This window comes from Nitratireductor lacus, assembly GCF_056431025.1.
Genome location: NZ_JBWKMB010000002.1, coordinates 1 through 57,671, shown reverse-complemented (window position 1 = coordinate 57,671; position 57,671 = coordinate 1). Strand labels below are relative to the sequence as shown.

Below are 57,671 nucleotides of genomic sequence, written 5' to 3'. Positions count from 1 at the left end.
GATGCTCGAACTTGTCTTCGATGGCGTATTCGGTCTCTACGATCTTTTCGCCGCCAAGCGCGCGCTTCACCACTTTGGGCAGGCGGTGATAGGTCTGCGGCCCGATTACCAGATCGACCGCAGGCGCACGGCGCAGGATTTCCTGCCCCTCGGCCTGCGCAACGCAACCGGCAACGCCGATCACCGTTTCACGGCCGGCCTGGCTGCGCTCTTCCTTGAGCTGGCGAATGCGGCCAAGCTCGGAATACACCTTCTCGGCCGCTTTCTCGCGGATGTGGCAGGTGTTGAGAAGGACGAGGTCTGCCTCTTCGATCCGGTCCGTCGGTGCGTAACCATCCGCCGCCAGCGCATCGGACATGCGCTGCGAATCGTAGACATTCATCTGGCAGCCATAGGTTTTCACAAAAACCTTCTTGGTGGCGGAGGGCATCACGGATGCCTCGCCTGTGTTTTCGGAGCTGCCGGTTTCCGGCGCGATATTCTGTTCCATGCCGGTTTCCTAACGTTTTTGCGTGTCAAAAAACAGACGATTCTTCGCCGTGTGATGAATCCGTCAGATTTCGGTGCCGCGTAAGCCTGCCGTGAGCATGGCGCGCACCTGCGCCTCGGCTTCCCGCGTGACGGTCTTGCGGTCGCCTTTTGCCAGAAACGGGATCGGATCGCCATAGCGCACGGCGATATCGACGGGCCGCGACTGAAGAACCGTGATGAGGTTGGGCAGGAGGTCGGTATCGCCGATCCACGAGAGCGACGCGCGCTCACGCCGGTCGAGGCGGAGCCCGCCCTTGCTCAGATAAGTGATGGCCACGGGCTGTACCGTGACACTTTCGGCCCGGTCGCTTGCGAGCGCAAGCTGCGCGGCGCTGAACAGCGTGCTCTTGAACGGAAGAAGCCGGTTGCCATCGCCGGTGGTGCCTTCGGCGAAAAGCACCATCGGATCACCATCGGCCAGCCGCTCGGCGATCTCGCGCGCCTGTTCGGGCGAGGTGCGGCGGCGCTCGCGTTCGACGAAGACGGACCGCTGCTGGCGCGCGAATGTGCCGAGGATCGGCCAGCTGCGCATTTCAGACTTGGCGATGAAGTGCACGCCATCGAGCGAGCCAAGCACCAGAATATCGAGCCAGGAGACATGATTGGCAACGATCATCTGCGGACGCTCCCTTGACGGACGCCCTTCCATGCGCACCCGCACACCGAGCACGCGCAGCGTGAGCCGATGCCAGAGCCGCGGCACGATGCGGTCGCTTAAAAACCATGTGCGCAGCGCGATCTCCTGCACCACCATGAGCGGCAGTGTGTAGAGTGCGACAGTCAGGATTGCGATGACGAAACGAAACGTGCTGAACATCAGCCCTGGATCAGCCTCGAGGCCCATTGCGAGGAATGGACGCTTACAGCATTTTTCCCCCGTGGGAAACAGCGCTCAGCGCAGGTCGCGGCGCATGACAATGGCGCTGGTGCGCCTGCCGTTTGCATCGCGGTAGTAATCCGGCCGCCCCCCGACCTGCCGGAATCCGAGCCTTCGGTAGAGCGCGATGGCAGCGGCGTTGGTCTCGTCCACCTCAAGGAACAGGGCGGCGGCACGGTCGCTGTGCATCCTGAAGAGCACCGCATCCATCAACTGACGGCCAAGGCCATGACGGCGCTGGTTGCGCGTCACGAGAATGGTGAGGATCTCGCCCTCATCCGCGGCCTGTCGCGCAAGCACGAACCCGGCAAGCTGCGGCGGCTTTCTGCCGACTTCGGAAACGGCGAAACCGAACACGCCCTCCTGTGTGAGGAGTGCTTCAAACTCCGCATCGCTCCACGGACGCGTGAAATCTTCGGCGTGCATGTCGGCCAGAACGAGGCTGTCCGCGACCTCCAGCGGTCGCACCACAAATTCGCGTTTTCTCGGAAAGAGCGCCATCAGCCTTCCTTTCGCGGGAGCGCGAAATTCTGCTGCGGGGCAGCGTCCGGTGCGCGCAGATAGAGCGGCTTTGGCGGCTCGCCACCCGCCCCCTTTGCAGCGGCAAGCCGGGCGAAGGTCAGAATATCCGCTGTTGCGCCGGCTGGCTGGATGTCGAGCGCCGGCGAGCCCGCCGCGGCCACAAGCTCTGCGGCAACGCCGTAGACGACTGCATTCTCGGCAGAGGCCCATTCCACCAGCCTCTCCGCTGACTGGCTCTGAGGTTCGAGGAGGATGCGCCCTTCACTGTCGAAGCCTGCGGCGAAGAGATTTGGCGCGCGCTGCCCGAGCGCAACGAGGAGGGCACGCCCGGGAAACGTCCCGCGCGCCTCCGCGCCAAGTGCTTCAAGCGTGGAAACGCCGATGGCCGGCACATTGAGCGCAAGCGCCAGACCGCGTGCGGCGGATACGCCGACCCGCACGCCGGTGAACGACCCCGGCCCAACCGAAACGGCCACGGCGCCAAGTGCATCATAGCCGAGACCGGCAGTCTTCAGCGCACCTTCGATGACCGACATGACGTGTTCGGCATGTCCCTTGCCCAGGTCCAGCACGTGCCGACTGAGCTCTTCATCCGTATCGGTTTCAAGAATGCAGGCGGCGCAGAGCGCCGCCGCGGTATCGATTGCAAGAATCTTCATTCAGGCACAGTCCGGCGACCTGTTGTTGTTACCGCCGGCGAATCCGATGCGCCATCAGCGGGTCATGATGCTCTACTTGCACTGTCTTGCGCCTTGAGTTCAAGGCGGCGTGCATGCAGAACCGGTTCGGTGTAGCCATTGGGCTGTTCCCGCCCCTTGAACACAAGGTCACAGGCCGCCTGAAAGGCAATGGATTCGTCGAAATCCGGCGCCATCGGGCGATAGAGCGGATCGCCTTCATTCTGCCGGTCAACAACCGCCGCCATGCGCTTCATCGTTTCCATCACCTGCTCTTTGCTTGCGACGCCATGATGCAGCCAGTTTGCCATGTGCTGAGCGGAAATGCGCAGCGTCGCGCGGTCTTCCATCAGGCCGACATCGTTGATGTCCGGCACCTTGGAGCAGCCGACGCCCTGATCGATCCAGCGCACCACATAACCCAGAATGCCCTGCGCGTTGTTGTCGAGCTCCTTCTGGATTTCCTCCGGTGTCCAGTTGGGCCGTGTGGCCACCGGCACCGAGAGGATATCGGAAAGCGCTGCGCGCTTGCGGTTCTTCAGCTCGGCCTGCACGGCGTGGACATCAACCGTGTGGTAATGCGTGGCGTGGAGCGTGGCCGCTGTTGGCGACGGCACCCATGCCGTGTTCGCGCCGGCCTTCGGATGTCCGATCTTCTGCTCCAGCATCGCCGCCATCAGGTCGGGCATGGCCCACATGCCCTTGCCGATCTGGGCGTGGCCGGAAAGACCGCACTCAAGGCCAATATCGACATTCCAGTTCTCATAGGCCGAGATCCAGGCTGCCTGTTTCATGTCGCCCTTGCGGATCATCGGACCTGCCTCCATGGAGGTGTGGATTTCGTCGCCCGTGCGATCGAGGAAGCCGGTGTTGATGAAGACGACCCGCTCGCGCGCGGCGCGGATGCACTCCTTCAGATTGATCGTGGTGCGGCGCTCCTCGTCCATGATGCCCATTTTCATGGTGTTGGGTGCCATGCCGAGGGCTTTTTCGACGCGGCCGAACAGTTCCACCGCGAAGGCCACCTCTTCGGGCCCGTGCATCTTCGGCTTCACCACATACATGGAGCCCGCACGGCTGTTCATGCGGCGGCCATTCGGCCCGACATCGTGCAGCGCGATGGCTGCGGTGAAGAGTGCGTCCATGATGCCTTCCGGCACCTCATTGCCATCGGCGTCGAGAATGGCCGGATTGGTCATCAGGTGGCCGACATTGCGCACCAGCATCAGCGAACGACCGGGCAGCGAGAGCGTGCCGCCATCGGGCGCGGTGTATTCGCGGTCGGGGTTCAGGCGGCGGGTGAAGGTCTTGTCGCCCTTCGTCACCTGCTCTTCGAGGTCGCCCTTCATCAGGCCGAGCCAGTTGCGATAGACGACGACCTTGTCTTCCGCGTCCACAGCGGCAACGGAATCCTCGCAATCCTGGATCGTGGTCAGGGCCGATTCCAGCACCACATCGGCAATGCCCGCCTTGTCGGTCTTGCCGATCGGGTGCGTGCGGTCGATCACGACCTCCGCATGCATGCCATTGGTGGCGAGCAGAACGGCGGTCGGGTTTTCCGCCGCGCCGCGATAACCGGTGAATTTCGCCGCGTCCTTCAGGCGCGCTTCACCGCCCTCGGTCTTCGCCACGAGCTGACCATCGACAACCGAAAGCCCGGTAATTTCCGTCCAGGAAACACCGTCGAGCGGCGCGCTGGCATCAAGGAAGGCACGCGCCCAGGCGATAACCTTTTCGCCGCGCTTCGGATTGTAGCCCTTGCCCTTTTCCGCGCCGTCCTCCTCGGAAATGGCGTCCGTGCCGTAAAGCGCATCGTAGAGCGAGCCCCAGCGCGCATTGGCCGCGTTGAGCGCGTAGCGTGCATTCATCACCGGCACGACGAGCTGCGGCCCGGCAACACTGGCAATCTCCGGATCGACATTTTGTGTTGAGACCGAGAAGGCCTCGCCTTCCGGCAGCAGATAGCCGATTTCGCGCAGGAAGGTCTGATAGGCCTCTTGATCCGCAGGCGCACCATTTTCCCTGTACCAGGCGTCGATCTTTTCCTGCAGTGCATCGCGTTTTGCGAGCAGGGCGCGGTTTTTCGGAGCCAGATCGTGAACGATATCCGATAGCGCCTTCCAGAATTCGTCGGGTTCTACGCCCGTACCGGGGAGCGCCTCTTTTACGGCGAAATCGCGCAGCTCTTCCGCAACCTTCAACCCATGAAGCTCAACGCGATTTTCCATTTGGCAGACACTCCTCTTCCCGATGTCAGAAATGATGCACTGCTTTCACCACGCCAGCGGCACGGGGTCAATTCGCCGGACGGAGAAGAAGTTTCAATCTCAATCGTGGTTGAGCGTCATACGCGGGCGTCCCGACGCCTGCGCCACTACCCGCGCTTCCAGAAAGCGGCGGCTGCCGTCGACATCGACAGCGCGGATGTCGCGTGTCACGTGGAGCTCGGCCTGATCGGCGCCGGCCTGGCGCGCCCTGTCGTGCAGGTCGCGCATCAACACGCTTTCGGCAAAGGCCAATGCCTCTTCTTCATCCGCAAAATCACGCAGTTCTTCGGCGACCTGCACCCGGTAGACGCCCTCTCGCGGCTGGCCGATATGGGCTTCGCTGCGCACACCCACCCGGCCGACAACGGCGCCAATGGCGTTGGCGACATCCGCATCCTCAGGCAGCACGCAGTCTCCTCCGAGCAGTGCGCCGAGCCCGGCATAGTGCAGGGGCGCAGATGCGCCCAGGCCGATGACCGGGCGGTCGAGCGACACCCGGAACCGCGTGACGCTCTGCTCCCCATCGAGCGCCCGGCGCATAAGCTCGTGCCCGGCGAGCGCCGCCCCGTCGAGCCCGTCCTCACAAAATGCCGTTTCGAGAACGGCTTCGGCAGAGCGGCGGGCAAGACGCGCCATAACACGTTCGCAGAACGCTTCGGCATCCGTCGCGAGCTGTTGGCCGGCGCCGTCGCGGCGTCTGGCGAAAAGCGCAGCGCCAAGACGCGCGGCCCCAGCATCCCATCCCGTCTGCCGGCCAAGCACATGTGCGGCATCGGAAGGCGTGAAGCCAATCAGCGAAACGAGCCCGCGCGCGACGAGACGATCGAGCGGCGCAAGCTGCGCGCTTGACAGGATGAGCGCGTCAAGCGCCACCGGCTCCGGCCCCAGCCGCGCATAGAGCGCGGCCTCGCTCTGCGAGAGGCCGGTTGCGTGGCGCGCCGGCATACCGCTCAGACACGCAAAACGCCCGTTGAGCCGGGAAGGCACCGGCCTCGTCTCCTGCTTTTGCAGCGCCTCGACGATCTGGCCGCCATGAAGATGTGCGGCAAGGGACAGGGGCACGAGCCGGCGTGGCCCGAGCACAATGCGGCCGCTCAGCCCGCCCTCCTCTATCGTGACTTCGGAATCTCCGCCGAGCCCGAACGTGCGCATTGCCACCGCCTCGACCATGGTGCGATGACCGCCCACACTCGCCCCCTGCGGATCGATGCGTGGCTGACCGTTTTCCAGAACGGCGATGTCTGTGGTCGTGCCGCCGATATCGGAAACAATTGCGCGGTCGAGCCCTGTCAGGTACCGCGCGCCGACCAGACTGGCAGCCGGGCCGGACAGGATGGTCTCGATGGGCCTGCTGCGGGCGAACTCCGCCGAAACGAGCGCGCCATCGCCGCGGACCACCATGAGCGGAGCGCGGATGCCGCGCTTTTCAAGAAAACGCTCTGAGGCAAGCACGAGGCGATCTATCAACGCGATGAGCCGCGCATTGAGCAGGGTTGTCAGCGCCCGGCGCGGACCGCCGAGTTGGGCCGAAAGCTCATGGCTCATGGTGACCGGAAGGTCGGTGCGGGCGCGGATGAAATCCCTGACCGCGATCTCGTGAGCGGGGTTGCGCACCGCAAAATAGGCACAGACGGCGAAAGCCGTCACGTCCTGCGCCAGCGCCGCGATCTCCGCTTCAAGCCGCTCCACCTCCAGCGGCGTTTCATTGCCGTGCACATCATGCCCGCCCGGCAGAAACAGGACCGGGTCGGACCGCAATGCGTTGCGCAGTCCCGCCTGCGTGAGATCGGTTTCCGAAAACCCGATCATGACCAGCGCGACGCGGCCGCCCTGACCTTCCACCAGCGCGTTGGTGGCAAGTGTCGTCGACATGGAGACGAGGCCAATCCGGCGCGCAGGTGCGGACGCCTTCGCCAGGACGGCATCGACGGCACCGGCAATGCCTTCCGCAAGATCATGCCGTGTCGTCAGCGCCTTGGCCTTGGCGACAACGCCCGAACGCTCGCAGAACAGGACAGCATCCGTGTAGGTACCGCCGGTATCGATGCCCAGCAGAAGCGGATCATCCAGTATCCCCGTTTCGTTCATTGCAAGCTCCCGCCACCCGACAAAGCCACACGCACCATAGCCGCATCCAACTGATTAAGCTGTACCTTTGCGCCGTGCACTGTTTCCACACCGACAGAATTTGCTTTACACTGCAACCATGGCGTTCGTGGACCTTCTGATCGAGATTTCGGGTTGGGTGCAGGCCAAACTCGTCAATCTTGCCAATCCCTGGACCTTGTACCAGCTCGCAATCATTGCAGTGTTGCTCTTTGTCGCAAAGCTGGCATCGCGCGGACTGGAAAGCCGGCTCGAAGCGCGCGCACGGCGCATCAAGGGCCAACAGGGTCTTCTGCGCGTCGTCGTGGCGCTGATGCGGCGCACGGACTGGATCCTCTTCGTGCTCATGCTTTTCGCGGTGCTGACGGTGTTGCGCTCGCTCACCTGGCCGAGCCGGACCCTGCTGCTTTCGCTCGCCCTCTCGCTCTCACTCGCCTGGCTGTTCACCTCGGTGGTGTCGCGCATCATCCGGAATCGGCTGCTTGCCAGAACCATCGGCTGGATTGCATGGACCTATGCGGCCATCGTCATTCTCGGCATAGACGACGAAGCCGCCGCGTTTCTCGACACGCTGGCCCTGCCGCTGGGGGCAACACGATTAAGCGCACTGGTGCTGCTGAAAGCCGCGGTTCTGCTCACCGGCACGGTCTGGCTTGCCGTCGTGCTTGGCAATTATTTCGAAGAGCGCGTCCAGCGCTCCGACGAACTCACGCCGTCGATCCGCGTGCTGCTCGGCAAGGTGGTGAAGATCGGGCTTGTCATCGCCGCAGGCGCGATCGCACTGTCCTCCGTTGGCGTCGACCTGACCGCGCTGACGGTGTTTTCCGGCGCTGTCGGCGTGGGGCTCGGCTTCGGCCTCCAGAAGGTCGTTTCCAACTTCATCTCGGGCATCATCATCCTGCTCGACAAGTCCATCAAACCGGGCGACACGATCACGCTCGGCGATACATTCGGCTGGATCCGCGAGCTCAGAGCGCGGTTCGTGTCCGTCATCACCCGCGACGGGCGCGAATATCTCATCCCCAATGAGGATTTCATCACCCAGCAGGTGATCAACTGGTCGTTCAGCGACGAGATGGTGCGCCTCGACGTGCCGTTTGGCGTTTCCTACGAGGCCGACCCGCATCAGGTTTCGGCCCTTGCCATCGAAGCGGCCATGAGTGTCGGACGTGTGGACGCGGACCGGAGGCCGGTCTGCTGGCTGACGGGGTTCGGTGAATCCTCGCTCGATTTCGTGCTGCGCTTCTGGATCCGCGATCCGCAGCAGGGGCTCACCAATGTGCGTGGCAAAGTGCTGCTCGCGCTTTGGGACACGCTGAAGGAAAACGGGATCGAGATCCCCTATCCACACCGCGAAGTGATCATGAAGCGCCCGGCAAGCGGGCAGATCGCCGATTGAAGCTTGAAAGCAGAACGCCGGCACGAGGCCGGCGTCCGGCGGTTCATTGCGTTTCGGCTTCTTTTTTCTTCGCCGCGTCGTCCATCAGCTCGTACCACATCGCGTTGAGAACGGCGAAAGCCGCAGCGAGGGGAAGTCCGAGCAACCATGCGAAATACCACATGTCGTGATCTCCTTTTGTCTCACAGCAACGCTCAATAAGCGTGGCCCTTGCCTTTCTCGATTTCGTTTGCGTCGACCTTGCCCCACAAAACCCGATAGACCCAGCTCGTATAGGCGACGATCAGCGGCACGAAGAACGCCGTCACAACCAGCATGATGAACAGGGTCAGGTGGCTCGAAGATGCATCCCACACCGTCAGGCTCGCGCCGGGTGCGATGGAAGACGGCAGGATGAAGGGGAACATCGACAGGCCGACGGTGGAGATGATGCCGATGATCGACACCGCACTGGCAAGCAGGGTCGGCACCTCACGCCGGGCACGGAACAGAACGAGCGCGAGGGCCGCGCCGGCAAAACCGAGTGCTGGCGCGATCATTGTCCATGGATGCGCCGCGTAATTGTCGAACCAGGCGCCGCCAGCCTGCTCCACGGTCTTGGCAAGCGGGTTGGACGGGCCGTCGGTGATGATGGCGCTTGTGATGCGGAACCCATCAATGCCGGCCCAAAGCCAGAGTCCACCGAGCGCAAAGATCACGATGGTGGCCATGGCGGCGACGCTGCCAAAGGCGCGGCTGCGCGCGGCAACCGCTCCCTCGGTCTTCACCATCAGCCAGGATGCGCCATGCATGATGAGCATCGCCACCGAGAGAAGACCGCACAGGAGCGCAAACGGGTTAAGCAGCTCGAACAATGTCGTGCCTTCGTAGAAAATCCGCAGGTCATTTTCGAGCCGGAACGGCACCCCCTGCAGGACATTGCCCACCGCAACGCCGAAGATCAGCGCCGGCACGAAACCGCCAATGAACAGCGCCCAGTCCCAGCTCGTGCGCCAGGCGGTGTTCTCGCGCTTCGACCGGTATTTGAACGCCACGGGACGCAGGATGAGCGCGAAGACCACGGCGAACATGGCAAGATAGAAGCCCGAGAAGGACACCGCATAAAGCGGAGGCCAGGCCGCAAAGATGGCGCCGCCACCAACGATCAGCCAGACCTGATTGCCTTCCCAGACGGGGCCGACAGCGTTGATCACGACGCGGCGCTCCGTGTCGGTCTTTGCCACGAAGGGCAGGAGCGTTCCGGTACCGAGATCGAAGCCGTCGGTGACCGCGAAACCGATGAGCAGCACGCCGAGCAGTCCCCACCAGATAACACGCAGCGTTTCATAGTCGATAAGAGTGTGCAGGATCATTGTTCTTACTCCGCCGGAACGAAAGCACGCGGACCGAACTCGGCCTCGGGCTCTTCGTCTGGTTCAGGCCCCTTGCGAATGGCGCGCAGCATCAGCGTCATTTCGACGATGAAGAGCACGGTGTAGATCAGCGAGAAGCCGATGATCGTCATCAGCACCGTGGAAGCGCCAAGGTTCGACACAGCCACGGCCGTGGGCAGAACGCCTTCGATAATCCATGGCTGGCGCCCGAACTCCGCGACGATCCAGCCGCATTCCGCGGCGATCCACGGAAGCGGAATGGCAAAGACCGCGATGCGCAGGAGAAAGGGATAGCGGTCCAGCCTGTGTCGCGCCGACAGATAGAAGAACACCCCCATCAGCAGGATGAAGAAGAAACCCAGTCCAACCATGATGCGGAAGGTCCAGAACAGCGTCGGCACGTTTGGAACCGTGTCGTTTGCCGCCTGCGTGATCTGCGCGTCCGTGGCTTCGCGCGGATCGTCGAGATAGGGCTTCAGAAGCAGTGCGTATCCGAGGTCCGCACCGCTTTCCTCGAACGCTGTCCTGACATCATCGGGAATGGCATCCGTGCTGCCGGCGGAGCGGATTTTCTGCAATGCATCATAGGCGACAATGCCTTTTCTGATGCGCTCTTCCGCACGCTCGACCAGTTCCTCGATGCCGGGAATCTGCGTGTCGAGCGAGCGGGTGCTGATGATGCCCATGACCCACGGGATGTGAACCGCATAATGCGTTTCTCGCGCTTCCTGATCCGGGAACCCGAAAGCGGTGAAGGAAGCCGGTGCCGGTTCAGTTTCCCACATGGCCTCAATGGCGGCGAGCTTCATCTTCTGGTGCTCGGTGGCGAGATAACCGCTTTCATCGCCCAGCACCACGACCGAGAGCGCCGAGGCCAAGCCGAAAGAGGCGGCGACCGTCATGGAGCGCCTGGCGAGTTCCAGATGCCTGCCCTTGAGCACGTACCAGGCAGAGACGCCGAGGACGAATACAGAGGCCGTGACATAACCGGCCGACACGGTGTGAACGAACTTCGCCTGTGCCACCGGGTTCATGAGCACGGCATAAAAATCCGTGACTTCCATGCGCATGGTCTGGGGGTTGAAGGCGGAGCCTACGGGATTCTGCATCCAGCCATTGGCGATGAGAATCCAGAGGGCGGAAAAATTGGAGCCGATGGCGACCGCCCAGGCAGAGGCAAGGTGTCCGAGTTTGGAGAGCTTGTCCCAGCCAAAGAAGAACAGGCCGACAAAGGTCGCCTCCAGGAAGAAGGCCATGAGGCCCTCAATCGCCAGAGGTGCGCCAAAGATGTCGCCCACATAGTGGCTGTAATAACTCCAGTTCATGCCGAACTGGAACTCCATGACGATGCCTGTGGCGACGCCGAGCACGAAATTGATGCCGAACAGCGTGCCCCAGAATTTCGTCATCTGCCGCCAGATGGTGCGGCCCGTCATCACATAGACCGTCTCCATGATGGCGACCAGCACCGACAGTCCGAGCGTCAGCGGGACGAACAGAAAGTGGTAGAGCGCGGTGATCGCAAATTGCAACCGCGAGAGATCGACGATGTTCAGTTCCATTGTACCATCCGGCTGTCCGGCTCCTTTGGTCGTCGGGGGGAAGCGCTCATTCCGGTCTCAGACCGTCGAGCAAAGAATTGTATTCGGCCGTGCCGCGGCGCGCTTCGGCGAGGAGGCGGCCCTGCCCCATGCGCAGGATGCGATCTGCGCCTTCGGCCTCACGGCGGATGTGTGTTGACACCACGAGCGTTCTGCCGGCCGCGAACCGTCCAACCCGCGCAATCACGTCGTTGGCGGTTTCACGGTCCAGCCCCTCGGTGGGCTCGTCGAGCAACCAGACTGGTGCGTCCCGCAGCAACAGCCGGGCCAGCGCAAGCCTCCGGGCCTGCCCGGTGGAAAGGCCCGTACCGCCCTCGCCCAGCATGGTGTCGAGCCCAAACGGCAAGCGTTCCAGCAATCGTGACAGGCCTGCCGCTTCCAGCGCGACATGCATCTCATCGTCGCCGGCCGCCGGGTTGGCCAGCGCGAGATTGCCACGCAGCGTGTCGCTGAACAGCTCCGTGCGCTGTGTAAACAGGATTGCGGGAAGGCTGGCGACCGCGCCATCGACGAGCGTCATCTCGCCGGCGAGAGCCGCCAGCAGCGATGACTTGCCGGCCCCGCTCGTACCAATCACCGCAATGCGCTCACCCTGTTCGATCTGCAGTGAAACATCGGCAAGCGCCGAATAGGCCGCACCCGGATGCGCGGCGGTGACATGTGCCATGTATACCGCCGTCTGCGCGGCTTCCGACTCATTATTTGCCGGCGTACTATCTTGCGCTCTCAGCCGTGGCCCGACGCGGCGGACGGCTGTCAGCGTGCGTCCAAGCTCGACAGCACCGCGCCGCAGGGCGGTAAACGGTTCTGTTGCGGTCAGGCCGATGAGCAGTGCCAGTGCGGCGACGGGTGCGCTGATGCGCCCGGCTCCCGCGAGTTCCGCGCCGGCGACCAGAATAGCGGCAAGCAGCACCGCGCCGGCGATGCCGAGCGTGATGCTGACGCCCGTTTCCGTCCTGTTCATCGCATCGTCGGCCTCGGCCAGGCGCCGGTCGGCCTCGGCAACCGCCTCGCGCTGGGCAGAGATCCGCCCGGCCATGGCGAGTTCGCTTTGCCCGCGCACAAGGTCAATGCTGCGCGCACGCAGAACCTCAAGCGCGTGCGCGCGGCGGCGTGCCGGCTTTTGGGCATGGCGCGCAGCGATCGTGGGCACACCGAGCCCGACTGCCAGCAGGAACAGCGAAGAAGCGACGCCAAGCCGGATGTCGATAAAACCAAGCGCCAGCCCGGCGACAACAGCCGCACCTGCTGCCGAGAATAGTGGCACGAGCACGCGCAGGTAAAGCGAGTCCAGCGCGTCGATATCGTTGGTCAGCCGGAAAAGTAGACGGGCCGGCCGCGCTGCCATAGCGCGCGCCGCGCCTGCGACCGCCCAGCCGCGAAACAGCCTTTCGCGCAGCTCGGCCAGCACTTCCAGCGTTGCATCATGGGTGGCGATGCGTTCGCCATAGCGCGATGCCGTACGGGCAAGCGCCAGGAAGCGAATGCCGGCGGATGGAGCAAACACATCGAAGGCGAGGGCCGTCGCCAGCGAAAGCCCGGCGATGGCCGTGGCAGTGATGAACCAGCCCGAAAGCCCCAGAAGCGCAATGCCGCACAAAACGGTGGCAAGCGAGAGGAGTGCGCCGGCGAGAAGCCTGCTGCGGTTGCCGGACCAGAAGAGCGAAGCGACGGCGCGAAGATTGCGATTGCCCGTCATGACCCGGCTCCAGCCGTTTCGGGTGCTTTCAGCGTGATGACGCGATCCATGCGGGCGGCAAGCACGGGATCATGCGTGGCAACGACCAGCGTCTTGCCGCGGCTGACCCGCAGAAGGCTTTCGGTGATTTCGCGCGCGGTTTCACGGTCGAGATGCGCGGTGGGTTCATCGGCCAGAACCAAACCAGCCTGCGGCGTCGCGCTAGCGCGCGCCAGCGCCAGCCGGAGTGCTTCGCCACCGGAAAGGCCAAAGCCGCCTTCGCCGATCATCGCCGGCCCGCGCCGAGCCGCAAGGTCCGACAGGCTTACCGCCTCGAGCGCCGCCGAGACACGCACCGGATCCACATCGGCGCGGCCCATTGTTACATTGCTCCTGATCGTGCCGGGGAAGATGTGCGGATCCTGCCCGATCCAGGCGATGGAGGCGCGCAGGTCTGCGACATTTGCGCTATCCACGACCAGTCCGCCGATGCGAATGGTTCCGCTCTCCGGCACGACCAGTCCCGCAATGAGCGCAAGCAGTGTGGATTTCCCCTCGCCGCTCGGCGCAACAAGCGCGATGCGCTCGCCGGGCTTCACCTCAAGATCGAAACCGTGGAAGACCGGGACAGCCCCTTCCACGTGGCGGAAGACAAGCTTTTCGACTGACAGCGACAGCGCTCCGCAAGCCCCAATCCGACCGCCCTTCGCGGCAGACACGGCCACAGTCCTTCGCCCCGACGCCGCCAGCCTCTTCAACGCGTCGAAAGCAGCCTCGCCCGATGCCCGGTCATGCCACACAGCGGAGAGATCGCGCAGTGGCTCGAAGAAGGACGGCGCCAGAAGCAGGATGAACAGCCCCTCCGCCAGGGAGAGCCTGCCGCCCCATGCGCCGAAATTCAGCTCGCCAAGCAGGTGGAACCCCACATAGACGGCGACCATGGCGACGCCGAGCGCAGCAAAGAGTTCCAACACGGCGGAGGAAAGAAACGCGATACGCAACACGGCCATTGTGCGGCCTCGAAGGTCTTCGGCACTGGCACGCAGCTGCGTTGCCGTGCGATCCACGGCGTCGAAACTGCGGATCGTTGTCAGTCCACGCAGCCGGTCCATGAGAAACGCGTTCATGCTGCCCATCTCGGCGAGTTGCTCTTCGCTTGCCTGCTTGGCGCGCCAGCCGACCAGAGCCATGAAGATCGGGATCAGCGGTGCCGCGATGAGCAGCACCAGCGCCGCCGCCCACGAAAACACCAGCACGCAGGCAAGGATCGCCAGCGGAACGATCATTGCCCTGGACCGCGCCGGACGGAAGCGGGCGACATAGGGAACGACGGCCTCCGCCTGCTCGGCAAGTGTGCTCGCGGCGAACCCCGATGAGGGCCGCGTAACATCGAGCGGCGAGGTTTCGGCAAGAGCCGCAACCGCGTCGTTGCGCAGCGCGCTCAACTGGCTCCGCACCTGACGAAACGCCAGCCGACTGCCCGCGCCATCCATCACCGCACGCGCGATGCCGAGAACAAGAATGCCAAGGGCCGGCAGCCATGCCGCGGAAGCGTCGCTACCGGCGGCAATGCTGCCGACAGCCAGCGCCAGTAGACCCGCCTGGGGAAGCCAGAGCAGCGATGCCGTCGTTTGCAGTAGCACCGCGGCCCTGCTGACCCCGTCGCGCGCAGACAGCGTGTCCGCAATCTCATCTGGACGCGCCTGCGGCATCACAGCAGCGGTGCGCCCGGCGGCCTCAGGGCGTCGTCGTCCTATACCGGCGTCGAGCGTTGTCATGACGTCTTCGGCTCCGTGCGCTTGCGACCGAGCGAGACAATGCGGTCCTTGGCGTCGAGCAGTCTTGTCACCTTTGCACCAAGGTTCAGCAGGGTCGCCAGTTGCTCCGTCTCCAGATGCTTCACATCGTCATACCACTTCGTCAATTGCTCGATGAGGGTCTGCATCTCGGCGAGGCGGGCCTGCGCGTGGCGCTCTTCCTCGCTGCCGGGTGTCTGCATCAGAAGCTCGCGGAGGACCGAAAGCGTGGGATCCACCTCGCGCTTCTTGCGCTCTTCAGCCAGCGTCCGCAGGATCTGCCAGACATCGTCCGGTGTCGTGAAATAATCCCTCCTGTCATCGGGAATATGTTTCAGGATGACGAGATTCCAAGCCTGAAGCTCGCGCAGGCTCATGGAGACGTTGGAACGCGAAATGGACAGCGCCTCGACAATGTCATCCGCGCAGAGCGGCTTGGAAGACGCATAAAGAAGCGCGTAAATCTGCCCCACCGTGCGATTGATGCCCCAGCGGCTGCCCATTTCTCCAAAGTGCAACACGAAAGACTGCAGGAGCGGCGGGAGGTTCATGATGAGGGTCCTGACACTGGAGTGTTTTCGCTTTTCGCTGAACCGCAAAAACGCTCTATCCTGTTGTTTTTGCGCAACTCCAAAGGGAAAGCCGGTTTCCACATTTCCTGGAATTGCTTTAATTTCAGAAATTACTGAAATTCATGTACGTCCATGCACCACGGAAGGCAAGTCTACGGCCGTTGGTGCGCCGTTATGCAGCAGGCCCGCAATACGCAGCGCGGTGCACGCCCCGCAACCAGCTTGTGGCAGGGCGCCATGACGCCTGAATGTCGGTTTGTTTCGTCAGCGCAGCGCCTGGCTCGGCACCCTGAAGCGCGCGACAAGCCGCATGCCAAGCACACCCATCACGAAAAACATCCAGACAGGGTCCGTCCGACGAAAGAAGAAGCTCTCGAGGAATGCGTTGAACACGCAGAACGTGACCACCATCATGAAGAAATCGGCCAGAAAGACATTTTCCCGATAGAGCGGCGTGCGCATGTAGTCGCGCAGCGGCACCAGCAGAAAGGTGGTGATGGCGACGGCAAGCGCCGGAAGCCCCATGCCGAGTGCAATGTCGATATATCCATTGTGGCCGTGCACAATGCCGCGAATGTCCCACGGACGGTCGAAGGGCTGGTCGGAGGTGAACACGAACTCCGTCAGCCAGAAATTGTCGAAGCCATATCCGAAAAACGGTCTCTGGGCGATCATGTCTCCGGCAAAGTCCCAGACCGGCGTGCGCCCCGTATAGGTGAGATCGGGCGCAAGCGTCGCTGCCAGTTCCTTCACCGGGCCGATAAAGACGATGCCGAGGGTGGCAATGGCCAGCGCGCTGACGGCGGCAATCACCAGTGCCGGAACCAGAAACCGCAGGCCAAAAATGCCAGGCAACGCGATCAGCATGCCTGCAAGCGGCACCGTGGCAGTGGTTGTCTTGGAGCCGGTATGGAAGACGAAGATCATCGCCAGGATGGCCATCGTTGCGCCGGACCAGCGCCAACCCCGGCGCCACAGATAGAGGCCGGCGAAGGCCAGTCCGGCCATCACCGGTCCGGCGATGTTCTTGTGCGTGAAGACGCCGCGCCAGAGGCCGGCGTGCTGGGACTCCACATCAAAGGCCTGATGGACCGCGACATCGCGCATGGCAATCACGCCGAAATAGGACAATCCGAGGATCACAAAGCCGGCGCAGACCAGCACTCGCGAAAACGCGTCCGCATCGCGCGGCAGGGTCAGAATCGCAGCCACCGTGACGATGCCGATGACCGAGAAGGCCACCGTGCGCATCGTGTCGCTCGGTACCGGCGTGTTGAGCGTGGCGACAGCCACAAACCCCAGGAGAAGAATCCACCATGGGCTGAACAGCGAGACAAGGACGCGCCGGTCAACCAGCATCAGAAGCGAAGCCACGGCAATCGCCCCAAGCGCACCGAAGCCGAGCTGGTTGACGATGTCGCCGCCGCTGCCGCTCACCTGTGGTCCGGCAGGCTGAAAGGGGCGGAAGGAAATCATCAGAACCGTGAACAGCGCCGCTGCAATGGCGGTGGAGGGCTGCCCGGTGGCAGCCATGCGGGCAACGAATGACGACCCCGACCAGCGCTGTTCGGCAAGACTGCTCATCGCATCACGCACACCCGGCAGGGCGGCAGCACCTGCGCGCTACGTCCATCAAATCCGGGAAAGTCCGCGTTGCTCACCATTGGGGCCGAAACCTGTTGCACTCACTTCATAAAGCGCCCCCTCGCTTAAGACCGCGTTAATTATAACAGCGGCCCCGATGCCTGTTCTGCGGTCTCCACTGCGCGCGCCGGCTGCCCGATGGGCGGCGCGGCCGATGGCATCACCCAGACGGTTCCGGTTTCGGGATGCCGGGCGATCGTTGCATCGATGCGGTAGACACGCCGGAGCAGCTCCGGCGTCAGAACCGTTTCGGGGGTTCCCACAGCCACCAGGCGGCCATGATCAAGCACACAAAGCCGGTCGCAGAACATGGCTGCGAGATTGAGATCGTGAAGTGCGGCCACCACCGTGATTTCAAGCCCGCGCATGAAGCGCAGGAGCTGAAGCTGATGGTGGATGTCGAGATGGTTCGTCGGCTCATCAAGTATCAGAAGACGCGGCTGCTGCACCAGCGCACGCGCAACGAGAACGCGCTGCCGCTCCCCACCGGAAAGTGTGCGGAAAGCGCGGTCCTGAAGCGGCGCCAGCCCGAGAAGCGCCATTGCCGCCGCAATCAGCGTGTGATCGTGCGGCGTATCAGGCTCGAGAAGTTTCTTGTGCGCCGAGCGGCCCATGGCGACCACGTCGCGCACCGTCAGGGGAAACTCCGCCGGCATATCCTGAAGCACCGCACCCACATTGCGCGCCACCCATTCCGTGGGCTGCTGCCACGCATCTTCACCGTTCACGAGCACCGTGCCCGATGCCGGCCGGTTTATGCGGTAGATGGTTCGCAACAGGCTCGATTTGCCTGCGCCGTTCGGCCCAAGAAGGCCGACCATCTCACCTTCCGAAACGCTGATCGACACATTGTCGACCAGCGTCTTTGCGCCGGTGCGCACGGTGACCGAACGCAGATCGAGCGTGCCGGGCCGAACACTCATCGCGCACCCCCGAGTGCGCGCGCATCGCGCCGCAGAAGCCAGATGAAGAACGGGCCGCCCACGAGCGCCGTGACGATGCCGACGGGCAGCTCCAGCGGCGCGATCACTGTGCGGGCGACAAGATCGGCGCCAATGGTGAAGCTCGCACCGAGAAGCGCCACCGCCGGCAGTGCGCGACGATGATCCGCTCCGACGAGAAACCGCACGATGTGTGGCATGATGAGACCGACAAACCCGATCACGCCGCTCACCGCCACGGTGATGCCGGTGAGCGCGGCTGCCAGTACAAACATGCTCTGACGGAAACGCTGGACGTTGAGCCCGAGCGCCACCGCGCTCTCGTCTCCCGCCATCAGGAGGTTCAGACGGCGGGCCTGCACCAGCATTACGCCAAGCCCAAGCGCAAGGGCAACGAGCGGGATGGGAATGAGCTTCCACTGCGCGGTGCCGAAGCCACCCAGTGTCCAGAACAAGACCCGTGAGGCGAGCTGCGGATCGGGCGATGTGAGCACAATCAGGCTTGTGAGCGCACTCAGGATCGCGCTCATCGCCACACCGGCAAGCACAAGTCGCGTCGGCGTCATGTGCCCGCCCGTTCGCGCAACCCAGAACACTGCGAAGAGTGTCACCAGTCCGCCGAGAAAGGCCGAGATGTGCAGCGTGAACACGCCGAGGCCAAGAAGCCCCCAGCGCATCACCACCACGGCGCCCGTTGCCGCACCGGAGGAAACGCCGAGGATGCTCGGGCCTGCCAGTGGATTGCGGACGATGGACTGGATCGTCATGCCGGTTACCCCCAGGCTCGCGCCGACAAGGGCGGCGAGCACGACACGCGGCATGCGCGTCTGGACGACAATGGTCTCATAGACCGCGCGCCAGTCAGGCTCCACCAACCCGTCGCCGGCCACCACATTGGCGAGAATGGCGACCGCCGTTCCACCGGGTATATGCACGGAGCCGAACATCAGTCCCGCAATGGCCATGCCCAGGAGCAGCCCCACCATCAGGAGAATGACCAGCGCATAGCCCTGCGACCCGCCGCTCGCCGCGCGGGCGGAAGTGACAGGGCGAAGAGCCGCGCCTCGCGCAGGCGGTGCTGACTGGAGCACGGCAAGCAGCGCTTCGTGGCTGTCTGGATCGTCCTTCCTCGGGGCGGGAGCATGCATCCTGTGAGTTCCGCTCGCCTGCTATTCGCCCATCCGCGCGGGATGGAAAGCGCGAGCCAGTTTCTCCACCGCATCGATGGAGCTCGGCCCCGGCTGGCCCCAGACGGAATCGATCGTCACAAACCTTTCACCGACAATGCCCGGCACGTCCCTGATGGTCGGGTTCGCCTTCAATATCTCGATCCGTCCCTGGCCCAGCTCACCGGCAGGGTCACCGACCACCTGGCCGCCGGCGGTGCCGGAGTAATAGACGACGATGTATTCAGGCATACGCTCGGCGATCTGCTCCCATGACACCTGACCATAGCGATTTGCGACATCGCCAAAGATGTTCTCGCCACCGGCCCGCGACACGACATGCGACAACATGGTGTTGCCAAGAACGGCGCGTGGGGCGGATTCTCCCCCGTTGAAGATGAACACCGGTATGGCGTCCGCGCCTTTGAGCCCCTCTTCCACTGCAGCGAGCCGTTTTTCAATGTCGGCGATCAGTGCTTCGCCGCGCTCGCGCACGCCGAAGATGGCAGATACAGAGCGGATTTCGGCGTAGAGTTCATCGAAGCCGAATTTGCCGAGATTGCAGCCTTCGGTGTTGAGCCGCGTCTTCATGCCCAGATCATGCAACTGGTCGCGCGTGTGGCGGCTTTCGCTGAACCCGTCCGGATAGCCGGCATAGACAAAATCGGCCTCCACCTCGATAAGCTGCTCGGTGGTGGCGACAAGTGGCGAAAGCACGGGAACCCCTCTATACGCTTCCTCATATTGCGGGCTGATCTGGAGGTTCGCCATATAGGAGGTGCCCGCCATGCGGTCTTCCAGCCCCAGAGCCAGCATCATCTCCGTCGCGTTGTTGCTGAGCGTCACGGCCCTTGCCGGCGGTGCCTCATAGGTGGTGGTGACACCGCAGTTCTCATCCGTATAGGGAAAGCCCGCTCCATCTGCGAAAGCAGGCATCGAAGCCGCCAATAGACCCGCGACCGCAAAAGCGCGGAGACCGCCATAACGCATCATGAATTCACTCCTTGCAAAGCCGGCTCATTCCCGGCGTTTTCAGATGGGGTTGGTGAAGAGGCCTGCCTGTCGAAAGCCGGAAGCACTTCGGCAGCAAAAAGCTCCATGCCCCTGAGCGCTACATCGTTGGCGATCAGGCCATTGGCGCTGAACAGGCAGCGAATGCTGCTGGAACCCGTGCGTGCCGAAAGCGCACACAGTTGTGCGTGGCAATCCTCTGGTGTCCCCGCGATGGTGAAATCAGCCATCATCAAAGCGCGGCTGCGCGGCTCTGGCGGCGTCATCCCGCGTGCCAGCGCGCGTTCGGCACGACGCGTGTTCAGTCTATCGAGAAGCATGTCGACCCGCTCATCAGCTTCAGCCCGGGTCGGCGCAATCACCACGTAACGCGAGAGCGACGAGGTCGTGAGCGATGCTCGCGACGCGCCATGCCGATCAAGTGCGGCGTGAAACACGGGCAATTGCCGCGCCTCGTTCGGTTCGAGACTGAGCAGCAGCGGAAACCCGTTTCGCGCGGCGATGTCGACGGTTTCTTCTGAGACGCCGGCCACGTAGACGGGCGGATGCGGTTTCTGCACCGGAGGCGGTCCGACGGCGACATTGGCGAATTTCCAGGGTCCGGCATCGGCAGAGCAATGCGGCTTTGTCCACGCATCGATCATGATCCTGAGCGCCTCGCAGAAGCGACGGTGCGCATCATCACGCGCAATCTCAAGAGCAGTGAAAGTCGCGGGCTCCGTGCCACGTCCGATGCCCACATCGACCCGGCCGCCGCTCTGAAAATCAAGCTGTGCGATCTGCTCGGCCAGCATGAGCGGGTGATAGAGCGGCAGGACGAGGATCGACGTGCCGAAGCGCAGCCGCTCCGTACGCGCCAGGATTTCTGCGCCGAGCAACAGCGTCGACGGATAGGGCAGCGCCTCCCGGGCGAAGTGAAACTCGTTGAACCAGATGCCGCCAAAGCCAAGCGCATCGGCGCGTTCCACGAGGCGCATGAGAGCAGCGTGGTCGCCCAATGCCCCCTCCCGCGCAAATCCAGCCAGATCAACGCGCATTCGGGCCACCTGCAGCAACCGATGGGAAAAGATGGGAACGATTCATTTGAAATGATATAACATATCGAACGCAATCGAGTCTGTTAAATCGTCTCGTCGCCGGCGAAGCCGCGCCTGCATACATTCTGATCCTCCTGCCGGCGCACCTCGTCCGGCGTTTATGGTCGATGCATGAGGCAGGTCTCCTGGCTCGCGGCTCGGACGTTCGCTCCGCCTTCCCGGCTCTGGCCAGTGGCATTGGAAAGAACTTGCCGCTTACAGTTGCGAGGGCAGCCCCGGAATTGATCCCGCCAGGAGATCGCACCGGGTTCCCTTTTCATCCGCAGGATGCGGAACCGCATGCGGGAGCGACCCTAGCGGCGAAGCCGTCGCCGCGCAACACACCGCAGCCGGGTTCCATGACAAAATCATCGGCACGACCGAGCCGGCTCGAACGCCCTGCCAGTCCTGTGGCCGCCTTCGGTCCGAAGTCCGCCATCCATAGGCGAAAATCCGGGCCTTCCGCTGCATCGGCGTTGGCACATTCCGACGGAAGGCAACCGATGGCGGAGCTAAAGCATCGGACCGAAAAGTGGAATCCGGTTTTCGGATTATTCCGATGCTCCATCAAGAATTCAGATCGTCCTTTGTGCGTCCGGATGAACGCGCGGCGATCTAGTGTTTGATTTATAAATGAATGTATGCTTCATATATAAACATTGAGCACGCCGGTCGGATGGCTGCTCACCTCGGGGGGTGCAGTCGGGTGGACACGTCTCGTTTAATGGGCAGCTCTGATCGAGCGACAAATTGCAGGCAGAATGCCGGATTTCCGTGCGCCCTGACCTGCCTGCAGCCTGTGGCCACAGGCTCTGCGTCGCAGCAGTCGAGGCGGTCGGTGCTTTGACCGGGCGCCTTCAGACGCGTTGGGGCGCCATCATCAGCATCGCCAGCTCAAACGATGCCAGGCCCACTATGCCGGTGGTGTCAGCAAACAGGCTGCCATCGTGGCCTCACGCAGGAGGTGTGGGGCTTTGTGATGATATTCAACACATGCCGATCATCAGCTCTATCGCCGTGTCCAGCAAGGAGGGCTGCCGGCGTATTCGTACATGCCGATCATCTGCATGAGCATTTCGTCGATCCTCGCATCGCCGAAAACGGAGCCGTCATGGCTCCGTAAATGCCCTGGTTCTCCCCCGCAATGAGGGGTGGGAGGACGGGAATGTTCCGCTTCCTTCAAACGGAGGCAGCGGGGCAATAACAGGTGCCTGATGCAGCTACACCGGGAGAAGCTGCACATTTCTTTTGGGAGGAACCATGTTGAAACTATCCAGACTTCGCGCGCTCTCCATCGGAGCCGCTGTGGCCATCGCCGCCAGTGCAACGGCCACCTTCGCCCAGGACGTCCTGAAGTTCGGTCACGTCTACGAGGCATCCACCCCCTATCATGCGGCGGCGCTTCGCGCAGCCGAGCTTCTTGAGGAAGCGACCGAGGGCCGGTACAGGATGGAAGTCTTCCCCGCATCGCAGCTTGGGAAGGAAGCAGCCCTCAACGAAGCGCTTTCACTGGGAACGGTGGATGTGATCTACACGGGCGTTGCCTTTCTCGGGCAATCCTACGGCCCCATAAGCATTTCCGACTACCCCTTCACCATGCGTTCCTATGAACACTGGAAGGCCTATGTGAATTCCGACCTCTTCGATGAGATGAGTGAGGCGTATAACAAGGTTTCCGGCAATACGGTCGCGGCCATGACCTATTACGGTGCACGCCATGTGACCGCCAACAAGCCGATCCTTTCGCCGAAGGATATGGAGGGTCTGAAAATTCGGACGCCCAACGCTCCGGCCTATCAGATGTTCCCGCGCGCCACAGGCGCAAACCCCACCCCAATGGCGTTCGCCGAGGTGTATCTCGCCCTGCAGCAGGGTGTGGTCGACGCGCAGGAAAATCCACTCCCAACGATCCAGTTCAAGAAGTTCTACGAGGTCCAGTCGAACATCAATCTGACCGGGCACATCACAAACTCGCTGGCGACCGTCGTATCGCCCGTGACGATGAACAAAATGGGTGACGACGGCAAGGCTCTGCTGGAGGCGCTCGCCACCGTGGCAACGCAGACATCGGATGAGATCGTCGCCTCGGAGGGAGAGCTGGCTGACTGGTTCCGCGACCAGGGAGTGACCGTGAACGAAGTGGATCGCAAGCCATTCATGGAAGCCGTCGCCCCGCATCTGACGGGCGAGGATGTGCCGTGGGATGCCGCTATCTTCGAACGCCTTCAAGCCATTCAGGAATGACATCGGCCTGTGGGTCCGGCATTTGCCGGGCCCATTTGCGCAACGGGAGGACGCGCTGATGGCGCAGAACACCATGGTGCCGGAAATCGACTTCGACGCGATTTCCGCAGAGGACGAAGCGCATTTCGCAGGCTTTAGGATAAGCCTGGCGGACTACGCGCTTCTCGCAATCTTTCTTGCTTTATTTCTTGTTGTTTTTGTTCAGTTTTTCACGCGATACGTCCTCAACGACTCGATAAGCTGGACCGAGGAGGCCGCGCGCTATCTGCTGGTCATACTGGCGTTTGCCGGTGCGGTTCGCTGCCAGATCACCGGAAGCCATATCGTGCTGGAATTCGTCGACAAGTATTACGGGCGCAAACTCGGCCTCGTGCATGTGTTTTCGCTGCTGTGCACCGTAGTGCTGTTCACGATTCTTCTCTGGTCCGCCTGGGAGCTGATCCAGCGGACATCGTTCCAGCGGATGGTGTCGCTTCCTTTCCCGAAATACTACCTCCACGCAGCCGTGATGGCTCTGGCCGGCGTCAACGCAGTTGTGGCGACCACGCAGCTCATGCTGCGCGTGAGACAGATGATACGGAGCTGACGGCAGATGGGCCTGACTATTCTCTTCGTTTCCCTGTTCGTCCTGATGCTGCTCAGAGTTCCCATCGCGTTTTCTCTGGCGCTCTCATCCTTCGCGTACATCCTCCATTCGGGTCTTCCACCCGTGGTGTTGATGCACAACATGGTCAACGGAATGGACAGTTTTCCCCTGCTGGCCATACCCTTTTTCATATTCGCCGGCGCATTGATGAATTCCGCCGGGATCACCGCCCGCATATTCGGCTTCGCGCGCGCCATTGTTGGATGGATGCATGGCGGCCTGGGACATGTGAACATCGGCGCAAGCATCATCTTTGCAGGCATGTCCGGTGCGGCCGTGGCCGATGCCGGCGGACTGGGCGCGATCGAGATCAAGGCGATGCGCGAGGCCGGCTATGACGACGACTTCAGCGTCGGTGTCACGGCGGCATCGTCGACCATCGGGCCGATCATCCCGCCATCCCTGCCACTGGTGATTTTCGGCGTCATGGCGTCCGTTTCCATCGGGCAGCTTTTCGTCGCCGGCATTGTTCCGGGCCTGCTGATGGCAGTGTCCCTTTCCGCCATGGTCTGGTGGAAATCACGCAGGAGGAATTATCCACGCGACGTGGCTTTCCGGCTGGACACGATTGCGAGCCGGTTCAAGGCAGCGTTCCTTCCGCTCATGACGCCCGTCATCATTGTCGGTGGCATCGTATCGGGCGCGTTCACGCCCACCGAAGCGGCGATCGCCGCCGCGGCCTATGCGCTTTTTCTCGGCGTTATCGTCTATCGTACGCTGACACCCAGGAAGCTCGCCGTCATTTCACTCGAAACCATCGAGACGACAGCGGCAATCATGATGATTGTCGGGGCGGCGTCGGTGTTTGCGTGGATCCTCACCGCCAATCAGGTGGCGACGCATTTCGCCGAATTTGTGCTGTCCTTTACGGACAGCAGGGCGATGGTTCTGCTCCTGATCATGATCGTGGTCCTGATCGTCGGCCTGTTCATGGAGACGATCGCGGCGATTTCCATTCTGGTTCCGGTTCTCATGCCGGTTGCCGCGCAGTTTGGCATCGATCCCGTTCACCTCGGCATTATCGTGATCCTCAACCTGATGCTGGGCCTGCTGACGCCACCCGTCGGGATGGTGCTGTTCGTCCTGTCACGGGTTTCCCGGGTGCCGTTTGAACAATGCGTCAGGGCCACGCTGCCGTTCCTGGTGCCGCTCCTTGCCGTTCTGCTTCTGCTGACGTTCATCCCGCAGCTTGTGCTCTGGCTTCCGCAACTTCTCTATGGCGGCTGACACCGCCTTCCCCGCGGGTGCACGGCAATGGAGCTGATGAGAAAGGCCATCGCCGGAAGGCGATGGCCGATGTCTGAAGCGTTTCCATAGGAAGTGGATGCCGGCGCGCCGTCCGGAACCGCGACGAGACAAGGGATCAGAACGTCACACTAAGGCTCGCCTTGGCGGCATGGTCGGCAAGCCCGGAACCAAGCTGGCCGTTGTAGCTCAGGCCGAAACTCGCATTGTCGGCGACGCCGACGTTGAAGCCGGCACCGAGCACCAGCGCATTGCGGGCAAGCGGCACACCGGCGACAGTGAAGGCATCGCCGCCCGAAACGAAGCTGTGCGTGGAGGTCGGCGTATCGCCAAAAGCGTGGCGCCAGCCAATATCCCCCGAAAGCGTGGCCGTGGTTTCACCGAGCGCGATCGGCGTTTCTGCACGGATACCAAGCGTTGTATAGACGGCATTGCTGCTTTGGCTGGCCGAGGTCAGCGCCGCCGCGCCGCCCCTTTCGGTGTAGCCATCCGTGGCAAGGTTCGCGAAGGCCAGGTTTGCGAAGGGTTCAAAACGGGCGCTGCCATGTTCGATGCTGTAGGCCGCCTCCGCGTAAGCCTGAAAGGTCTGGGCATTGTAGGAAGCGCTGAGGCTGTCCGAGAAGCCAGTGAAGGTCGCCGAGCGGGATGTGTCGAGATGGTTCCAGCTGTAGGCCGCCCCCCCTTGAGCGAGAAGGCATCCCAGTTTCCACCCGCATAGGCACCAAGCGTGTAGCTGTCCACTGTCCCCGAAGTCATGCGGTCAGAAACGCTTAAGCCCGACCGGCTGTAGCCGCCAATCAGTCCGACACGGATGTCTCTGGCGACCTCGGCGTCCGCTCCCATGAAAAGCCCGCCAATGTTGCGATCGAGCGTTGCGGCATTGCCATCACCGCCCCATCGGCTCCAGGCACCGGAGCCCTGTAGCCAGATCTCCGGTCCTTGAGGCGCCTCCTCTGGGGCCGGACCAACCTTGGCGCGCACGCCGCCGAGCGCGACACGCAACCGGTCCAGCGCCGCCTCGCGGGCGAAGCGGCTGTCCTCCAGGAGTGCCGTTTTTGCAGAGGCATGAACCTCGCCCGAAAGCAGATCGAGCGCGACGGGCGCTTCGGCATTGGACAGCATGATGACGGCGTCATACACGCTATTTCCTGAGCCGAGCGAAAGCACGCCACCGCAAGTGTTCCCCTGATTGAACGTCAGATCGGTCGGACAGGTCCCCGCTCCCCCGCCGGCCAGGGCTGAAATCAGATCCACCTGCCCAAACGTTCCATAGTCGAGGGTAAAGTCGAGGAACGCATAGTCATCGGTAAGCGTGTCAAAGGTGCCTGTTATCCCGTCCACCGCAGTGATGATGGTGTAGGTGCCCGGCGCATAGGAAGAACCGTCGGCGGCGCCGTTCTCCGGCGTGACATGCACCGTGCCGCCATTGATTGTGACCTCTTCCGAGGCTGCAATCAGATCATTGTTCGTGCCCGGCACAAAGCCGGCATCGTCAAGTTCGACCGTATAGGTGGAGCCTGTATCGAACGTCATATTGAGAACGTTCAGCGTACCAATGGAATTCCCCGGTGCGAGTGTGCCGCCTGAAGCAATTGTCACGCCTTCCAGCGTACCTGTTCCGCCGAGTATGCCGCCGGTTACGGTGGTCGTCCCATTCAGGGTTCCATTGACCAGAAGCTCCCCACCCGAAACCTCGGTTACGTCGGCCGAGCCAAAGCCAGTATAGAGGGTCTGTCCCGCTTCATGGCGTATTACGCTACTGCCGGGGCCATTGCTGATATCCGCGTCAAAGACGTAGCCTGTGTCTGTGTGATTGAAGATAATCGTACCGGCACCGTCCCTGAACTGGATTATGTCGGTATCTACCGTTCCCGCAGCCACCGCCGTACCGAGGGAATCTCCCCCGATGACCAAACTGCCGAAAGAACTGGCCCCGTATGCCAGTCTTATATTGTTGACTGTCACACTACCGCCATTCGAAACGGCAAGATAACCGTCACCCTCATTACCGACGGAGAGAACGGTATCTCCCTCCAGCCGCGAGCCAGCCCCGTCAACGGTCACTTCACCGCGCGCGCCGAGATAATTACCGAGATAAACCGCGCCAGCCGCTGAAACGACAGCCTGATCGGCCACATGCAATTCGCCGATACCCTGGGACCCCACATAAAGAGCATCGTTGCTGGTCCAGCGTGTATTCGCGCCGGCAACATCCACGACCGCGGTTGAACCGGTATAGAAGCCAAGCCGCGCCTGGCCGTCATTGACGACGGTCGCCCCGCCACTCATCGTGACGGAGGCATTGCTGTTGTTCCCGACCCCCACATAAAGATACCCGCCGCTGTGAAGGCTGCCCCCTGCGACATTCATGGTGCCCGTCGATCCGTCCGTAAGCGCCACAGAGACATCCCCGGCATCGACCGCGCCCGAATCCGCGATGTTCAGCTCGCCCTCGCCAAAAGTGCCGATATTCAGTCTGTCACCGACGTTCAGGGCAGAGCTGGCGCCGGTGACCGTGACCGTGCCGTCATCTCCGCCACCGATGGTTATATCGTCACCGGTGGCCATGACATTGACAACACCTCCGTTCTGAACCGTCAGCTCGCCCGTTCCCGAATTCCCGACAACGAGGGCATCCGGAAGGCTCCAGGGACTCGGCTGGGTCCCTCCTCCACCCCCATCGACCGTTTCGCTGGCACCGCCTTCGATGCTGTAGGTCTGGGCATGGGCAGTCGCGGGCAGAAACCCGATCAGGGCAGCGCCCATCAGGGCTGTACCGCTCAACAGCGCCACCCGGTGCCGTTTACGCGGGAGCGTCGTGTCGACATGGCGTGTCATATATTCCCCTTTCGCAGTTATGCCGCCCTTGGCGGCGGCATAAATCCCTGACCTCCTTATGCGGCGAAGCGGGGAAAACGTCTTGGGCGCAGCGTTACAGCGTCTTGGGCGCAGCGCTACTCGGCACCTTCCGACGCGCGCCCCGACAGGGCAGCATGCCGCACATCGGACGGGGAACGCCCGAAGCGGCGCTTGAACGCCTTGTTGAACCAGCTGATGGCGGAAAAACCGCACTCAAAGGCGATGGTGCTGATCAGCAGATGGGCCATGTCCGGCGCAGCGATCATGGCCCAGGCCTTCTGTAGCTTTTGTGCACGCACATAGTCGGAAAATGCCATGCCCTCATCACCGAACAACGCCCGGATATAGGACGGGGAGATGTTGTGCCGCTCCGCCAGCATGTCGAGCGTGAGTTCGGGATCGGCAAGGTGGGCAGCGATGTCACGCTTGAGCGCAGCCAGACGTGCCGCGCGCGCACCGCGCCCTTTCGCGATTTCCTGTCCCTCGTCCCTGCCGCCAAGTGCAATGAGCGCCAGATCCCGCAGATGCCCGGCGTATTGCATGGCCGCGTCACCGGGCAGATGCTGCATTTCGCGATACAGACTTTGCCCGTATGACACAAAGAGCCGCCATTGCGGTGTCAACGGCAGCCTGTTGCGCAAAACACCGTTCAAATCCACACTGGTAAGAGCAAGATGCGTGCGCGGAATGGAAACATAGAAGCACTCGCTCACATCCGGACGGTATATCACCTCCGCGGGTACGTCGTTGGGATCGGCATAAAAGAATCCCGGCCGCAATTCGTGAGCGCACCCCCCGCATTGCTCTATGGAATATCCCCCCGACAGAGGGAAATGGAGCAACACGTCGTCACTGGATTCGGCGGCGAGGTCCGGTGTTCGAACCGCCCTTGAAGGTGAATGCCGAGCGTGGCAGAGAATCAGGTCTGGCAGGGCCACGATCGTCGTTTCGGAAGAGAAGTTCTCCCGATCCTCGGGCATGAACCGGACTTTCGTGACAGTCGCGACCGCATCCTGAAACGCGTCCAGACGGCGGCGGGCGTCCAGGTCCTGGGAGCGAATGGATATGATCGTCATACGACCCCCGGCCTGACACGCCGTTCATCATCCAGCGCTACCGGACCGCATGAATATTTCTCTATGAGGGTGTTGGGCGTTTCCATTCTCTGACTTTCCAGCACTCCCGGGTTCTCGCCCGGGCCTATGCCGACGCAAAGGATGAAGCCTCTCCCATATGAGGGAGCGCGATGTTGTTCGAGCCGTTTCACGGGCCGGATTTGTTCGAGCGGGAAGGCGCTCGCGGATCCACTCGACGAAGCGCATGGACGGCATGCCCTCCAGACAGTACTGCATCCCCTCGTCCGTGATGGGCAATTCAGCCGGGCGTCAAATGCCGGGTCGATATCCAGAAGACCAGCGCCACGGCGCAGATGGACGCTCCAAGCAGGCAAACGCCATTCCACCCGGCCTGCGCGTATGCAAGTGTCGATGTGATCGAGCCGGTGGCCGAGCCAATCGAATAGAAAATCATGTAACCGGCTGTGAGACGGCTCTGGGCCTCCGGACGGACCCGATAGACCAGACTCTGGTTTGCGACGTGCACCGATTGCAGTCCATAGTCTATCGCGACGACACCAATCACCAGGGCCCACAACGAATAGGGAAGCAGGGCGATTGGCAACCAGGAGACGAGCATGACCGCCAGACCGATCCCCGTCGTCCGCTGGGCCAGTCCGCGATCCGACAGGCGCCCGGCGCGCGATGCGCCCAGCGCCCCCGCAGCACCGGCCAGCCCGAACAGGCCGATCTGCGTGTGGGAGAGCGAGAAGGGCGGCGCGGCAAGAGGCAGCACGAGGGGAGTCAGAAGCACGGTGACCGCCGCGAAGATGAGCAAGGCGAGAACCGCGCGGATTCGCAGCACGGGTTCCTGCACGAACAGCAGAAACACCGAGCCGATCAGCCGCGGATAAGATATGTGCACCTCGGGCTTCGCCTGGCGAGGCAAGGTCCTGAACAGCAAGCCGGCGACGATCAACGTTGCGACGGCCGACACGGCGTAGACCGAGCGCCAGCCGAAAAGGTCCGACAATGTGCCGGACACGGTGCGCGCGAGCAGGATACCGAGAATGATTCCGCTGGTGACGATGCCGACGACCCGGCCACGCTCCGCCGGGTCGGCGAGGATCGCCGCATAGGCGACCAGCACCTGTGTCACAACAGCCAGAACGCCAACTGCGGAGATGGCGCCCAGCAGAACGACACCGCTTGGGGCGAAAGCCACGGCAAGCAACGCAAGCACTGATAGAAGCGACTGTCCAAGCACCAGGCGGCGGCGATCCAGCAGGTCGCCAAGCGGAACCACCAGCAGCAGGCCTAGGCCATAGCCGATCTGCGTGACGGTAATCACGATGCCTATGGACGCGCGGCTTATGGCGAATTCCTCGGCAATCACGTCAAGCAGCGGCTGGGCGTAGTAGACATTGGCGACCGCCAGCCCGCAGGCGATGGAAAACAGCAGCGCGACGGCCCGCGACAGCGACCGGGCCGCTGCAACCCTGCCAGTTGCAGATGCCGCCCCGGTGTGGCTTCGGTCTGTTTCGCCTTCCTGATCCTGCGAATTCCCGCATAGAACCGACGGGTCCGCCTGACTGCAGAACGCCCGATGTGATGTCGTATTGTTCAGACTCATGTTCGCCTCGAAGGAGGTTGTGTGCTGGAACCACGTTCTCCTGCCGCCGTGACTGCAAATGCAGTTGAACCGCGCAGGGATGAGGGCCGCGCCGGCAGAATGGCAGGCGCGGACAATGGCCGATGTTCAGAATTCAGGATCAGGCTCAAAGCGTTGCCGCGAACCGCCTGATATGTCCGGCGATCACGTCAGCCTGCTCCTCGAGAGCAAAGTGACCCGTGTCCAGAAGATTAAAGTCGACCGTCTCCAGGTCCCGGCGATAGGGGTGTGCCCCGGAGGGCGGGAAAATGACGTCGTTCTGTCCCCAGACAATCAGCGTCGGTGGCTGATGCTTTCGGAGATAGGCCTGCCATTCGGGATAAAGGCCCGGGTTCGTTCGATAGTCGTAAAGCAGATCAAGCATGATCTCCTTGTTGCCGGGCCTGTTGACGAGGGCCGCCTGAAGCACCCAGCTGTCCGGGCTGACCCTTGTTATGTCCCGCACACCGTGCGTGTAGTTCCATTCCAGCGCCTCTTCGGAAATCCCCGCCTCGCGGATCTTGCTGAAATTCTCCGGCGACGGATCCTCCCACAGAGCGCGGACGGGCGACCAGAAGCCGTCGGGCAGGCCTTCGTCATAGGCGTTGGCGTTCTGGACGATGAGGAAGCTCACCTTCTCTGGACGTCGCACGGCAACGCGGAAGCCGACCGGCCCGCCGAAGTCCTGCATGTACAACGCATATCTCCCGACCCCGAGTTCATCGACAAACCGGTCGATAGTGTCGGCCAGCCGGTCGAAGGTGTAGGAGAACTCAGCGTTCGATGGCGTATCGCTGTAGCCGAAACCCGGATAGTCGGGCGCGAGGACATGAAACCGGTCGGAGAGCCGGCAGATCAGTTCGCGGAACATGAACGACGACGCCGGAAAGCCGTGCAGGAGAAGTAATGTGGGTAGATCACGGTTTCCTGCTTCCCTGTAGAAAATCCTGCGTCCGTCGATGTCGATGGTGCGGTAGTGCGTCATCATTATCTCCTTTGCACGGAACAGACGGGCGGGTGTCGAGGTCGCGATCGGTACGCCGGATCCTGCCACGCGGGAGTCTCCCTTCGCTTTCTCGTCCATCAATCCATTCGCACGAGTGGTTTTATGTTGAAACCACATACTCGATATCAAGTTTGGTTTTATCTTGCAACCATCTTATTCGATTCGTAGACTGCGATTGTGCGAGCGCACCGGCGCTCCTGCCGGCAGGGAGAAAGCAGCATGGTCAAACGAACCAGTCACAAGGACGCAGATTGCCCGGTGGCCCGGCCTCTGGATGCAATCGGTGACTGGTGGTCTCTGCTCATCATCCGCGATGCGTTTGACGGGCTGAAGCGGTTCGGCGAATTTCAGAAGAGCCTCGGCCTTGCCAAGAACATCCTTTCGGCGCGGCTGAAAAACCTCGTGAATCACGGCATTCTTGATACGATTCCAGCCTCAGACGGCAGTGCCTATCAGGAATATGTGCTGACGGAGAAAGGTCGCGGCCTCTTCCCGTTGCTGGTGGCCCTCCGGCAGTGGGGGGAGGATCATTTTTTCCAGCCGGACGAAAGCCATGTGACCCTGCTCGACCGTGAAACCGGCCAGCCGGTCAGGCGGCTTGAACTGCGCTCGCAAGACGGGCGTCTGCTGGAACCGGAAGATACCGTTGTAAAGCGCGCGCCGCCTCCGGAGGGGGAGAAAGGCTGAAGCGAGGCTGGTGGCGCGCCCCGCTGCAGACCCATGGAACACGAAAGGCAGAACTGGAGCGCCTCTACTTTTCATTGAGACGCAGAAGCGACGGGAAATCTACATCTGCAAGCACTCGGCAACCTCAATCGTGCCGCCGAGCGCAAAGATCGGGTTCCTGCGCGCCATGTCGAGTGCCGCATCGATGTCGGACGCCTCAACCACTGAGTATCCCGACAGCGGATCTCCGGCCTTTTCCTCCCGGTCCTGACCGGTCAGGAAACGCGACTTGCCGAAGCCGGCACCCTTGTCGACCAGACTGGAGCCGAGACCGTCCATCCAGCCATTCCAGTCTGTCATCATCTTCTGCCCTTCTTCAGGGCTCTTGGGCATGCCACCACGAAATGCGAGAATGAACCTTGGCATGAGGATCCTCCTTGGTTGCAACAGGAGCAGAATGCGCCACTTCAAAATATGTTCAAGGACATATTTTGAAGTCTGCTATCGTGCCGCCTCAGGGAGGAGCAACCATGCCATACCCGAAAGACCACAAGGCGAAGACACGGGAACGCATTCTCGAGGCGGCGCGCGTGCTGTTCAATCGGCACGGCTATGATCGGGTCACCATCGATCAGATCATGGCCGCGGCCAATCTGACACGCGGGGGATTCTATGCGCATTTCTCCAGCAAGGAAGAGCTTTTCGCCGATGCGATGATCGGCTTCCTCGAGGGCCGCGGTGCAAGATGGCGTGAGGAAGAAAAGGTCGATCCGACCGCATGCCAGCTGGTGATGGCGCAGCGCATGGTAGATGCCTATCTTTCACGCCGCCATCTCGCGGACCGTGATGGGCAATGCCCGCTGATTGCCTATGCGACCGACGTCGCCAATGCCGGCCCGCGTGTGCGCGACAGCTACCGGCATCTCGTGGAAGCGATGACCTGGCTGTTCGAGATGAATCTCGAGGGAGACCCGGCCGAGCGGCGATCGCAGGCCCTGTCCCTGACGGCGCTGTGTGTCGGCGGGATGATCCTTGCCCGCGCCATTCCCGAAACCGGGATCGCCGAGGAGGTTCTTGACGCCGCCCATGCCGCGGCAACGAACATCTGGAGCCGTCCCGCCGGCGTGGCGCCAACCGGCTATCCCAGCCCGCGGGAACCGTATGAGGAAGCATGACCGGATGTCACAATCCGCCGGGCAGCTCTGTCATCTCCTTCATAGCACTCTGGAGGGAGCCGAAGATGTACACCGCAGAATCAGCGGGCGAAGCCAGACCCGTCGAAGTCAAGGCAAGACCGCGAGCCGCCGTGATCGCCATCGTCTATCATTCGGGCTACGGCCATACCGCACGGCAAGCCGAGGCAGTCAGGGACGGTGTCGATGAAGTGCACGGCGCCGAAGCCCTGCTACTGACGACCGACGAAGCGCAGCAGCGGTGGGAAGACTTAGCCGCCGCGCAGGCGATCGTTTTCGGCGCTCCGACCTATGTCGGCGCCGGCTCGGCATCGTTCAAGGCGTTCCAGGAGGCCAGTTCCAACGCCGTCATGGCCCAGGGATATCTCTGGAAGGACAAGATCGCCGCCGGCTTCACCAATTCCGGATCCCGGTCGGGCGACAAGCTCTCGACGCTCCTGCAGATGGCGCTGTTCGCTGCGCAGCATGGCATGCACTGGGTGAGCCTCGACCTGCCGCCGGCGAACTGCGCCTCAACGGGCTCGGAGGATGATTTGAACAGGCTCGGTTTCTGGCTTGGCGCGGCGGCGCAGTCTAATGTCGATCAGGGGCCGGATCTGGCGCCGCCCGAAGCGGACCTGGCAACCGCGCGGCATCTCGGGAGACGTGTTGCGACCACCACACTGCAATTTGCGCTCGGGCGCGAAGCTGCGCCTGCCGCCACGGCCGGATAGATTCCAATGCCCGCAAGCGATAGCGATGCAATCTTCACCGGTCTTCGACCACGGCTGATCCGGCTTGCCTATCGCATGCTGGGTTCAGTCGCCGACGCGGAAGACATCGTACAGAACGCATGGCTGCGCTGGCTGAACCATGATCGAAGCGAAGTCCGCGAACCTGCAGCCTTTCTTCAAACGATCGTTACCCGCCTCTGCATCAACGAGCTGAAATCCGCGCGCCGACGACGCGAGACTTATATCGGACCCTGGTTGCCCGAGCCGTTTTTCGACCCGGTGAGCGACGATATCTCCGAGGAAATTACGCTGCCGCTGATGATGGCGCTGGAGAGACTGTCTCCGCTAGAGCGTGCCGCCTTTTTGCTGCATGACATTTTCGGGGTCGGCTTCGAAGAGGTATCGAGAATGCTGGACCGCGACGCCGCTGCCTGCCGCAAGCTTGCCAGCAGGGCGCGTGTTCACATCCGTCAGGCCCGCCCACGCTTCAGCGCAACGAAGGTGGAAGGCCAGAAGCTTGCCGCAGCGTTCTACACGGCATCGCGGACCGGCGACATGGAAGCGCTGCGCGATCTGCTCACGAAGGACGTCGTGATCTATACGGATGGCGGCGGCCAGGTTGCCGCGCCAACGTCGCCATCGGTCGGGCTCGACGCCGCACTAAGACTCTTCAAGGCGCTGGCCCGCTATTTCGCCCGCGCGCCATCGCGCTTCGTTCGCCATACCATGATCGACGGTCTGCCCGGCTTCATCACGATCGAGGCCGGCGGCATCACACAAATATCGGCTTTTCTGCTCAGTAACAGCAGGATCGCGGCGATCTATGTGACGCGCAACCCGGAAAAACTGCATCACCTCCCTCGAGGCGACGCGCATTGACAATCTTGTTTCGGAAGCAGCACGAAGAAAAGCCATAGCTCGCGCCATCTGATCGGCGAGGCGGCGAAACACAATTCAGTATCAAGACCTCCTGACCTGAGCCCCGACATCCCTCCGGTTGTTTGGAGAGTCTTGGGTTTCATTTGACGTGGGACCCTTTTTGGACCACCCGGCTGGGGATTTCCCGGGGGAGCAGGTCAGCAGGTCACCAGTGGCAGAGAGAATGTTGAGGTGGCGTTGAGGTAACAGCAAAAGCCCCGGCATTGATGCGCGGGGCTTTGTGTAATCTGCTGATTTCTTTTGCTTATTTGGTTGCGGGGGCTCGCAACCACCGAGACCGACACTCGTTGGCTGTAGCCATCTAACCACGTACGTGGCGGCTCCAGAGATTCTATTCTCACGAACTCTTGCCGGGATGTTTCAGCAGGTCAGAACGTCCAACAGCTCGTTTGAAGTTCTGGCCTCCCGTCAAGAGAAGCACTGGTGCGTACGAAACGCCTTGCGATCACCTCTTATGCATTTCAGATGAAGCGCTCGGTGGTTTTGGCCTGGTCCCCAAGCGATGAAGGTCTCCATCAGAACTTACCCACCACGTTGAGGAACACGCCTTCATCGTCAAGCGTCAGGTCCCTGAGATCGTCGGAGAAACGACCAAAATTATACCCGAGGCCCACCTTGAAATTGTCTCCTACATGGCGATAGACCGCCGCCAGTGCCCCGTAGTCCACGGTATCGGCTTCCGGCTGGGCCAGAATCCTGCCTTCAAGCAGCACATCCCATTTCTTGACGAGATGCAGATCGGCGCGAACGATGCCCAGATGGGCGGATGAGCGCTGCCATTCGCTTTCGAAACTCGATCCCGTTCCATTTTGGGTGCGATACCGGACCTGGCTGTAGCGGAAGCCATACTTGCCGCCAATCGAAAGCCAGGGTGTCAGGTCATAAATCACATCCGCCGACAGGATATGACTGCGCTGGGCTGGCGCGAAGGTGTCGCCTGCCGAGCCACTGATGAGCTGGTTATTGCCAGGCAGATCGTAAAGCCAAGTGTACTTGAACAGGGCATTGAGGCGTTCATTGTCGACCGGGCGATAAGCATAGCCGATGGAGGCCTCCACATAGTCCGTATCGGCGTAGGACGTCTCCGGCGACCTTGAATCGGACAAGACAGCATCGATATGGGCCAGCAGCCGCCAGTCCGGGTTTGCCTTCCATCCCAGTCCCGCGGCAAAGAAATATGTGTTCTGGTCGCGCGTGTTGTCGTCAGACCTCTCAACGCGCACCTCGCCGCGAACCCGCGCCGTAATGCCGCGTTCTTCGTCCTTATAACCAAGAGAAAGCGATGGCGCGTAGCGATCGAAATCGGACCGCTGCTTGCCGGACGTATCCAGGGTTTCGTCCCGCACGCGGCCAATCTCCAGACCCGCATCGACGGTCCACATCGCGTCGGGCGTGTAGACTATGCCATAGGTCTGGGTCAACGATGTGCGGTCGCCGAACATGTCATAGGTCGATTCCGAATAGGCCGAGGCGGTGTCTCCCATGCGCCGCTTCATTCCCGCGACGAGCGAACCCTTGTCGTAGCCGAACAGTTCATAGTCACGATCGAGATCGAAAGCGCGATCGGGATCGAGCTTGTAGCCGATATAGTAATGCTGGTCCGTGGTGGGATCGTAGGTCAGGCCGGCAAGGGCCCCGACACCCCGTGTTCCGTAGGATACCTCCCCGGAAAGGCCAACCGTGTCGGTCAGCCGCCACTCGGCTCCGACTCCCGCCCGGTCATTGCGATCGATGTCGCCGGATCGTTCCAACGTGCCCTGGGCAAACGCATAGACGAGCCGGTCATCATCGATCCGGTAGTCGACCCTGACACCGGCATCGAGCCTGGAGCCGTCATAACCCGACTTCCCCGCCGCAATGGCCTTGGGCGACATGAGCTCCGTATAGCTGACACCGAAGGAGATTTTCCAGTATTTGTCCAACTGCCAGCTGACACTTCCCTTGCCGTCGCGCCTGACTTGTCCATTGTCGTCCTTCAGATCATCATAGCTCAGATTGAGGGATGTCTGGTCGGTCAGATCGAGATTGGCATGCGCTCCCCAGACACGCCGATCGACCGTAATGTTGTCGAACAGTGTAGAGAAGCCGGCCTCCTTCTCCTCGTAGTAGCCGCCGATCCGGCCCTTCATATCGGAGCCGACCTCGGCCAGGTCAACTTGGCCTTCCACGCGCCACGCCGTGCCTTCGTCGTTATTCGGGTCATGGGAGCCGCCATTGCTGTTGCCCCAGCTCAAGCCCCCGTCGGTCGACTGCGAGAGATCAAAGCCGTGCCCCTTCGAGCGAGCGATCTCCGCCGACAGCCAGGTGTTCTCGGACTGGCGCAGCATGATGTCGGCACCGTAGGCCTGCTGATCGGCCAGTTCGGTGCTGTCGTCCATGCCGGTGACACCGACGCGGACCTTGTCGTTGAACCAGTGCTGGGCGCGGCCGCCATAGACATAGCCATCAACGTCGCTGGCCACCGGCTCAAACTCGTATTGGACGCTGAGATAAAGCTTGCCGCCACCCAGCGCGCCGTCGCGTACCGGTCCCTCGGTGCCGGTGAGCGAGGAAAGCGGGCGGCGCAGGATGATGACGCCCTGCAAATAGTCGAAGGAATAATCCTCCCCGTAGACGAGCGTCCGGCGCTCGACGACGCGCCCGGTCACCGCATCGCGCGTCTCCACCCGAACCGTTTCCGATCCCTCGACGATATCCTGGCGCTTCAGAAAATAGGCCGAGCCGCCGGTCCCGAGAAACTCCTCGCGCGCCGGCAGCGTGTCGGGCTGCGCCGCATACAGGGTGACCTCGGTGCGCCGCTCGCCGAAGCTGGTAGTGTCTTCGGACCTGTATGCCGCGCTGGCACCATAAAGCGCCCTGTCCGACCGCAGGAACTCCGTGCCAGTGATGCTGGTCTTGTAATTGCCCCACATGACGTGGCTGTCGCCGCGCTCCAGCCTGACGTAGAATTTTCCCTTGGTCGGCGCATCCTCGATGAAGGTCGAATCGTCGCCATACACCGGGTAATAGTCGTCCGGGTCGAGCCGCCTGAGGATCCGTCTCGGATCCTGGCCGTCGAGATTGCGGAAAAGCTGGTCGAGATCATCTTCGCCCGTGTCGGCGGCCGCCGTCAAGAGATACTTACCCTTGATCTTGCCCTTCAGATAGAAAGCCAGGCGACCCTTAGAATAGACGTCGTCATATTCGCCCGGACGAACGGCCTCGATATTGTCGTCCCCCATGCGCTTGCCGATGGTCAGATCGGCAAGGGCGACGTAGAACCAGTCATTGTCGGGAATGTTGATGTCACGGCTGAAGGAAAGCCCGCCGGACTTGGAAGCTCCGTTCACCGCGATGTCGATCTCGTGGTCGCCAGGCGGCAATATGCGCTGCACGACGAACTTCCGCTGGGGATCGGCGGGTATGGTTTCGCCAAGCACATGCACTGAATAGCCCGGCGGCACGTGTTGCCCGTAGATCGTGACGGCTCCACCGCGGACGGGAATGTTGCTCAGGGCCGTGTTGTCTTCGCCCATGCCGGGCGCGACCGCCGCCGCCCGCTGCCGATCGAGCAGAAAGTGTTGGCCGGTGCGCGCTATCGTGCGTGGCTTGGTCTCGTCATATCGGCCTTTGGCGTCATAGACGCGGAGCACATAAGTGAACGCCGCCTCGTCCGGTTCCGGCATGACCCAGGCCGCCTCACCATTGACGGCGACCGGCACCACCGCTACTGGCGCAGTTCCGCGCTTGCCGTCATGAATCCGGATTTCCGCGCGATCAATGAAGGCGGGATAGTTCGCCGTGGCAAGGAACCTAACCTCCTCACCGGTGCGATAGCTTCGCTTCGGCGGCACGGTCGACGCGTTGAGCAGGGTGGCGGTTTCGAGACCATCGAACTTCACCTGGATGTCGACGGCGTCCAAGTCGACATCCGTCCGTCGTTGCCGGTCGACCGGACGGGCGGGCGGGCGCGCTTCTCCAGGGGCGAGCGTTGCCGTTCCTTCCCTTCCGTCTTCGGTGCTCTTGGCCACCGTCTCGCCATCCACACTGATCATAAACGGGATTGCCGGCCGATCGGCAATTGTCTCGGATTCCGTGTTCTCGCCGGACGGCAAGGTTGCCACCGAGCTGTCGGCGACAACCCTTCCGTCCGCCGTGCCGGCGGTTTGGGCTTCCGCCGAGGCCACCGCCAGAAGAATACTCAAGGCAGTGCCGGCCATAAACAGGGAGCGCCGCTCGAGTTCCAGGGCGGGCCGGCCAATGCCCATGGCAGTGATAAGCGTTCTCATTGCCCCGTCTCCACGCGCGTCTCGATGTTCAATGGATAGTTCCGCCGCTGCCGCCGCCATCGCTCGGCGATCAGCTTCTTGATGTGGCGTATCCTTGCCGTAGCGAATTCCGGGTCAGAGCTGTCGTCTATGTAGGAGAGGCGCAGCACCGAACGCTCCCGCGACAGAACCTCGATCAGCTGGTCGACGCCCGCGGCCCAGACCTCCGACAGCTCCACCTCGCCGGGGACGAATGCCTCGTCTCTCAGGTCGAGACGGACGACACGGCCGATCGATGCGCCGAAGTTGAGCTCCGTCATCTTGCCCGCCGTCAACCGCACGACACGCGGGTTCTCGGTGGTCAATCGGAAGCCGGTCGGCAGTGTTCTGGTATCGAGCTTCATGATGAAGTTCGACCCGATGCGCTGCTCCGGCAGATCCGCGCAAGCAACGTGGAAGCGTCCGTATTTGTCGGTCGTGATCAGCCAGCCCTTGACGGTAGCGATCCGAACGCCGGGCAGGCCCGGCTCGCCCTTGTCCTGATAGCCGTTGCCGTTGCGGTCGTCGAAGACCTTGCCGATGATGTCGCCGCAGTCGAATACCGGCTCGACGATGATCTCGACAACGGCACGCGCCGGCGACGTCAGATCCTCGCCGTCGGGGCCAATCACACTCGCCAGGTTGACGTGTTCGCCGGGACCGGCCGTGCTCAAGGCCAGGAGCCTCAGGCGGATTTCCACCTCGCCCCCGCTACCGGGAACGGTCAGATTTGCAAAACGGATCTGCCGTCCGGCGATCTCGGGCGTCACCTCCGTGCCGTTCACCGTCGCCGAGCCGTCCACATAACGGAAGCCGGAAGGCATGGTGTCGATCACGGTGACGCCGGATGCCTGCGAGACGCCGTTGTTGGTCACCTTGATGGTGAAGGGCGCCTGCTCGCCGCGCCTGATGAAGCGCAGATTGGCGACCTTGGTCACCGTGATGTCGCTCACCGGCACGGGAAGCGTCAGGGTGGCCTCGCTCTCGTTCGATTCAACCGGCGTGCCGGTCACGCGCGAGCCGTTGGCGTAGCCGATGGCGGTCGCCGTGTTTTCAACGCCATCCTCAATGCTTGCTCCGTTCTCGACATCGCCCTGGAGCAGAGTGTAGGTGGCATTGAACGCCTGCGCCTCTCCCGGTACCAAAGTCACGGCTTCCGGGGTGAAGGCGGACAGCGCGCCCTTCGCTTTTCGACCATCGAACGTCGGACCGGGATCCTGCGGGTTCACATCCTCCAGCGGTACGTTGCCGGTGTTGGTGATGATCAGGGTGTAGCGAAGCTGATCGCCTTCATTGGCGAAGCCATTTCCATCGACATCACTGAATACGCCCTGCTTTTCGATCAAGAGACCGGCCCGCGGAAGTTGCACGGTGATCGTGTCCGGCGGGCTTTCCACCGGCGGATCGTTCGGATCCGGCGGCGTGCCGACACCGGTCGCTGTGTTCTCCACCTGGCCGACGTCGATATCGTCCTGTGTCGGCTGGTAGGTCGCCGTGAAGGTGAAGCTGTCGCCCGGCGCCAGCGTCTGCGGTCCTTGGTCGAGCGACACGCCGGCATTGTCGAGCAGCGGATCGTCGACGGTCACGCCGGTCAACGTCGCATTGCCGGTGTTGGTCACCAGGAACGAATAGGTGATCGTCTCGCCGAGATCGATCAGACCGTCATTGTCGAGATCGTCGAGAACGCCGGTCTTTTCGATGGTCAGGCCGGGCGTATCGTCCGGCGGCACCGTCACCGTGTCCGGCGGACTCTCGACCGGCGGGTCGTTCGGGTCCGGCGGCGTGCCGGTGCCCGTCGCCGTGTTCTCGACGCGGCCGGCATCGATGTCGGCCTGCGTCGGCTGATACGTCGCTGTGAAGGTCGTGCTTCCACCGGGCGCCAACGTCTGAGGTCCGGGCGTTACCGATAGTCCGGCGTTGGTGAGCAGCGGGTCGCTCACCGTCACATCGGTCAGCGTAACATTGCCAATGTTCCTCACCCGGAACGAATAGCTGATGCTCTCGCCAGGATCGATCAGACCGTCGCCGTCGATATCGTTCAGCGTGCCTGTCTTGTCGATGGTGAGGCCGGGCGCATCGTCCGGCGGCACCGTCACCGTGTCCGGCGGGCTTTCCACCGGCGGCTCGTTCGGATCCGGCGGCGTACCGGTGCCTGTCGCCGTGTTCTCGACGCGGCCGGCATCGATGTCGGCCTGCGTCGGCTGATACGTTGCCGTGAAGGTCGCGGTTCCGCCGGGCGCCAGCGTCTGCGGCCCGGGCATCACCGACACGCCGGCATTGGTCAGCAGCGGATCGTTCACCGTCACGCCGGTCAGCGTCACATTGCCGGTGTTCCGCACCACGAAGGAGTAGCTGATGCTCTCGCCCGGATCGATCAACCCGTCACCATCGAGATCGTTGAGCGTACCGGTCTTGTCGATCGTCATGCCGGGCACATCGTCCGGCGGCACCGTCACCGTGTCGGGCGGGCTCTCGATCGGCGGATCGTTCGGATCCGGCGGCGTGCCGGTGCCCGTCGCCGTGTTCTCCACACGGCCGGCGTCGATGTCGGCCTGCGTCGGCTGATAGGTCGCCGTGAAGGTCGCGGTTCCGCCAGGCGCCAGGGTTTGCGGCCCGGGCGTCACCGATAGTCCGGCATTGTCAAGCAGCGGGTCGCTCACCGTCACGCCGGTTAGCGTCACATTGCCGGTATTCTTCACCAGGAACGCATAGGTGACGGTTTCGCCGGGATCGATCAGACCGTCACCGTCGGCGTCGTTCAGCGTGCCCGTCTTGTCGATGGTCAGGCCGGGCGTGTCGTCCGGCGGCACCGTGACCGTATCCGGCGGGCTCTCGACCGGCGGATCATTCGGGTCCGGCGGCGTGCCGGTGCCCATCGCCGTGTTCTCCACAGAGCCCGAATCGATGTCAGCCTGCGTCGGCTGGTAGGTCGCCGTGAAGGTGAAGCTGCCGCCCGGCGCCAAGGTCTGCGGTCCCTGGTCGAGCGACACACCGGCATTGGTCAGCAGCGGGTCGTTCACCGTCACGCCGGTCAGCGTCACGTTGCCGGTGTTCCTCACCAGGAACGCATAGCTGATGGTCTCGCCGGGATCGATCAGCCCGTCGCCGTCGACGTCGTTCAGCGTGCCCGTCTTGTCGATCGACAGGCCGGGCGTGTCGTCCGGCGGCACGGTGACGGTGTCCGGTGGGCTTTCCACCGGCGGATCGTTCGGATCCGGCGGTGTGCCGGTGCCCGTCGCCGTGTTCTCCACACGGCCGGCATCGATGTCGCCCTGGTTCGGCTGATAGGTCGCAGTGAAGGTGAAGCTGCCGCCCGGCGCCAGCGTCTGTGGCCCCTGGTCGAGCGAAATCCCGGCATTGGTGAGCAGCGGGTCGTTCACCGTCACGCCGGTCAGCGTCACATTGCCCGTGTTGGTGACCAGGAACGAATAGCGGATCGTCTCACCCAGATCGATCAGACCGTCATTGTCGAGATCGTCGAGCTCGCCCGTCTTGTCGATAGTCAGGCCGGGCGTGTCGTCCGGCGGTACCGTCACAGTGTCCGGCGGACTCTCCACTGGCGGGTCGTTCGGGTCCGGCGGCGTGCCGGTGCCCGTCGCCGTGTTCTCGACACGGCCGGCATCGATGTCCGCCTGCGTGGGCTGATAGGTCGCCGTGAAGGTCGCAGTTCCACCGGGCGCCAGCGTCTGCGGTCCGGGCGTCACCGATATTCCGGCATTGATGAGCAGCGGATCGTTGACTGTCACATCGGTCAGCGTCACATTGCCCGTATTGGTGACCAGGAAAGTGTAGTTGATCGTCTCACCGAGATCGATCAGCCCGTCGATGTCGTTCAGCGTGCCGGTCTTGTCGATGGTCAGGCCGGGCGCATCGTCCGGCGGCACCGTCACGGTGTCCGGCGGGCTTTCCACCGGCGGATCGTTCGGGTCCGGTGGCGTGCCGGTGCCGGTCGCCGTGTTCTCCACCGAGCCCGAGTCGATGTCGGCCTGCGTCGGCTGATAGGTCGCCGTGAAGGTCGCGGTTCCGCCGGGCGCCAGGGTCTGCGGTCCGGGCATCACCGATATTCCGGCGTTGGCGAGCAGCGGATCGTTCACCGTCACACCGGTCAGCGTCACATTCCCGGTGTTCCTTACCAGGAACGAATAGGTGACGGTTTCGCCAGAATCGATCAGCCCGTCACCATCGCCATCGTTCAGCGTACCAGTCTTCTCGATCGACAGGCTAGGCGCGTCATCCGGCGGCACCGTGACTGTGTCGGGGGGACTTTCCACCGGCGGCTCGTTCGGGTCCGGCGGCGTGCCGGTGCCCATCGCCGTGTTCTCCACACGGCCGGCGTCGATGTCGGCCTGCGTCGGCTGGTAGGTCGCCGTGAAGGTAAAGCTGCCGCCCGGCGCCAGCGTCTGCGGACCCTGGTCGAGCGAAACGCCGGCACCGGTCAGCAGCGGGTCGTTCACCGTGACGCCGGTCAGCGTCACATTGCCGGTGTTGGTGACCAGGAAGGAGAAGGTGATCGTCTCGTTCAGATCGAGCAGGCCGTCGCCATCGAGGTCATTGAGCGTGCCTGTTTTGTCGATCGTCAGTCCTGTCGCATCGTCCGGCGGCACCGTCACCGTGTCGGGCGGGCTCTCGATCGGCGGATCGTTCGGATCCGGCGGCGTGCCGGTGCCGGTCGCCGTATTTTCCACCGAGCCCGAGTCGATGTCGGCCTGCGTCGGCTGATACGTCGCCGTGAAGGTGAAGCTGCCGCCCGGCGCCAGCGTCTGCGGACCCTGGTCGAGCGGAATCCCGGCATTGGTCAGCAGCGGATCGTCGACCGTCACGTCGGTCAAGGTCACGTTGCCGGAATTGGTGACCAGGAACGAGTAGCTGATCGTCTCGCCCGGATCGATCAGGTTATCGCCGTCGAGGTCGTTCAACGTGCCGGTCTTCTCGACGGTCAATCCGGGCGCCGCGCCGACATTCCTGAACACGCATTGAAGATCGGACTGCGGCCTGACATTGCCGCCGGGAATGGTGACCGCAGGCGTGGCGAACGTCCCGACCGTCGCCGGATTGCCGGTGTTGCCGGCGTTCTCGTCGGTGCAGACGGCCGTATCCAGCGCCCATTCGTCCGGAATGGCTTCGCTCAGAACCACATCGGTCCCCGGCATGGCGAAATAGGTCTGGGAGGATATGGCGGTGTCGGGCTCGGCCGTCGTCAGGCTCGTGCCGGCCACCGTGGTGCCGTTTTCGCTCCGGACATTCTCGAAGGTGAAATCGAAGCTGCCGGTTGCCTCGGCGCTCACCTTCTGCACCGTCACGCAGGACGGGCGAACCCACAAACCGAGCGCGATGTAGTCGGCCGGGTTGACGTTGGTCGCGTTGATCTGCAGCGTGCTGACCAGGTCCTGCGAATTGCCCGTCAGCGTGACGGCCTGACGGTAAGGCGTCCCGGTATAGGACAAACGCCCGGTGCCGGGATTGTATTGCAGGTCGCCGGCAGTCTTGCTGAAATCGGCGGGCGTAGCCCCCCCGTTTGCCACCACCTGTATCACCGGGTTGTAGGCAGCTCCGTCGCTTGTCGTATTGACGTCGATGACGCGGAATTCGAGCCACTCGGCAGGAACGGGCTGAGAGAAATTGATCGTCCAGCCGAAATTGCCGCCCGACGTTGCCCAACTGTTGGTCGCAGGCCGATAGGTCAGGGACCCTGTACCCGAATAGGACGCATTGGAGGGGAACGGCGACAGCGCAAAACTTCCCCCTCCGCCGACCCGCACCGGCGTGCAGGCACCCGAGACAGGCGGTTCGTCTTCCTGCGTATCCGTATCGCTGGCCTGGTTGTTGTCCGGATTGGGATCGACAGAGCCGGCGGGCATCGTCACCGTCGCTGTATTGGTGAGGGGGCCGGTGTAGGTATTGGGTATGCCGATTGTCAGCTCGAACGTTACGGAGGCTCCGACGGGCAGGCTCACCGGCGCGTCGACGATCGGGCCCGTGCCGTCGGTTACGCCGCATATGCCGCCATTGGTCGGGTTGCCGCAACTCCAGGTCGCCTGCGTAACACCCGCGGGCAAAGGATCGTTGACCAGCGCACCCTGCACGCCGAAGGGACCGTCATTGCTGACCACAATCGTATAGGTGGTGTCAAAGCCCGTGACATATGTGTCGGAGCCATCATCCTTGGTGATGGCCAGATCGGACGGGAAGTTCAGCGGCGTGGTGGCGCATTTGGCGCCGTCATTGTTGCCCGAGCCCGGCAGGTCGGAAATCAGCGTGGCAGCGCCGGTCGTCAGATCGAACTGATAGAAACCGCCATTGTTGTTCGAGCCGAAGACGCCGTTGCTGGCGCCGAACATGCCACCGAACGGACCGGTGGTTCCGGTGACGCCGACCGCCGTCACGTTGCCGTTAGCCGGATTGATCGCATACAGCCTATCGTCGGCGACGGCCGTGTAGAGCAACCCGTTGTGCCAGGCCATGTCCAGGGTCGCGATTCCCTGGCTCAGAGCGGAGGACGTGGCCGTCATCGTCTCCAGATCGATGCGATAGAGAGCTCCACTTGCCGCCACGTAGTAGGTGCCGTCCGGGCCGATCTCGCCGGAGACGCTGTTGACCGGGAGGCCTGCAACTGTCCCCAGCTCGACTACACTTCCGTCGCTACCGACGCGAACCACCGTGCCGGGCGCCGGCCCGCGGAGACCGTAAATGTAGCCGTCGGTCGGATGCATCGCGATGGCATTGTAATTGATCGATGACGCCGGCCCGACGGGGTTCACCAGGAAGGGATTCGAAGAGGTGGTGAATTCGAAGAGCCCGGTCGGCTGGTTCTGCGCCAAGTACATCCTTGCATCGCACATGCCGAAGGAAGGCTGGCCCGTGTCGGTGTCCGTCGCAGTGTTGTCGGAGGTGTCGACGTCCGGCGAACCGGCCGGGCTCGTGACCGTCGCCGTGTTGACGAGATCGCCGGCAAAGCTCGCCGGCACCGTCATCGTCAGCTCGAAGGTAACGGAGGCGCCAACGGGCAAGCTCACCGACGCATCGGCGATCGCGCCCGTGCCGCTGGTGAGGCCGCATATACCGCCGCCGGTCGCCGCGCCACAGGTCCATTCCGCCTGGGTTATGCCGGTGGGCAAAGCGTCGTTGACGAGCGCGCCCTGCACACCGAAGGGGCCGTCATTGGTGACGACGATCTGGTAAGTTGTGTCGCCGGGCACTTGGAGATCGCGGCCATTGTCCTTGGTGATCGCCAGGTCGACCGGGAATTCGAGCGCCGTGGTGGCGCATTTGGCGCCATCATTGTTGCCGGAGCCCTGCAGGTTGGAGATCAGCGTGGCTGCGCCCGTCGTCAGGTCGAACTGGTAGAAGCCACCCCCATTGTTGCCGCCAAAGACACCGTTGCTGGCGCCGTACATGGCGCCGAACACACCATCGACGCCGTTAGCGCCGAGCACCGTAATAGCACCGCTGACCGGGTTGATCGCGTAGAGCGGACCCGCAGCAAGGGGAGCCGTGCCGTAAAGCAAGCCATTGTGCCAGGCCATGTCGGAGACGTTTATCGACTGCGACAACGGAACGAGCGTAGCCGCCATCGTGGCCGTATCGACCCGATAGAGCGTCGCATTGGCGCCGTTCGGCTTGATGTAATAGCCGCCATCCGGCCCAATCTCACCAGCGTTGTAGCTTACGTTGGGCAATCCGGCGACCACGCCCAGTTCCACAGCGCTGCCGTCGCCACCGATGCGGACCAGCGTGTTGGTCGGGGTCCGCATGGCATACTGGTAATTGTCGGTGGGGCTGACGGCGGTAGCGTTGTATTGGAAACCCGCAGCAGGGCCAGCCGCAGCGACCTGGAACGGATTGGAGGACGTGTCGAAGCGGAAGAGCTGGGTCGGGTTGTTCTGCGACAGATACATCGTCGCATCGCACGCGCCGAAGGAAGGCTGCGGCGGCGACACAGCATCCGTGTCACTCGCCGTGTTGTTGCCCGTGTCAGGATCCGGGATGCTGCCCGGCGCTACAACCGTGGCGGTGTTGACCAGCGTGACGCCGGGATACGTCGGAGGCACGGTCAGCGTCAGCGTGTAAGTAACCGAGGAACCTGCTGGCAGGTCCGCCGTGGTGTTGATCGCGCCGGTCCCGCTGGCCGCGCCGCAGACGGCGCCGCCAGTAGCCCCGTCACAGGTCCAATTCGCGTTGGCGATGCCGCTCGGCAGCGGATCTTCGATGGAAGCCCCGATTACGTTTTCCGACCCTGTATTGCCGACGACAATGCTGTAGGTGACGTTGGAACCGCGCGTGAACGTCGTCGCGCCGTCGTCCTTGGTTATCGAGAGATCGGCTTCCCAACCTTCCAAGACGATATCGTCCATCAGGAAGTCATTGCCGAATACCTCGGTATTGGCATTGTTGACCCGCAGATTGACCGATGTCGTGCCGGGGCCGGTCCTGAAAACCACCTGGCGGTCCACCCAGACGCCTGGCGCCTGCCATGGCGCATTGACCGTGTCGACAATTGTTAGGGAACCGCCGGCGTTCGCCGTCACCACTTGACTGAGAACCGGGTCGCTGACCGTATTGAGGCGGCTACTCCGATAGGAGAAGGTGTAGGTCCTGTTCGGCTCGACCGGGATCGCGGTCACGTTGCGCCACACAGCCTCCCCCGATGCATAGGGGCAGGTATCCGTGTTGTGGTGAAGCATATGCGTCGGGTTGAGATTGGTATCGAGGACGATGCGGCCGTTGAGACAAGGATCGAAGATAGTCCAGCTTCCGTCGGCCGTGCTCGTCGCGGTCGGTAGTTGGCCGTTGGTCGTGCCGAAAGTTTCGTGGAAAACCACCTGCGCCTGAGCGCCCGTGGCCAATGCCGTCAGCGCGAAGAAGGACGCGATCAGCACCGCCGCCGAATATCGGAAGCACCGCGCAAGAAGATGCACCGCCGAGAGACGCTGCTCGGCGTGGTGTAAAACCCGACCGAGAGAACTTCCTTTGCCAGACACGTAGCGGGAAAAATGGCGCACTGCTTTCGGCAGCGAAGAATGCATTCGCATAAACGGGGCCCTCGACTTTCAAGGTCCGAACCTCCGATCCCGGGATACATGGCAACACCCGCCCAATTGCCATGAAAGGGCCGCAGTTCGGACACAATGGTGCCATTGGGCCCCACGGGTGGCAGGGTTGTCTTTCAAGAAAGTGCGATTTCTTGTCGAGATGGCGCGTTTCTCGATAAGCAGCGTTGAACGCGCTACAGTGGAGTTCGCAGCAATCCGGCCCGGCGCGATCTTCGCCGCAAAACCGGGACGGTTTCATGTATGCTGCGGCTTCCGGCAAGCCCCGGCGAAGCGGGTCAGTCCGAACGAATCAGCTTTGCTGCTTCATCTGCCCCGGCGTGCGGTTTCGGTGCTTGCTCATCGCCGCCGTCAGATGACTCTGATTTGAAAAGCCACACACGACAGCCACTTCGGCGATCGACAGTTCACCTATGGTCAGCAGTTTTTCTGCGAGGTCGAGGCGCAGCTCGATGACGTATCGATGCGGCGGTTTCCCGAACGTCCGGGCAAATGCCTGGATGAAGTGGTACCGGGAAAGATTGGCCACCGCGGCCAGCTCGGCCACGGTAAGTTTGCGGGTGAAGTTCGCCTCCAGATAGTCCCGTACCCTTTGCGCCTGATTGGAGGAAAGACCGCCCTTCACCTGTGTCAGGGGTTTGTGCATGCCGGCATAGTTCCGCAGCAGGTGGACAGCGAAGACCGTAACCAGAGAATCCACATATAGTTCATTTGGTGTTTGCCTTTGCGTCAGTTCGGTTTTCAAGAGCCGGGCGATGTACAATGCCCATGGATCGACCGTTCCGAAGTGCGGCGACCGAAGTTGGCGCATGTCGGCGTCAAGGTCGTGTTCAGCCAGTTCGAGTAAGCTTTCGGGCGGTATCACAATCGTTGAATTTTCGCGGGACGCCCTCCACGAAACCAGAGCATCCGCCCCTGCCGGCGTGATCACGATCGCTCCAGTCGGGGCGTCGTAATCGTGTAGCCTGTCGCTCCCTATCGCGCTTCTTAACCCCGGGGACGGCGCAAGCATCACGCTGATCAGGTTGGCGTCAGCCCGAGCTACCCGTTGAGATCCCGGCGGCCGAATGACGTGCATGGCCCCGCCTCGGATCGTAGAAACCCGCGGCCCCGCATCCTGCGGAACTTCGTTGAAGATTATGCTGCTGACCGCTGAGCGCCGTGAACCTGCGCCGCGATCTTCCAAGGTGGTAGTCTGCATTTATATGCTCCTGCCATGACCACCAAATCCGGCGCCACGAGGTTGATCACCATACAGAATTACTATCCGGTTAACGGCTTGCGCCGGTCCGCAAATTAGACTGTGTATAGTGATCGATTCTTACGCTCTCGAGAGCGGCAACATACCAGCAAAAAGAACCTATGGTGCCAAGGAAGCCTTTCCGCATGACGTTTTTACTTTTGCTCCGGATATACGCAGCAAGCACACAGCCATGGGATATCCTCGCAGCAACCGCAATTGTTTGGGCGTGACGTTGACTTATTTCGACGTGGCGGAGTTCAAGTGATTCTGGTTGAAAAAACCCGCTCAGACAAGCGACTTCCGCGACGGTGAAGTCGCCATTGCGCAACTATTCCCCGGCGAACGAAAGACGCCGTGCGACCAGGTATTAGTGCGGTGGCATTCCGATGGTCTTCGTGAACGCCCGAATACATGTAGGGGTGACAAGCCGCGGATCGCGGGTGAGATGTTCTTCGAGACAATCCTCACGGCCCCCGCCAACCGGTAAGACAGGCCTTTCAAGGGCTGAGCCGACCTGTAGCCGCCGCATAGTTTCGCAGGAGATGAACGCCAAACATCGTGATCGGCGAATCGATATAGTATTCGTTGGAGGTTGCGATCGCGACAGTTCCAGCTTCAGGCGCTCAGAGACACACAGTGTGAACCGCGCCGGGTTTGCCGGAGGCCATTTGGTTTTAGTTATGCGGCCACGGCCGTTTGATCCAGCATGGCGTAATATTGTTCCTCAGCTTCAGCCGGAGGGAGGGGGCAGCCAAAGCGATTACTTGCAATCCCCGTCAAGATCATCTCGCCCCAGCTCATACAGTTCCCACGAGACATCCGCCAACGAGAGGAGGACATCCTCCTTGCGCCAACCGGTCGCGACAGCAGATCGCACGATTTCGAGCACAATGGGGCGCAACTGTCGCTCGCATTCCACCAGCAACTCGGCACCGTCGCCCCCGGCGGGTGGATTCTCGAAGCCAAAGAACTTCATTCTATAACCACTCCACGACGATCACCGCCTACTAACACATTCAACAATCACGTAAAACGCGGCATACTTGCAATCCATGCAATGAACAGGCAATCCGACAGGACATCCTAAATGCGGCAGAAGCGGGCCATTTCATTGCATCATGGGAAGCGGCCGCAGCAATCTTGGCTACATTCTGCCTAGTGATGTGGTGAGAATCCTGAGCCGCTCCGACAGGACTTTGCTCGACTTCGCGGATGCTGAAGCAGAACCACACGCAGGTTTGCCGAAAACTCAAACTCGTGATCAGCAGGCCCTATGAACAGCAAGACGACGAACAAGTTGCCCCCCAGAAAGTTCACGCCGCCATCGTAGAGATCGCCGTTGACGGCCTCCTGCAGGGGAATTGGAGTGGCAGCCATGCGGGAGCTAAAACACATCGTCTGACAGGCTGGTCCGAGAGGTGCGACCTCACCCGAGAATCTTCACAAAAGCGAGAAGATCACCGCTGGTCGACGCGGCAAAGATTTCGTTCAGCTGCCTTGATCGACACGCTCCCCCCGCTCTTATGGATATAGCAGTTGAGGCGCCTAGCACATTTGGATGAACCGGCGCATTAACATGGATCAAGTCTAAGAACAGAACTCTTGGATTGCGGAGTTACGGCTGCGACCTGGCCCGTCAACCAGGTATAGTCGCGCCCCAACTACCGGAAGAGCACTTCAGCTTGCGCATCTGGTGGCTGACCGCACTCTCGGTAACTCCAATACGAGCGACGGCCGACGCCTAGTACAATCGCACTATCTGGTCCGCCGTCCGCAGCGGTGCTATTCGTCGCTGGCCGCCGATTTCCAATCAGAAGGGCAGACTCCGATTGCGCCATGACCGGATTATCATCGCCGATGATCACCCTGTATTCCGGGATGGCCTGGCACGGCTAATTCAGCGGCAGCAACCTGAAGCAGAGATCCAACAAGCTGCGACCGTCGAAGAAGTTCTGGCGCTAGCCTCGAAAGAACCGACACCGGATACTTTCATTCTCGATCTGATGTTTACGACCGGCAATCTGGAAGCTTCCCTGCCAACGCTGCGCCAGCGCTTTAGCCGTGCCTCAATCATCGTTGTCTCCATGATCGACGACATCGAGACCGCAAAGCGGGTGATGAGTGCCGGTGCCGATGGCTTCATCTGCAAGAGCTTGCCGCCACACGAAATCATGGCTGCAGTCGCTGCGGTGCGCGATGGTGACATGGTCCTGCAACTGGCAGCCTCTGGTTTGCCCATAGGCGAAACCGACGCGCCCCTTCGTGGCCTGACACAGCGCCAGATCGATGTTCTGCGCCTGCTTGCCTGCGGGCTGAGCAACAAGGAGATCGGCCTCAGATTAGACATTTCTCCCTTCACGGTGCGAATTCATGTCTCCGCGGTTCTCAAGGCGCTGAGCGTAACGACTCGCGCCGGCGCCGCCGCCAAGGCGATTGCCTTGGGCCTGGATCAGTCACCCTGAGGCCACGGCCTGGGCTGTCAAAACAGAGCGCAACTCGGCCGGGCGAACCGGCTTTGCAAGGATGGGTATGCGATCATCGCCAAGATCCTGTCGAACGCGCATTTCGTCGTGCCCCGTCACGATGATGGCCGGAATCGCGCGCCCTACCAGTTGACGGACGACTGCGATGCAGTCTGCACCCGTGCGCTTGCCGCCCAGATCGTAGTCTGAAATTACGACATCCCAGCTCACTCCCCTAACCGGGATGCCTGTTTCAGCCTGAACGACACACCCCCATTTCTGAAGCAGGGTGGCACTGGCCAGGAGCACGTCTTCGTCTTCCTCAACGAGCAGTACGCGCATGCCCGATATCGCGGAATGCATCGGCACCGTCGTCGGTTGCGGCGCGGGCACAACCTGTTCAGCGCATGGCACCAAACCGGCAATTGCCACCGATGTGCCCCGCCCGGGAACCGAGCGCAGGGTGACATCCAGACCCATCAGCCCCCCGACACGGCGCACAATCGACAGCCCAAGACCCACGCCTTCCACGTCACGGTCACCACGCTCTCTCACCTGGTAGAATTCGTCGAAAACCTGTTCGAGATGCTCATCTGGTATGCCGGGGCCGCGATCATGCACCTCGATCGTCAACTGACCGTTTCGCCGGCGACAGCCAACCAAAACAGGCGAACCGGGTGCATATTTAAGTGCGTTGCTGACGAGGTTCTGAAGCATGGTCGACAGCAATGCGGCATCAGCGCGAACGACACTTCTGCAGTGCACCGATCGCAATTCCACATCCGCCCATTGCGCCATCTCCGAATACTGTCGCACCACCTCTGCGATCACGTCACCGATGAGCACGGGTTTCAACTTCGGCTTGACCTTGCCACTGTCCAGCGTCGCAATGTCCAGCAATGAGCGAAACAGACCAGCGACACCGTGTAGGGAACGATCGATGTTCTCCACCATCTGCCGTTCTTCCCTGCCAAGTCCGGCATCACGCAGGCACGCCGTGAACAGACTGATCGCGTGGATTGGCTGACGCAGGTCGTGGCTCGCCTGGGCGAGGAAGTTCGATTTGGCGAGGCTCGCCTCACGGGCCTCATCCAGAGCACCGCGCAACGCGCGCTGCAGACCGTCTATATAGGCTGGTACGATCAAAGTGGTCAGAATCAGGGTGATAACCACATACGGATCATTGCGCCACTCGGTGTTGAAAACGGTGGCGATAGCAATGGTGGCCAGCGCCATGCAGGTCGCCACCAAAAGGTAGCGCGAGCCGAACCGCATGCCGTTGCCAACAGTCACCCACAACAGCGTTGCGTAAACTGGCAACATGGCCATGCCACCAACCGACATGGCGAGCGCCATTGCTCCGTAATCGCCAAACATTGCCAGCAACCGACGCCAAACAATGTGTCCAGGCTGCCGCGTGATGTGCAACAGCAGCAAGAAGGACAGTGGCACATATGCGACGACGGCAATGACCGCGAGCCACTCCCATATCGTATCAAGCCCCTGTAGGGCCAATACGGTGATGATGTAGACATCGAACAGGGGGACAAGGACGATCCGCACAAGCGCCTGGCCGCGCTCTGCATCCACCTTGCCCGTAGCAACCACCAGATTGCGAACGAACCATTTGCGAAAGTCTGCAACGAAAGTGGCTGCCGTGTTCCCCATCACACCTTTATCCGCTATTGCGCAACGATTTCGACACGGCGGTTGCGCGATCGGCCACTCTCGTCGGCATTGCTCGCAACTGGCGCCAGGGAGGCCACGCCTCTGGCGATCAGGCGTGTTCGTTCAATACCGTAATCGGCTTCAAGTCGCGCCACCACGGCAGCCGCCCGTGCCTCCGATAGGACCGTATTCGCCGCCAGATCACCCACATTGTCGGTATGACCCACGACATAGACCTGCAGATGCGAATTCGCCCGAAGCAATTCTGCAATCTGATCCAGGGCGGGGCCGGATTCCTGCTTCAACTGTGATTTGCCGGTGTCGAAGTAGACGCCCTGTACGGCCACATGGCCCTGGCGTTCCAGAGAACGCTGCAACTCCCCCGCCTGCAACACGTCTACCTGATCGGTCCGCAGCGCAACCCCCTCCACGACCTGCTGGTACAACAGCGTTCTGTTGTTCGACGTGTCCTCCACAACGTGCAGGAACACATGGAAAACGCCATCAATACTCTCCTGCGAAGCCAAAAGGGCCCGCTCCGCTGTACCGCCAAAGAAAGCATCGCCGAATCCTTGCGGCCGAACAGTACCGCTGTTGGCGATAAATGCCATCATGTCGACGCCGCATGTTTCATGGCTTTCACACGCAAACACCGTCTCGAAGCCCGCCTGTGCCAGCGCACTCTCATAATTGCGCATAACCTCCAGCGCCGAGCGCTCACCGGCAATGCGATAGCCGATCCGCGTGATCTTGCCTTCGACTTCAAGCAGATCTCCAGGGGCCTCGCCATCGTCGATCCTTCCAGCCGGCAGGATCGCCACATCGAAATCCCTAACCTGATACGCTCGGATCGTTGCCGTAGGAAAACGGCTCAGCAGTGCATGATCCGAGGCTCCTTCGACGTCTTCCGCGTAAGCCGCGCTCCCCAAAAATGCGCTGCAGATCAACACCGTTCTAACAAAACACTTCCACACGGATCGTCTCCTTCCTCTTTCTCGACCCCGGTTTGTCGGACCGCCCCGCATCACAATCCTGTCGCGCCAATCCGGTTCTGGAGTTGCTCACGCGGGGTGGAGTGGCCGCCAAACGCCGACTACTCCCTCGCAACGAGTACGTTCGTTAGGGCGTCAAGCCGATCGCGCGGTCGAGCGCCTGCGAGAAACCTTTCAGCGAGACTGAAAACGGCACCTCCTTCTTAGTACTGTTGGCAATGACACCAATTCTCAGTGCCTCGCCCTCGCGCAGGGCTTTGGTCGTTTCCGCTGTGAAGATCAGGGCGAGAACACACCCGATGGGCAGGCAGGTTTGAAAATGTGAGGCTTTTCCCGGCGGCAGGTCGTCAATCCTGAAGGTTGCTCCCTTTTCGAGATCGAGACCGAAAGGCAGAACGAGCGAGCCTCTCAATCCGCCGTTGTCGGAAGGCGTGAGTTCGATCGTCAGAACACGTTGACCGTCCTTCTGGATCTGCTGCTGGGAAAATGCGCAATGGCGTTTCTGGCTCTGGTCCACACAAGCAACCGTCCAGTTGTCGTATGTTTCCGACAGGGAGGATGGAGCATTCTCCGACCCGGGATCGGCCTGTGCAGAAACCACCGTGGCGGCGATAAACATCGCCGCCACTGTCACAAAGACCTTGCGGACAATCATCAGAAGCGAATGCCCAATCTTGCGTCGAGACCGTTGGTTCCCGACCCAGACCCGAACTCGCCATTATAGGTTATGCCGAGCGTGGCCGCCTCGGTCATCTTCATGTCAAGCCCGAGCTGGAGCATGACTGTATCTTTAGCAACGGGAACTCCCGAGACCGTGTATGCCTCGCTGCCGGTGAAAGCGAATTGCGAGGACGGATCGATATCCCCGAAAGCGTGGCGCCAGCCCACCGTTCCGCTGGCGGTTGCCTGGATTCCGCCGAGCACGAAATCGGAGGATGCCCGCAACCCCAGTGTGGTGAACGCCGTGTTGAGCGTCTCGTCCGCGCTCGTGAGGGCGGAGGCCCCGCCTTTTTCCGTGAAGCCATCGGTGTGCAGGTTTACATAGGCCAGGTTTGCGAAGGGCTCGAAGGTTGCGACAGCGCTGTCGAACTGGTAGCCCACCTCCCCATAGGCTTGGAAGGCACCGGCATCATAGTCTGCGGTCAATTGCTCGCTGAAACCGGGGAACGCCACCGAACGGCTCGACGACAGCCTGTGCCATGTATAGGCAAGTCCGGAACGGAAGGACAGAGCGCCCCACTGCGAACCGCCATAAAGGCCGAGATGGTAATTGTCGCTATCGCCGGAGGATGCACGCGCATCGGCGTTGAAAGTCGAGTGGCTGTATCCGGCAAGAAGGCCTGCCCGCCAGTTTCCGAGCGGCGCATCGATGCCGGCCATAAAACCGCCTGTCGAAATGTCCAGATCGCCGACATTGATGCCACCGTTGAGATCGCTCCACGATCCGAAAGCCTGCCCCCAGGCTACCGGGCCAGGTGCAACCGCGTCGTCGAATGCAGGGCCATCCTCACCATAGGCAAGAACTGGCAGGCTTGCGGCGGCAACGTCACCGAAAGCGGCCCGGATGCGGCCGTTGACGGCGTCTCTCACATGCTGACTGCCCAGAATGAGCGAAGTCTGGGTCGATGCGTGAACCTCGCCCGAAAGCCGTTCAAAAGCATTCCGCGCTTCCTCGGCGCTCAGCAACAGCAAGCTGTTGTAGAGCTGCAGCGACGAGCCACTCTGCTCCAGCGTGTTGAGCGCGACAGCGACATTGCGCTGGTTGCCGGTTTCGGCGACGCGGTCAAAGAGGCCCGTACCAGGCCCGCCGGGGTCTCCGGGGCCACCGGGATCTCCAGGCCCACCCGGGTCTACAGGTCCGCCCGGATCTCCAGGTCCGCCTGGGTCACCGGGGCTGCCTGCATCCAGAACGGCGATCTTCAGGTCGACTGCTTTCGCGCTGTGCACGAGATCGACATCAAGGAAGGCTGACTTCGAGATCGCTTCGGCGAATTCGCCAGAGATGCCTTTTTCGGCGGTCAGGATCGTATATGTCTGGCCGCTCTGGTAGCTCGTACTGGAATCGAGTGCTGTGACCTCAACGTTGACGCCATTGCCGATCGTCACCTTGCCGCCGCGCTCGAACATATCGAGCGAAGACTCGTAGCCGATATCCTTGACGGCAATATTGTCGCTCGTGCCATTGCCGAGGACATCTACCTCGTAGATCGAATTATCGTGAAAGGCGAGCGAACCCATGACGGTCAATGTGCCGGTTGAATTGTCGCCCGGCGCAATGCGCGCATTTTTCTCGAGCAGGACGGATCCAACAGTGCCCGATCCGCCAAGCGTGCCAAACAAGCTCGGATCGCGGTCGGCATATACGTTGTTGGATTCCGCTCCCCAAACCTCAATCCGGTTCGAGTAGCGGGCGAATTTCTCCTGACGTGCACCCCTTCTTTGGATCGCCCCGAACCGGAACTTCCGGGGTGTCGGGCTCAGGCGGCAGAAGGTGCCGATGAGCCTTTCATGAACGATAT

The 57,671-nt window shown here is 61.9% G+C and carries 39 protein-coding genes, 1 pseudogene and 1 riboswitch (1 of these 41 running past the window's edge); of the genes and pseudogenes, 9 read left to right on the top strand and 31 right to left on the bottom strand.

All coding sequences use genetic code 11. The features are described 5' to 3' along the window. The 6 genes from miaB to AC07E3_RS02025 all read right to left on the bottom strand — a co-directional run. On the bottom strand, positions 1-430 hold the start of the coding sequence (gene miaB, locus AC07E3_RS02050) for a tRNA (N6-isopentenyl adenosine(37)-C2)-methylthiotransferase MiaB (protein ID WP_336071839.1). The gene continues 923 nt to the left of window position 1, outside the view; 430 of the gene's 1,353 nt are visible here — the first part of the coding sequence; it begins with the start codon at positions 428-430; its stop codon lies beyond the left edge, outside the window. Between the two features lie 123 nt (positions 431-553). Then, positions 554-1,348: a lyso-ornithine lipid O-acyltransferase gene (olsA, locus tag AC07E3_RS02045; RefSeq protein WP_336071690.1), complete on the bottom strand. Its 795-nt coding sequence runs from the start codon at positions 1,346-1,348 to the stop codon at positions 554-556. Positions 1,349-1,423: 75 nt separating this feature from the next. Beyond that, the gene (gene rimI, locus AC07E3_RS02040) at positions 1,424-1,909 is read right to left on the bottom strand and encodes a ribosomal protein S18-alanine N-acetyltransferase (protein WP_478360161.1); all 486 of its coding nucleotides are present in this window, start codon (positions 1,907-1,909) and stop codon (positions 1,424-1,426) included. Beyond that, positions 1,909-2,589, bottom strand: a complete 681-nt coding sequence (gene tsaB / locus AC07E3_RS02035; RefSeq protein WP_478360160.1) for a tRNA (adenosine(37)-N6)-threonylcarbamoyltransferase complex dimerization subunit type 1 TsaB — start codon at positions 2,587-2,589, stop codon at positions 1,909-1,911. Before tsaB ends, rimI begins: the two co-directional genes overlap by 1 nt. 62 nt (positions 2,590-2,651) lie before the next feature. After that, complete coding sequence (locus AC07E3_RS02030) at positions 2,652-4,835, bottom strand: malate synthase G (protein ID WP_478360159.1); 2,184 nt, start codon at positions 4,833-4,835, stop codon at positions 2,652-2,654. Positions 4,836-4,934: 99 nt separating this feature from the next. Then, the gene (locus AC07E3_RS02025; RefSeq protein WP_478360158.1) at positions 4,935-6,962 is read right to left on the bottom strand and encodes a hydantoinase/oxoprolinase N-terminal domain-containing protein; all 2,028 of its coding nucleotides are present in this window, start codon (positions 6,960-6,962) and stop codon (positions 4,935-4,937) included. 118 nt (positions 6,963-7,080) lie between these two features. Here AC07E3_RS02025 and AC07E3_RS02020 point away from each other — a divergent pair, with 118 nt between their 5' ends. After that, positions 7,081-8,379: a mechanosensitive ion channel family protein gene (locus tag AC07E3_RS02020; protein ID WP_478360157.1), complete on the top strand. Its 1,299-nt coding sequence runs from the start codon at positions 7,081-7,083 to the stop codon at positions 8,377-8,379. A gap of 43 nt (positions 8,380-8,422) precedes the next feature. On the opposite strand, the gene cydX is transcribed toward AC07E3_RS02020, so the two are convergent. The 11 genes from cydX to AC07E3_RS01965 form a co-directional block, all read right to left on the bottom strand. Then, the gene (gene cydX / locus AC07E3_RS02015) at positions 8,423-8,542 is read right to left on the bottom strand and encodes a cytochrome bd-I oxidase subunit CydX (RefSeq protein ID WP_007010164.1); all 120 of its coding nucleotides are present in this window, start codon (positions 8,540-8,542) and stop codon (positions 8,423-8,425) included. A 31-nt stretch (positions 8,543-8,573) separates the two neighbouring features. Continuing rightward, a complete protein-coding gene (gene cydB, locus AC07E3_RS02010) occupies positions 8,574-9,731 on the bottom strand; it encodes a cytochrome d ubiquinol oxidase subunit II (RefSeq protein WP_478360156.1) in 1,158 nt (385 codons plus the stop codon). A gap of 5 nt (positions 9,732-9,736) precedes the next feature. Continuing rightward, positions 9,737-11,314, bottom strand: a complete 1,578-nt coding sequence (locus tag AC07E3_RS02005; protein ID WP_478360155.1) for a cytochrome ubiquinol oxidase subunit I — start codon at positions 11,312-11,314, stop codon at positions 9,737-9,739. A gap of 46 nt (positions 11,315-11,360) precedes the next feature. Further along, on the bottom strand, positions 11,361-13,052 hold the full coding sequence (gene cydC / locus AC07E3_RS02000) for a thiol reductant ABC exporter subunit CydC (protein WP_478360154.1): 1,692 nt from the start codon (positions 13,050-13,052) through the stop codon (positions 11,361-11,363). Then, on the bottom strand, positions 13,049-14,809 hold the full coding sequence (cydD, locus tag AC07E3_RS01995) for a thiol reductant ABC exporter subunit CydD (protein WP_478360153.1): 1,761 nt from the start codon (positions 14,807-14,809) through the stop codon (positions 13,049-13,051). The genes cydC and cydD overlap by 4 nt, the downstream gene beginning before the upstream one ends. Continuing rightward, the gene (locus AC07E3_RS01990; RefSeq protein WP_478360152.1) at positions 14,806-15,378 is read right to left on the bottom strand and encodes a GbsR/MarR family transcriptional regulator; all 573 of its coding nucleotides are present in this window, start codon (positions 15,376-15,378) and stop codon (positions 14,806-14,808) included. The genes cydD and AC07E3_RS01990 overlap by 4 nt, the downstream gene beginning before the upstream one ends. A 285-nt stretch (positions 15,379-15,663) precedes the next feature. Continuing rightward, positions 15,664-16,983 carry an O-antigen ligase family protein gene (locus tag AC07E3_RS01985; protein WP_478360151.1) on the bottom strand — a complete coding sequence of 440 codons (1,320 nt, stop codon included), beginning with the start codon at positions 16,981-16,983 and terminating at the stop codon, positions 15,664-15,666. A gap of 140 nt (positions 16,984-17,123) precedes the next feature. After that, the gene (locus AC07E3_RS01980) at positions 17,124-17,966 is read right to left on the bottom strand and encodes an ABC transporter ATP-binding protein (RefSeq protein ID WP_478360150.1); all 843 of its coding nucleotides are present in this window, start codon (positions 17,964-17,966) and stop codon (positions 17,124-17,126) included. Further along, positions 17,963-19,132, bottom strand: a complete 1,170-nt coding sequence (locus AC07E3_RS01975) for a FecCD family ABC transporter permease (RefSeq protein WP_478360149.1) — start codon at positions 19,130-19,132, stop codon at positions 17,963-17,965. The genes AC07E3_RS01980 and AC07E3_RS01975 overlap by 4 nt, the downstream gene beginning before the upstream one ends. 21 nt (positions 19,133-19,153) lie before the next feature. Continuing rightward, complete coding sequence (locus AC07E3_RS01970; RefSeq protein WP_478360148.1) at positions 19,154-20,086, bottom strand: ABC transporter substrate-binding protein; 933 nt, start codon at positions 20,084-20,086, stop codon at positions 19,154-19,156. A 53-nt stretch (positions 20,087-20,139) separates the two neighbouring features. Then, the gene (locus AC07E3_RS01965) at positions 20,140-21,198 is read right to left on the bottom strand and encodes an LLM class flavin-dependent oxidoreductase (protein WP_478360147.1); all 1,059 of its coding nucleotides are present in this window, start codon (positions 21,196-21,198) and stop codon (positions 20,140-20,142) included. A 158-nt stretch (positions 21,199-21,356) separates the two neighbouring features. Beyond that, positions 21,357-21,553, bottom strand: a riboswitch (cobalamin riboswitch). A gap of 944 nt (positions 21,554-22,497) precedes the next feature. On the opposite strand from AC07E3_RS01965, the gene AC07E3_RS01960 reads away from it, so the two are divergent. From AC07E3_RS01960 to AC07E3_RS01950, 3 genes are read left to right on the top strand one after another with little or no spacing between them, the layout of a single operon-like run. Then, on the top strand, positions 22,498-23,481 hold the full coding sequence (locus tag AC07E3_RS01960; protein WP_478360146.1) for a sialic acid TRAP transporter substrate-binding protein SiaP: 984 nt from the start codon (positions 22,498-22,500) through the stop codon (positions 23,479-23,481). A gap of 58 nt (positions 23,482-23,539) precedes the next feature. Beyond that, complete coding sequence (locus AC07E3_RS01955; RefSeq protein WP_336071666.1) at positions 23,540-24,067, top strand: TRAP transporter small permease; 528 nt, start codon at positions 23,540-23,542, stop codon at positions 24,065-24,067. Positions 24,068-24,079: 12 nt separating this feature from the next. Continuing rightward, entirely contained in the window at positions 24,080-25,354 is a 1,275-nt protein-coding gene (locus tag AC07E3_RS01950) for a TRAP transporter large permease (RefSeq protein WP_478360265.1), read from the top strand. A 136-nt stretch (positions 25,355-25,490) separates the two neighbouring features. On the opposite strand, the gene AC07E3_RS01945 is transcribed toward AC07E3_RS01950, so the two are convergent. The 5 genes and pseudogenes from AC07E3_RS01945 to AC07E3_RS01925 form a co-directional block, all read right to left on the bottom strand. Continuing rightward, positions 25,491-26,075: an autotransporter outer membrane beta-barrel domain-containing protein gene (locus tag AC07E3_RS01945; protein ID WP_478360264.1), complete on the bottom strand. Its 585-nt coding sequence runs from the start codon at positions 26,073-26,075 to the stop codon at positions 25,491-25,493. 20 nt (positions 26,076-26,095) lie between these two features. Beyond that, a pseudogene (locus tag AC07E3_RS01940) lies at positions 26,096-28,138 on the bottom strand (autotransporter outer membrane beta-barrel domain-containing protein); the annotation flags it as partial. A gap of 188 nt (positions 28,139-28,326) precedes the next feature. Continuing rightward, positions 28,327-29,211 (bottom strand): AraC family transcriptional regulator, encoded by an 885-nt coding sequence (locus tag AC07E3_RS01935; RefSeq protein WP_478360263.1) that lies wholly within the window; start codon positions 29,209-29,211, stop codon positions 28,327-28,329. Positions 29,212-29,605: 394 nt separating this feature from the next. Continuing rightward, a complete protein-coding gene (locus tag AC07E3_RS01930) occupies positions 29,606-30,919 on the bottom strand; it encodes an MFS transporter (protein ID WP_478360145.1) in 1,314 nt (437 codons plus the stop codon). Positions 30,920-31,064: 145 nt separating this feature from the next. Then, a complete protein-coding gene (locus AC07E3_RS01925) occupies positions 31,065-31,925 on the bottom strand; it encodes an alpha/beta fold hydrolase (protein WP_478360144.1) in 861 nt (286 codons plus the stop codon). A gap of 237 nt (positions 31,926-32,162) precedes the next feature. Between AC07E3_RS01925 and AC07E3_RS01920 the strand changes: the two genes are divergently transcribed. Continuing rightward, a complete protein-coding gene (locus AC07E3_RS01920) occupies positions 32,163-32,630 on the top strand; it encodes a winged helix-turn-helix transcriptional regulator (RefSeq protein ID WP_223004542.1) in 468 nt (155 codons plus the stop codon). A gap of 99 nt (positions 32,631-32,729) precedes the next feature. Here the strand turns inward: AC07E3_RS01920 and AC07E3_RS01915 are convergent, their stop codons facing one another. Continuing rightward, positions 32,730-33,035, bottom strand: coding sequence for a YciI family protein (locus AC07E3_RS01915; RefSeq protein ID WP_065817400.1), 306 nt, complete (start codon positions 33,033-33,035; stop codon positions 32,730-32,732). Positions 33,036-33,139: 104 nt separating this feature from the next. On the opposite strand from AC07E3_RS01915, the gene AC07E3_RS01910 reads away from it, so the two are divergent. From AC07E3_RS01910 to AC07E3_RS01900, 3 genes are all read left to right on the top strand, one after another. Continuing rightward, complete coding sequence (locus AC07E3_RS01910; protein ID WP_336071654.1) at positions 33,140-33,784, top strand: TetR/AcrR family transcriptional regulator; 645 nt, start codon at positions 33,140-33,142, stop codon at positions 33,782-33,784. Positions 33,785-33,849: 65 nt separating this feature from the next. Beyond that, positions 33,850-34,515, top strand: a complete 666-nt coding sequence (locus tag AC07E3_RS01905; RefSeq protein ID WP_478360143.1) for a flavodoxin family protein — start codon at positions 33,850-33,852, stop codon at positions 34,513-34,515. 6 nt (positions 34,516-34,521) lie between these two features. Then, positions 34,522-35,394, top strand: a complete 873-nt coding sequence (locus AC07E3_RS01900) for a sigma-70 family RNA polymerase sigma factor (protein ID WP_478360142.1) — start codon at positions 34,522-34,524, stop codon at positions 35,392-35,394. Positions 35,395-35,969: 575 nt separating this feature from the next. On the opposite strand, the gene AC07E3_RS01895 is transcribed toward AC07E3_RS01900, so the two are convergent. The 4 genes from AC07E3_RS01895 to AC07E3_RS01880 all read right to left on the bottom strand — a co-directional run bounded on the left by AC07E3_RS01895 (position 35,970) and on the right by AC07E3_RS01880 (position 51,006). Then, positions 35,970-39,722: a TonB-dependent receptor gene (locus AC07E3_RS01895; protein ID WP_478360141.1), complete on the bottom strand. Its 3,753-nt coding sequence runs from the start codon at positions 39,720-39,722 to the stop codon at positions 35,970-35,972. After that, a complete protein-coding gene (locus AC07E3_RS01890) occupies positions 39,719-48,655 on the bottom strand; it encodes a DUF7507 domain-containing protein (RefSeq protein ID WP_478360140.1) in 8,937 nt (2,978 codons plus the stop codon). Before AC07E3_RS01890 ends, AC07E3_RS01895 begins: the two co-directional genes overlap by 4 nt. Positions 48,656-49,079: 424 nt before the next feature. After that, positions 49,080-49,988, bottom strand: a complete 909-nt coding sequence (locus AC07E3_RS01885) for a helix-turn-helix domain-containing protein (protein ID WP_478360139.1) — start codon at positions 49,986-49,988, stop codon at positions 49,080-49,082. An 802-nt stretch (positions 49,989-50,790) separates the two neighbouring features. Continuing rightward, positions 50,791-51,006 carry a hypothetical protein gene (locus AC07E3_RS01880; protein ID WP_478360138.1) on the bottom strand — a complete coding sequence of 72 codons (216 nt, stop codon included), beginning with the start codon at positions 51,004-51,006 and terminating at the stop codon, positions 50,791-50,793. A gap of 853 nt (positions 51,007-51,859) precedes the next feature. Between AC07E3_RS01880 and AC07E3_RS01875 the strand changes: the two genes are divergently transcribed. Continuing rightward, the gene (locus AC07E3_RS01875) at positions 51,860-52,492 is read left to right on the top strand and encodes a response regulator (RefSeq protein ID WP_459438801.1); all 633 of its coding nucleotides are present in this window, start codon (positions 51,860-51,862) and stop codon (positions 52,490-52,492) included. Here the strand turns inward: AC07E3_RS01875 and AC07E3_RS01870 are convergent. The 4 genes from AC07E3_RS01870 to AC07E3_RS01855 all read right to left on the bottom strand — a co-directional run. Beyond that, positions 52,484-54,160 (bottom strand): hybrid sensor histidine kinase/response regulator, encoded by a 1,677-nt coding sequence (locus AC07E3_RS01870; protein ID WP_349366533.1) that lies wholly within the window; start codon positions 54,158-54,160, stop codon positions 52,484-52,486. The genes AC07E3_RS01875 and AC07E3_RS01870 overlap by 9 nt on opposite strands. Before the next feature lie 14 nt (positions 54,161-54,174). After that, positions 54,175-54,981 carry an OmpA family protein gene (locus AC07E3_RS01865; RefSeq protein WP_245291777.1) on the bottom strand — a complete coding sequence of 269 codons (807 nt, stop codon included), beginning with the start codon at positions 54,979-54,981 and terminating at the stop codon, positions 54,175-54,177. A 298-nt stretch (positions 54,982-55,279) separates the two neighbouring features. Further along, on the bottom strand, positions 55,280-55,807 hold the full coding sequence (locus AC07E3_RS01860) for an invasion associated locus B family protein (RefSeq protein ID WP_478360137.1): 528 nt from the start codon (positions 55,805-55,807) through the stop codon (positions 55,280-55,282). Continuing rightward, positions 55,807-57,671, bottom strand: a 1,865-nt coding sequence (locus tag AC07E3_RS01855; RefSeq protein WP_478360136.1) for an autotransporter outer membrane beta-barrel domain-containing protein, incomplete at its 5' end; no start/stop codon positions are given. The genes AC07E3_RS01855 and AC07E3_RS01860, both read right to left, overlap by 1 nt.

Excerpts from the sequence above, each read along its gene's own strand:
- olsA (WP_336071690.1), bottom strand. The coding sequence starts at position 1,348 with ATGTTCAGCACGTTTCGTTTCGTCATCGCAATCCTGACTGTCGCACTC.
- rimI (WP_478360161.1), bottom strand. The coding sequence starts at position 1,909 with ATGGCGCTCTTTCCGAGAAAACGCGAATTTGTGGTGCGACCGCTGGAG.
- tsaB (WP_478360160.1), bottom strand. The coding sequence starts at position 2,589 with ATGAAGATTCTTGCAATCGATACCGCGGCGGCGCTCTGCGCCGCCTGC.
- AC07E3_RS02030 (WP_478360159.1), bottom strand. The coding sequence starts at position 4,835 with ATGGAAAATCGCGTTGAGCTTCATGGGTTGAAGGTTGCGGAAGAGCTG.
- AC07E3_RS02025 (WP_478360158.1), bottom strand. The coding sequence starts at position 6,962 with ATGAACGAAACGGGGATACTGGATGATCCGCTTCTGCTGGGCATCGAT.
- AC07E3_RS02020 (WP_478360157.1), top strand. The coding sequence starts at position 7,081 with ATGGCGTTCGTGGACCTTCTGATCGAGATTTCGGGTTGGGTGCAGGCC.
- cydX (WP_007010164.1), bottom strand. The coding sequence starts at position 8,542 with ATGTGGTATTTCGCATGGTTGCTCGGACTTCCCCTCGCTGCGGCTTTC.
- cydB (WP_478360156.1), bottom strand. The coding sequence starts at position 9,731 with ATGATCCTGCACACTCTTATCGACTATGAAACGCTGCGTGTTATCTGG.
- AC07E3_RS02005 (WP_478360155.1), bottom strand. The coding sequence starts at position 11,314 with ATGGAACTGAACATCGTCGATCTCTCGCGGTTGCAATTTGCGATCACC.
- cydC (WP_478360154.1), bottom strand. The coding sequence starts at position 13,052 with ATGACGGGCAATCGCAATCTTCGCGCCGTCGCTTCGCTCTTCTGGTCC.
- cydD (WP_478360153.1), bottom strand. The coding sequence starts at position 14,809 with ATGACAACGCTCGACGCCGGTATAGGACGACGACGCCCTGAGGCCGCC.
- AC07E3_RS01990 (WP_478360152.1), bottom strand. The coding sequence starts at position 15,378 with ATGAACCTCCCGCCGCTCCTGCAGTCTTTCGTGTTGCACTTTGGAGAA.
- AC07E3_RS01985 (WP_478360151.1), bottom strand. The coding sequence starts at position 16,983 with ATGAGCAGTCTTGCCGAACAGCGCTGGTCGGGGTCGTCATTCGTTGCC.
- AC07E3_RS01980 (WP_478360150.1), bottom strand. The coding sequence starts at position 17,966 with ATGAGTGTTCGGCCCGGCACGCTCGATCTGCGTTCGGTCACCGTGCGC.
- AC07E3_RS01975 (WP_478360149.1), bottom strand. The coding sequence starts at position 19,132 with ATGCATGCTCCCGCCCCGAGGAAGGACGATCCAGACAGCCACGAAGCG.
- AC07E3_RS01970 (WP_478360148.1), bottom strand. The coding sequence starts at position 20,086 with ATGCCTGCTTTCGCAGATGGAGCGGGCTTTCCCTATACGGATGAGAAC.
- AC07E3_RS01965 (WP_478360147.1), bottom strand. The coding sequence starts at position 21,198 with ATGCGCGTTGATCTGGCTGGATTTGCGCGGGAGGGGGCATTGGGCGAC.
- AC07E3_RS01960 (WP_478360146.1), top strand. The coding sequence starts at position 22,498 with ATGTTGAAACTATCCAGACTTCGCGCGCTCTCCATCGGAGCCGCTGTG.
- AC07E3_RS01955 (WP_336071666.1), top strand. The coding sequence starts at position 23,540 with ATGGCGCAGAACACCATGGTGCCGGAAATCGACTTCGACGCGATTTCC.
- AC07E3_RS01935 (WP_478360263.1), bottom strand. The coding sequence starts at position 29,211 with ATGCCCGAGGATCGGGAGAACTTCTCTTCCGAAACGACGATCGTGGCC.
- AC07E3_RS01930 (WP_478360145.1), bottom strand. The coding sequence starts at position 30,919 with ATGAGTCTGAACAATACGACATCACATCGGGCGTTCTGCAGTCAGGCG.
- AC07E3_RS01925 (WP_478360144.1), bottom strand. The coding sequence starts at position 31,925 with ATGATGACGCACTACCGCACCATCGACATCGACGGACGCAGGATTTTC.
- AC07E3_RS01920 (WP_223004542.1), top strand. The coding sequence starts at position 32,163 with ATGGTCAAACGAACCAGTCACAAGGACGCAGATTGCCCGGTGGCCCGG.
- AC07E3_RS01915 (WP_065817400.1), bottom strand. The coding sequence starts at position 33,035 with ATGCCAAGGTTCATTCTCGCATTTCGTGGTGGCATGCCCAAGAGCCCT.
- AC07E3_RS01910 (WP_336071654.1), top strand. The coding sequence starts at position 33,140 with ATGCCATACCCGAAAGACCACAAGGCGAAGACACGGGAACGCATTCTC.
- AC07E3_RS01905 (WP_478360143.1), top strand. The coding sequence starts at position 33,850 with ATGTACACCGCAGAATCAGCGGGCGAAGCCAGACCCGTCGAAGTCAAG.
- AC07E3_RS01900 (WP_478360142.1), top strand. The coding sequence starts at position 34,522 with ATGCCCGCAAGCGATAGCGATGCAATCTTCACCGGTCTTCGACCACGG.
- AC07E3_RS01895 (WP_478360141.1), bottom strand. The coding sequence starts at position 39,722 with ATGAGAACGCTTATCACTGCCATGGGCATTGGCCGGCCCGCCCTGGAA.
- AC07E3_RS01885 (WP_478360139.1), bottom strand. The coding sequence starts at position 49,988 with ATGCAGACTACCACCTTGGAAGATCGCGGCGCAGGTTCACGGCGCTCA.
- AC07E3_RS01880 (WP_478360138.1), bottom strand. The coding sequence starts at position 51,006 with ATGAAGTTCTTTGGCTTCGAGAATCCACCCGCCGGGGGCGACGGTGCC.
- AC07E3_RS01870 (WP_349366533.1), bottom strand. The coding sequence starts at position 54,160 with ATGGGGAACACGGCAGCCACTTTCGTTGCAGACTTTCGCAAATGGTTC.
- AC07E3_RS01860 (WP_478360137.1), bottom strand. The coding sequence starts at position 55,807 with ATGATTGTCCGCAAGGTCTTTGTGACAGTGGCGGCGATGTTTATCGCC.